This window comes from Pseudobutyrivibrio sp. YE44 (assembly GCF_900104335.1).
Taxonomy (GTDB): domain Bacteria; phylum Bacillota; class Clostridia; order Lachnospirales; family Lachnospiraceae; genus Pseudobutyrivibrio.
In genome coordinates, this window is record NZ_FMXT01000009.1 from 1 (window position 1) to 57671 (window position 57671).

Below are 57671 nucleotides of genomic sequence, written 5' to 3' on the forward strand. Positions count from 1 at the left end.
TCTGGTTCTGTCAAAGTATAGGAATTTGTATTTTCTAAATGCTACACTGCGCTTTCTTTATGGTAGGTGTCTTTTAAATTCATTGCACCTTGGGCGCTACAGTATGTATTGCACAGACACACACTATTTTTAGTAATGCTCCACATCAGAGTATATAACTATCAGTTGCTGGAATTTGTAGTGCGCTTAGTAAAATAAAAAGCAGGTTTTGAATGAATAGGCAGCAGCCGCTAGGACGACGGCTGCAGTGGTCACTTGAGACACGATGTTGAATGTGCCACGGTGACTATACATACAAAACCTGCTTTTTTAATTTTACTTAGCAAGCGGAGTATGGAAGCAACTGATAGTTATATACTCTGAGGGGGGGAGCAGTAGTTATACTTACAAGTGTCTGGGCTATACATACAGTAGCTTCAAAGTGCAACACCAATTAAAAGTCACCTACTAAAAGCTCGTTTGTAGCATTAAGAAAATGCATAATTCCTATCCATATTATGACAGTACCAGAGGGAGGACAGCGCGGCGGTGGGCTGGGACCAAGGGCAGGGGCGCCAGTGGATTTAAATTTTTTCATGGTATCAGAGCGGCAGCAAGAAGGAATCTGTGTAAAAATGTGCATTTTTATTGACAGTGGCTAGTGGACGTGGTATTGTTTCTCTAGTTAAACTTAATAACACGCTAGGGGCGCATTTTTGCTGAGAGGTGATTTCACCGACCCTTATCACTTGAACTGGATAATACCAGCGTAAGGAAGCTTTTTTTGATGATCTCCTAGCACACGTATGAAGGGAGATTTTTTTTATTATGATTAATCATGTTTCTTCAAATGAAAAAGGAAAAGTTAGTTTTACCGCTAAGCAGTTAGCTTTTTGCGCAGTTGCTATGGCTCTTGCATTTGTTCTATCCAACATTAAGGTGTTTAAATTCCCTACTGGCGGTTCCATCACTGCATTTTCAATGCTTGTGGCTTGTCTTCCAGGATTCTTCTTCGGTCCACTTGTAGGCATCGTAACCGGCGTTGCCTACGGACTTTTAAACCTTATTGTTGATCCATACATTTTGTTCCCTGCACAGGTTATCGTTGATTATATCCTGGCCTTCGGTGCTCTTGGCCTTTCAGGATTCTTTTCTAATCAAAAATTCGGACTTGTAAAGGGATATGTCGTTGCTGTCCTCGGTCGATATGTTTTCGCAGTTCTCTCTGGATGGATTTTCTTCGGCGAATATGCATGGGATGGATGGAATCCACTTGCCTACTCCCTGGTATATAACGCAATTTACATCTTCGCAGAAGCAGGTGTAACACTTGTGGTTCTATTCCTTCCACCAGTACGTACCATGATGAAAAAACTCAAGGACATGGCAACAAACTAGAATATTACACCTCATCAGTCACCTACGGTGACAGCTTCTCCTCGAGGAGAAGCCTAAAAAGGCTGTAGCGAACGCTACAGCCTCTATTTTTATCTAATTATCGCTTAATTTTTCCACTGCTAGTTTTTTCGAGTGGCTCAAAAACTAAGTTCTTTTTGTAGATTCTCTTGTATATTGGGAGCTTTGTATTGAGATCCATAATGAATTCAACAACTGTATCTGCCTGCTCCTCGTCAGTATATACTGTGGTAGCAATTCTGTCATTCTCTGCATATACCTTACATTCATATACAAGGTTGCATTTATAAAGCTCATTCTCAAGCTCTTCTGGGCTGACATTTTCGCCACCAGATAGAATAATGAGATTCTTCTTTCGGCCTGTGATGTAAACATATCCTTCCTCATCAACATAGCCTAAATCGCCTGTGTGTAAGAAGCCATCGATAAGGGCCTTTTGGGTCTCCTCTTCGTTCTTGTAATATTCCTTCATTACACTAGGACTCTTTACACAAATTTCATCCTCTATGATTTTTACTTCAACATTGTTGTCTGGTCTGCCGACAGACTTTACATGATTAATACAATCAAAGTTGAAGGTGATATTTCCACAGGATTCAGTCATGCCATAATACTGGCCATACTGAATGCCATTTTCCATAAACATCTCTACAACAGAAACATCAATTGGTGCTCCGGCTGTAACAACAAGCTTAGCATGACCAAGACGGTCAATGTGACCACGGAGAATTGATTTCTTCCAAAGGTTTAATGTGGCTGGTGTAACAGCCGCAGAGTCTATAGTCTCATTTTCCAAATCCATAAGCACATTACCAGGATTCAAGCTAAGATAGGTGGTACACTTCTTTTCAAAGTGTGTAACCCAACTCATAAATCCGCCGATGTGATAGAATGGGAAATTGGTATAAATTCTAAGACCCTCCTCCTTTTCAAAAGGAACATTGTCATCAAACAAAGTCTTAGGATAAGCAAACATATTTCCAGCTGTGAGTACCACACCTTTTGGTCTTCCTGTGGTGCCAGAGGTATAAACTAGGAATGCTGGCTCATCTTTTTCATCATCTGTAAAATCCTTAAGGTCAATTGTTTTTTCTGAGGCTTTAAGAACTTCAGACTTATTAAGAAGAGTCGCCTTCAAATTACATTCTGATAATAAATCATTATCTACAATCAAATACTCAATATCAGAGTTTTCAACCTCGTACTGAATATTATCAATACTCTCATGAATATTTAAAGGAACCACAATGGCTCTGCTAAATACAATTGCAGCAAGCATTAGGGTATATTCATAAGAAGAATCACAATACAAACCTATGCGTTTGCCCTTTAAGTCTCCAACAATCTGCTGTAGATTGTAAGCGCACTGACATACCTTTTCATAATACTCCTGAAAAGAAACATCATAGGTTTCCTCCCCATTTAGAATTCGATAAGCAGGAAAGCTTCCCCACTTTTGAATACCTTCTAAAAATAAAACCATTAATTATGTCACCTCTATGTATTTCTTGGGTTAAATTTATATTTTTGCTGGCCAAATATAGCATCGCCAGAAATATTCTATGCAATAAGTTCTACCATATCAGCCACTGTTTCAACTGATAGCAATTCTTTTTCGCTTAACTTTACAGAAAACTCCTTCTCGATTTTTGACACAATGGACATAATCTCGAGAGATGATAAATCTAAATCATCCATGAAAGAGCTATCTACGTTAATCTCATCAACAGGAATGTCAGCCACATCCTCAATAATTAACTGGATTTTTTCAAGCTTTGCTTCCATACACTATTCCTCCTTTCAATAACATCTTCGCCCTTTTCACCCTCTTGTTTATTAGAAAAATACTTCTTAACCCCGACATAGCCGTAGGCAAGAGTAAAATCTACGATTATTCTTAGGGCAATCATCGCAAGAATTCTTGGTCCTGATGATCCTACCCATTTTTCAAAGAAATCTATCTGTACATATTTACCAATTGCAGTATATTCAATGGAATGAGCACATAAAACATATAAAGAATTTCTTCCCACATTTCTCAGCCCACTAGAAATCTTTCCTGTATATCTATTGAGATGTAAGAACCAATAGATTACAGCTGTAGCTGATGCTGCTGTGACAAATATTGCAATTGGTCCATAAGAATAAGTGCTGTGAGCCAAGTAGAACTCTCCACCTAATCCCTTAAAAATCAAATTGACTATAACTGCCCCCAAAGATAGTCCAACAATCTTTTTAGTTTCAGTTAAAGATACAAAGAATTTTTCCTTCTTTGCCATATAACCTATACAAATATACAAAGTCGAAACAAGACCTTGTGAAATTGTAAAAGGAAGTCCTGGTCCAAGAGATAACGCCCAACCAATGCAAGAAATAACCAAAGATGCAACAAAAAGATTCTTGCCCTTAAAATGCTTTAAGAGTTCATTAAAAATAAGACAAGCAAGTACAAGTGCCATCATAAACCAGCATGGACCACAATCATAAATCATGTGACCGGCAATGCTAGTATCTCTAGTGACACCAACTAATCCACCTAATAACACCTTTACAGCTTCTTTGACGCTGTAAACAAAGCCACCGTACACAAAATAATTCCCTAACACACGTGCCACTGCCGTCAGTACCACAGTGATAAAATACGGAATTAGAAGTGTCTTGTATAACCTTACAAAACATTTCTTAGTAGGGGCCTTTCTAAAGCCATAACCGCTGACAATCATTAAGGCCGGCATGGCCGCCTCACCAAAAAAAGTCAGGACAAACGATATTACCATGGAGATAGGATTTTGGTTCCCACCTCCTACTAAGCCATGAGTGTGACCTATAATCATGCTGAACATAACAGCACCCTTCAACAGGTCAAACATACCTAGCGTATTTTTAATTTTAAAACTACTTGTTTTCATTTATATTGCTCCCTTTATTACATGAAAACACACTAAACCACAGTGGTCTTATGTTACCATTAGCCCCAACTATAATCAATGTGAATATCACATTAATTTGTATATTTTATTACACGTTTATGAAGTAATTATTCACAAAAAGGCAGCCCCCTAAAGGGCTGCCAAATATGCTACAAATCAGCATTTTTATATACTATATACACGCTCTAATATATAAATCCGTACGTTCACGAAGATCAACAAAACTGCCATCATCAATCTTTACCAATGGACTTGATAAAGAATTATTATTAATCATTGCAATTGTACCTCTAGAGCCATCCGAAAGAAGAACTCCTGCACCAATATACGAATGAGCAATATTCTGAAGAAATACCTGCAGAACATTCTGGTCATATTTTGATTTATCCTCTCGCTGGAACTGAGCAATAACCTCAAAAGGACAAATTCCTGCACGATAGCATCTATCTGCTGTCATAGCATCGTAAACATCTGTAATTGCTACAATCTTTGAATAATCGGAAATGAAATCCTTTGTTAAACCATATGGATAACCAGTACCATCATTTCTTTCATGGTGTTGGAGGGCCGCCAGTTTGATTCTTCTGTCGATTTCTGCTTCCATCAAAAGATTGTAACCAAGAAGCGGATGCTCTGCCATTCGTCCAAACTCTTCAGCTGTAAGCTTTCCAGTTTTTGTAAGTATGTAATGAGGAACTAGAGACTTGCCAATGTCGTGATACAATCCGCACATTGTCAAAACATCAAGTTCCTTTTCATCTGTGATTCCAAGCCAGGTACCACATACTCTGGAAATAATTGCCACATTAACACTATGCTTAAAGGTGGAGGTGTCTATTTCCTGCACATTAAGCATCATAGCCATAATACCAAGTCCGGTGGAATGTTTCTCAAAGACTCCCTTGATTTCAGTTATCAACTCATCATCCTTAAGTGGAACCTTTTTATCCACAAAATCTGTAACAATCTGTTCCAATCTGTCGGAACATTTGTCATAGGCTCTTTTGAACTCGGCAAATTCAGCACTATTTGTAATTCTCCAAGACTGGGTTTCACCTATAAATTCGTCAGGAGCCTCAGGCTCAAACTTATCTACAGCCTCTTCCTCGTCTTGAATTGCCAGAGAGGTGATATTGTAATAGCTGATATGCAAAAGCTGCTGGGCCGTAATAGGCGTGCCAGCCTCTGCCAAGACTTGACCTCTAGGGCTAACAATCTTCTCAGCCAATATCATTCCCGGTTTAATTTCGCTAACATCAATCTTTTTCATACTCACCCCACGAATATCTTTCCATATGATATTCTACTTTGATAATAAAAGAAAAGCTTGTAGCTATCAAGCTCTTATATTTCTCAAGTGATGTTTTCTATGCAGAACTGAGAAATCATAAGGCTTGATAGTGTAACAAGCTTAAGTGTTTTATCTAGCACCCTTATCGTATGGAATACCTTCTGCTTTTGGTGCACGAGAATTCTGTGATGTAAAAGCAAGAACGATAAGTGAAACAATGTATGGGAACATGTTGTATACAGTTCCTGAAATAGGAAGTGCATGAAGGAACCCAATACCCATATATACATTTGAAAGTGAGCGGAATAATGCAAAGAGCACTGCTGACCAAGCAATACGCTCTGGCTTCCACTGACCAAAAATCATAACAGCAAGAGCAAGGAAACCTGCACCTGCTACACCGTAATCAAAGTGCCATGTTGAGTTAGCTGCGCAGATGTAGATGATTCCACCAAGTCCGCCAAGGAAACCTGACATTAAAACGCCAATGTATCTCATAGCGTATACGTTGATACCAACTGAATCTGCTGCCTGTGGATGCTCACCACATGAACGAATACGAAGTGCAAGCTTTGTCTTGTAGAAGAAAACAATAGCTACTACAAGAAGAACTGCTGCAACAACGATAAACCAGCTAAGCTGAAGCTTTCCAATGCTGAACATAAATGCATTGTGACCACGAACATAATCAAGCTTTGCTGAGAAATCTGTACCGCCTGAACGAGCTGTGTTGAAGCCCTTGATAATAACTGTTGCTGATGCTGTAGCAAGCATGTTAAGAGCTGTACCGATAAGTGTCTGATCAGCCTTGAAGTTGATACAAGCAACTGCAATTAAAAGTGATGAAAGCATACCAGCTACTGCTGATGCCAAAAGTGTAAGTACAATAATTGTAAATCTTGATGCATCTGCAGGAAGAAGAACCATTACCATAGCTCCTGCCATAGCACCGAATACCATGATACCCTCAAGTCCAAGATTGATGATACCGCTTCGCTCTGAGAACATACCGCCCAAAGCTACAAGGATAAGAACTGCTGAGAAAATAAGTGTGTATTGAATCAATAATAGCATTTCTTACACCTCCTTTTCTTCAGCTTTTTTTGCTGTATTGTCTGGCTCTGCATTGGCGTTAACCTTTACCTTGCCAGGTCTGTTAAGTATTGTTCTGAAGAATAATACAAATCCGCAGAGGTAGATGATGATTGAAATCATAAGATCTGCAACCTGTGGATTGTAGTAGTTTGTGTTGAGGTACTGACCACCAAGAGTGATGTACTCAACGAAAAGTCCTGCAATGATTGCTCCGATTGGATGAAGACCACCAAGGAATGCAACAGCGATTCCGTTGAAGCCCATGCCAGGAACTGAAGATGCAATCTTGAAGTGCTCAATACCTGTAAGGTAGTAGAGGCCTGCTGCGAGTCCAGCAATTGCACCAGAAATAACAAGTGTAAGAATGATGTTACGCTTTGCATTCATACCTGAATACTTAGCAGCATCCTTATTGTGACCTGTTGCCTTAAGCTCGTAACCAAAAGTAGTCTTGTTAAGAACTACAAGGATTACGATTGCAAGAATGATTGTAATTGGAATAGCAATTGTCATATACTCATTGCCACCAAATACATCCTGCATAAATCCAGGTAAAAGACCTGAAGGGTTAACATCTCTGATTTCGTATGTCTCAGACTTACTCTGATTCATACACTTTTCACCACCAAGGATGATGTTACAGATATAAAGGCCAATCCAGTTGAACATGATACCTGCAATAACCTCATTTACATTGAAGAAGGCCTTAAATAAACCTGCTAAAAAGCCCCATAAAGCACCTGCTGCAATTGCTGCAAGAACGCAAAGGAACCAATTCCATCCAAGGGCAAGTGAAGTGTAAAGGCTGGCAATAATACCAACAGTATACTGTCCAGCAACACCGATATTGAAAAGTCCTGCCTTGTAAGCAAAGAGGATAGCCTCTGCACAAAGGATTACAGGAACAGCCTTTACTAAGAAAGAGCCCATATACTTCATAAGTGTAGATGTGCTAGCAATACGATACTTGAAGAAGTTTACAAGGATTGCTGACATACCTTCTGCAGCATGCTCTGCATTCATGAAGCAAAGAATAACATAACCTAAAATAATACCTAAAATAGCGCACAGAATTGAAGCAAGTAATGTCTGCACGGCTGGTCTTTTGAAAAAGCTTGTCTTTTCCATTACTTAGCCTCCTTTCTGTCATCACGCTTAGCGCCTGACATATATAATCCCAATTCCTGAAGAGTGGTTTTCTTTGGATCAACTTCACCAACGATTTCACCCTCATACATAACAAGAATTCTATCAGAAAGGTTCATAACCTCATCTAATTCAAGGGAAACAAGAAGGATAGCCTTACCTGCATCACGCTCTTTTACGATTTCCTTATGGATGTATTCGATAGCACCAACGTCAAGACCACGTGTAGGCTGTACAGCAATGAGAAGCTCGTGGTTTCTATCCATTTCTCGAGCAACAATTGCCTTCTGCTGGTTACCACCTGACATTGAACGAACAATAGTCTTTGCACCCTGACCAGAACGAACATCAAAAGCCTCAGTAAGTCTTTCTGAATACTTTCTCATTTCATTCTTCTTGATAATGCCATGTTTATTGAAGGCTGGCTCAAAATATCTCTGAAGAATCATATTTTCTTCAAGGGTGTAATCAAGAACAAGACCATGCTTATGTCTATCCTCAGGGATATGACTCATGCCGTGTGTATTCTTGTAACGGATAGATTTCTTTGTGATGTCTTCGCCACAAAGAGTAATCTTTCCACTTGCAATATCATCAAGACCTGTAAGAGCGCCAACAAACTCTGTCTGTCCGTTTCCATCGATACCAGCGATACAAACGATTTCGCCTGCACGTACGTTGAAGGATACGTTATGAACAGAATCATTTGAATGAAGCTTGCTCTTTACACATACGTTCTCTACCTTAAGAACCTCGTCCTTAGGCTGAGCTTCTGTCTTATCAACTGCAAACTTAACATTACGGCCTACCATCATTGAAGAAAGCTCTTCCTTTGTGGTGTTTGCAACGTCTACAGTGCCGATATACTTACCTTTTCTAAGGATAGAGCATCTGTCAGCAACTTCCATAATCTCGTTAAGCTTATGTGTAATGAAAAGAATTGACTTACCTTCTGCAGCCAAATCCTTCATGATTTTCATAAGCTCATCGATTTCCTGTGGTGTAAGCACAGCTGTAGGCTCATCAAAAATAAGGATATCATTGTCTCTATAAAGCATCTTTAAGATTTCAACACGCTGCTGCATACCAACAGTAATGTCTTCAATCTTTGCATCTGGATCAACCTTAAGATTGTACTTGTTTGACAAATCAAGTACCTTCTTGCGGGCCTCGGCCTTTGTTAAGAAGCCAAACTTGCTAGGTTCTGAACCAAGAATAATATTATCAAGCACTGAGAAAATGTCTACCAACATAAAGTGCTGATGTACCATACCAATACCAAGGTCGGTAGCGTCGTTAGGATTGTTAATCTTAACTTCCTTGCCGTCCTTTTTGATAACTCCCTTTTCAGGCGTGTAGAGTCCAAATAAAACACTCATAAGTGTGGACTTACCGGCGCCATTCTCTCCAAGAAGCGCATGGATTTCGCCGCGCTTCAATTGCAACGTGATATCGTCATTTGCAATGATGCCTGGAAACTCTTTTGTTATGTGCAGCATCTCAATTACATAATCTTCCATCGCAATACACCTTTCCGTTTATTAATTATTGATATTGCATTACTCCCTTTGTAAGCCTGCAAAACCATAATCATGACCACTTTTTCTAAAAATGGGCATAATTAGAGCCTCGCACACTATTAATTATAATATTTTTAGCTATTATGCACAACATCACAATATTTTAAAAAAAGGGGAAGGATAAATCCTTCCCCCTTATTAGGTACTTACGGGATTAGTGAATATTATCAAATTCCTTTACCTTGATGCTTGTTGAAGGCATAGCCTCTGTATCGCTGCTTACCTTAACAGTACCATCGTTCATTGACTTTACAAGTTCCTTGTAGTTGTCAACTGTGAAGTTCTTCATTGTCCATGTATCCATTGGAAGCTGAACATAGTTAGCTGAAGGATCGTCACCTGATACGATACCAAGGTTCTCAATCTTTCCAGCATACTTAGACCAGTCACCTGCGAAGAGGTCTGTAAGTGTTGTGTTAACTGTTGCAGCAAGACCCTTCATAGCTGATGTTACGCAAAGGCCTTCAACGTTGTACTGGCTCTCAATTGTACCAGACTGATCAACGTCAACACCGATAACCTTACCGTCAACCTTAACAGCTGCCTCGCAAGCTGATGTGTAGATACCACCACCACAAGCGAATACAACTTCTGTGCCGTTTGAATACCATGTATCCATCTGAGCTGTGATAGCGTCATCACCGTAGAACTGACCACCATATACGTAGTTAACTTCTACATCTGACTCGATACCATCTTCAACAGCTGCTGCGTCAGCACCCTGAACGAAACCGAAACCATAACGAATAACAGCTGGAACAGCCATACCACCTAAGAAGCCAAGCTTCTTGTAGCCTTCCTTAACTGCTGCATAACCTGCCATGTAACCAGCAAGCTCTTCCTGATATGTGAAAGAACAAACATTTTCAGGAAGTGTCTCCATACCTGCATCCTTAAAATCGAACTCAGAGCAGTCAAGAGCGATAATTGTAACATCTGGATAATCTGGAGCAACCTTAGCAATCATCTTTGCAAAAAGGTAACCAGGAACAACGATTACATTGTAACCATCAGTAACAGCGTTCTCAAATGAAGCGATACGAGCATCATCTGAATCCTCTGTTGGCTTGTAATACTGGAAATCACCGTTGTTGTTTGCATCAGAGAAAGCCTTAGCAGCCTCATAAGTTGTCTGGTTGAAAGACATATCTGTAATGTCACCAGAGTCAGTAATCATAGCGATTCTGTATCCAGAGCCTTCAGCTTCTCCCCCCTCTGTTGCTGCGCCATCAGAAGATGAACCACATCCAACAAACATAGTAGCTACCATGCTAGCTACAAGAAGTACACTTAATAACTTCTTTTTCATTCTTTCATTCCTCCTATATTTCAGTTCCTTTTTAGAAACTACCTAACTCAGATTATAAAGATTTTACTCACCTGTTGCAACAACCAAGTTTTCAGGTCCAAAGCCAAGTGGCAAAAGCTCTGTCAGTGTCATTGTCTTAGGATGAACCTGGGATTCTACAAGCTTGCTCAAGTCTGTAACATCATCCACCTGGGCAAGTACAACCTTAAAGTTATCCGGATTTACGAATTCTCTAAGCACCTGACGACAAACTCCGCAAGGAGCACAAAGAGGAAGCTCTTTAAGATTATCCATTCCTCCTACAATTGCAATAGCCTCAAAGTCTTTTTTGCCCTCGCTAACTGCCTTGAACACAGCTGTACGCTCAGCGCAGTTTGTTGGAGTGTAACCTGCATTTTCAATATTGCAGCCCTTCACCACTGTGCCATCCTGACACAAAAGTGCAGCTCCAACCTTGTGATGAGAATATGGAGTGTATGCCATTTCTCTGGCTTCAAGAGCCATTTTTATTAATTCAAAATCTGTCAAATTATTCACCTACCTCTGTTGCAGACAGCTCAGTATCATCTGCTGCAAGATAAACCTTTGCCTGGCGTCCCCATTTATTGCTAGGATGCTTCTCTACTACCTTGTTGAAGCATTCCAATGCCGACTCTTTCTCGCCTGTAAGTCGGTAGCAGTCACCAAGAAGGAATAGGGCTGCTCCGTCGTTATAATCCTCGTCTACATCAACTACATTTTTGAAGTTTGTGATAGCACTTTCGTAATTCTCTTCTTTATAGAAGGAGTTGCCGTCGTCATAGTAGCCCTGGATGATTGATGGAGCAAGTTCAGCATAAAGATTGTCATATGCTTTCTTGCCCTGCTCTCCTAACACATCCTTTGTTACCAATTGGATATATTCACAAGCTGATTTTGTATCCCCTGCTGTATTAAAATTGAATGCAGCTATAAGATTGTCGTAAGATGTTGGTACATCCTGCTTGTCGTCATAAGCAGCAAGCTCGCCTTTTAACGTTTCAATCTCTTCTTTAAGATCATCGTTTTCATTTCGTGCATCCTCAAGGGATTCATCTAAGGATAATACTGTCTTTGTATTACCGTCCTTCATGTTATCCTTTACAGTAGGAAGCACTAAGAAGAAGCAAATTAGAAGTCCAACAATTATACCAAGCACAATGTTTATAAGACTGGTACGTGTGTTGTCCAGCATGCTGCGCAAAGAGCCTTCAGTCATAATGATGGTCTCGTTTCCATCATTAAAGCTAACTACGTCATCCTTCTTGCGACGTCTGCTGGTGTTTTGAGTCTTAAGCTGTTCCTTTACCTCATGTAGGTAACGGATTGTTGTTGTATTGTTGGCATCGATTTTTGCTGCTGCAGAAAGTACCTTTCTAGCATCAGCGTACTTGCCCTCTTGTATATATAAAAGACCTAAGAGCTGGTGTGCCTTAACCAAATTAGGATTTTGGCTAATTACCTTTTTCAACTGAATCATAGCTAGGTCACGGCTACCACTCTTACAGTATTCAATTGCCTGATTATATTTTTTAATAGTGGAATTTAGCTTATTTAAAAGACCAGGATCATTCTCAATCTCTGCTAAATATCTATCAGCAAAAGGATTGTCCTCCTCCTGCAAGTTCTTAGAAAGAACCCACTCATTAATAGCCCTAACAGTATCTCCCACCTGATAATAGCAAAGGCCCAAAAGATTTCGAGCTTTTGTATTGTATTTGTAATACTGGAGAGAAGACTTTAGAGCCTCAATAGCACCTGAGATATCCTTAACCCTTGCCTTTTCCAAGCCTTGATTATAGAACACATAAGATGTGTATATTATCTGTTTGTATAACAAAATATCGGCGCCGCAATTGTAACATACTCTGTTGTCACCAACATCGGCACCACACATAAAGCATTGCATGTATTATTCTCCGTGAAGCGATTTTTATTTAGCAACATTATTCTGGACATTCTGGGCAGAAATATTAACCAGCAAATCTGTTAAGTCTGTTAAATCTCTTGCCTTGATGTCATCTTCAGCCTGCTCAACTTCGATTGCTGGCTCGTATTTCTTTAACTCTTCCTCAAAATCAATCATATCATTATCCTTTACATTTTAAGTGGTAATTCTAGTAAGCTTTAGGCCTTCCACGCTCTTTGTAACCTCAACACGTTCATGGGTATCGGTAATAGCCACGTGATGGTCATCCACCGAAAGATTCGTACCGGCATATAATCTTCTGAGAACTCTTATAGAAGCATCCTTTCCCGAAAGGATTATTTCCTTCATCTTAGAAAGACGCTTAGTCTCTTCAAGAACTATAGCCTCATCTCGAATACGAACGCGCAAAAGCTGCATACGACGTGGATCCTCCTTGAAATTGATACCACGCTCAGCACCTATCCTATCAAATTCTTCGATACCTTTTTTGATTTTTAAAACATTTGAATTGATGGCTTCAATTTTCTTTGCCAGCATTTCAAACTCCGCTGTTCTCTCTAAATCAACACCTACTGAGATGTTTGTGATTGTACCGAAGGCATTGCCAATATCGTTTACCTGAATTCCCTGAACTGCAGATACTACTCCACCAATTATTGAAGCATTATTACCATTTAATTCAATTCTACCATCACAGCTAATTTTGCTCTTAAAGAAATAATCAGCTGTAATATTTCCCTCGCAGGTGATTGTGGCGTACTCAACAAACTGTGCCGTAATAGAACCACCACAGCTAATAACAGTTTTTTCGTTGCCCTTTACACCTGAAAGCAGGAATAAATCCTTTCCTGCATGGATGCTGCATTCTTCAATAAGACCGTCAATAATAACATTTCCTGCAGCATCAATAACAGCGCCATCTCTAACGCCACCGTGGATGATAACATCACCATTAAACTTGATGTTACCAGTCTCGATACCTACATCTCCCTTTAACTCATGGACTGGAGAAATATTAATCTTACCTTGGTTAACCTCAATTTTACCACTAAGCTTTGCAGTGTAGGTAAGATTATCGCGAGAACGATCGAAGCCTCGTCCAATAAGCGGAGGCAAGTCACGCACTGGCTTAGGCTCAAGAATCTGACCACGTACAGACATACCACGAGACCCTTGAACAGCAGGATGATAGATAGCTATAACATCCCCCTCCTCAACAGTCTCGATAGTTTTGATACTCATATAATCAGCCGTACCATCCGGGCGGATAGTTGGCTTTCTATTAAATTTTGTCTCAAAGGTGTACTCAAAGTATCCAGGTGTACCCTGAATCTGAGGATTACCCTCAGCCACCTTTACAGGTCGGCCATAGATAGGGCTATCTGCTAGGCGAGCCAACATTTCCTGATCAATTCCGAAAGTTACATTGGCATTATTCAAGAATCCAAGCAACTGGGCTGCAGTAAAGCTTGGAACCTCATTTTTCCCATCAGGAATCTTGAAGGTCATAGTGGCCTCCAAGCCATTTGATGATACCTGAACTTTTGGAGCTAATGCTGGTAATGGTCCTGCCATAAGTCCCCTAAATACACCCTTTCCACATCAGAATATCCAATGTCTATTTATCCAAAGACATAAAACCACATACTTTGAATATTCTAATTATAGGGCACAATTGTTAATTTGTCATAGAATTCACGAAAAATTGCGTATTTTTCATTAATTTTTCACGATTGTGGAATTAGTATTTTCCGTCGTTTGGAAGACCTTTTACAGCCTTTACAACTCGGCTTGTACCAAGACGACTTGCTCCAAGGTCAATGAACTTCTGAGCATCATCAAGAGAAGCAATTCCACCTGCTGCTTTAATAAGCTTTCCGTTTGTCATGTGGTCTGCCATAAGCTTGATATCATCGAAAGTAGCTCCGCCTGTAGAGAAACCTGTTGATGTCTTGATGTAGTCAGCGTCAGACTTTGAAACTACCTCGCACATCTTAATCTTCTCTTCATCTGTAAGAAGACAGCACTCGATGATTACCTTTAAAAGCTTGCCCTTGCAAGCAGCCTTGATTGCATTAATCTCAGCAAGAACATCATCGTAACGTCCTTCCTTAACCCAACCAACATTGATAACCATATCAACTTCCTCAGCGCCATTATCTACAGCATCTGATGCCATAAAGCACTTAGAAGCAGTTGTTGCATAACCATTTGGAAAACCGATTACTGTACAGATTGGGAGATGTCCACCCTGCTCCTTAACGTAATCTGCAGCCTGCTTTACAAAGCTTGCTGGGATGCAAACTGAAGCTGTCTCGTACTTCATACCATCATCCACGATTCCCTTAATATCATTCCATGTTGCGTCCACCCCGAGAAGAGTGTGATCACATTTGCTTAAAATATTCTTAATATCCATTTTATAATCCTCCTTTTGACACCTCATCAGTCACCTTCGGTGACAGCTTCCCCTCAAGGGGAAGCCTATTATTTCATAGACGCAAGTCTAGCCTCAACCTGAGCCATCATCTGCTCATACTTCGCGAGCTTCTCACGCTCCTCAGCAACTTTAGCTTCTGGTGCCTTGCTCATGAACTTTTCATTTGAAAGCATTCCGCGTGAACGAGCAAGCTCTTTTTCAAGTTTTTCTTTTTCCTTTGTGAGACGTTCCTTTTCCTTCTCAAAGTCTACAAGATCCTCAAGAGGAACAAAGAGTGTTGCGTCAGGAATAACAGCTGAAACTGCATCTGATCCAATACCAAGCTTGTCAGCCTGAACAATTACGTCTGTTGCACCTGCAAGTGTTGCAAAGATAGGTGTAATCTCATCGAAGATTGCTCTAACATCTGCTGACTCAGCAACAATATGGATTGCTGCCTTCTTTGATGGCGGAACATCCATATCTGTACGAAGCTGTCTCATACCACGAACAACATCCTTTGCACGTTCAACCTTTGCTTCCTCAGTTGGGAAGTTAAGCGCCTCATCAAACTCAGGCCAAGCTGAGAGCATGATTGTCTCTTCCTCGCTCTGAAGTGTGCAGAAGATTTCTTCTGTGATGAATGGCATAAATGGATGAAGCATCTTAAGGGCGTTTGTAAGTGCAAACTTAGCTGTCCAAAGTGCTGCGTTCTTGCTAGCTGTATACTCCTGAGAGTACATTCTTGGCTTTACGATTTCGATGTACCAGTCGCAGAACTCGTCCCAGATAAAATCATAAACCTTCTGAACAGCAATACCAAGTTCAAACTTGTCCATATTTTCTGTTACATCTTTAGCTAATGTGTTTACCTTAGAGATAATCCACTTATCCTCTGTAGCAAGATCAGCATCAGCAGGCTTTGTAACCTCATTGTCTGCAAGGTTCATCATAATGAAACGTGATGCGTTCCAAACCTTGTTTGCAAAGTTACGGCTGTTCTCAACACGCTCGTTGTAGAAGCGCATATCGTTACCAGGTGCATTACCTGTAATAAGTGTAAGACGAAGTGCATCTGCGCCGTAGTTATCAATAATCTCAAGTGGATCAATACCATTTCCAAGTGACTTAGACATCTTGCGTCCCTGAGAATCACGAACGAGACCATGAATAAGTACTGTGCTAAATGGTGACTTACCTGTGTGGGCATATCCTGAGAATACCATTCTGATTACCCAGAAGAAGATGATATCGTATCCTGTAACAAGCACGTTTGTAGGATAGAAGTAATCAAGCTCTTCTGTCTTCTCTGGCCAGCCAAGAGTTGAGAATGGCCAAAGCGCTGATGAGAACCATGTATCAAGTGTATCCTCATCCTGCTTCATGTGGTTGCAACCGCACTTAGGACAAACTGTTGGAGCCTCTGCTGCTGGGGCAACTACTGTCTCGCCACACTCTGGGCAATAGTATGCTGGGATTCTGTGTCCCCACCAAAGCTGACGTGAAATACACCAGTCACGGATGTTCTCCAGCCAGTGTAAATATGTCTTGTCGTAGTTCTTTGGTACGAAAGTAAGCTCGCCAGTCTTGATTGCCTCGATAGCTGGCTTAGCAAGCTCTTCCATAGCAACGAACCACTGTGGCTTAACCATTGGCTCTACAGTTGTGTTACATCTATCATGTGTACCAACATTGTGAGTATGGTCTTCAATCTTAACAAGGAGACCCATTTCATCCATCTTCTGAACGATAAGCTTACGAGCCTCATATCTGTCCATTCCCTCGAACTCGCCACCGTTTGAATTGATAGTAGCATCGTCATTAAGAACGTTGATAATAGGAAGATCATGTCTCTTTCCTACCTCGAAATCGTTAGGGTCGTGAGCAGGTGTAATCTTAACAACACCAGTACCGAATTCCATATCAACATACTCATCAGCAACAACTGGAATCTCACGATTTACGAATGGAAGCATTACAGTCTTTCCGATGATATCCTGATATCTTTCATCCTTAGGATTTACAGCAACAGCTGTATCACCAAGCATTGTTTCTGGACGAGTAGTTGCAAAAGTAACGAAGCGACCTGGCTCACCAACAATTTCATACTTCATGTGCCAGAAATGTCCTGCCTGCTCCTCATGCTCAACCTCAGCGTCAGAAATAGAAGTCTGGCAAACTGGACACCAGTTAATGATACGGTTTCCCTTGTAGATGTAGCCTTCCTTATAAAGCTTTACGAATACGTCCTCTACAGCCTTTGAGCAGCCTTCATCCATTGTGAATCTCTCGCGCTCCCAGTCAGCAGATGAACCCATCTTCTTAAGCTGGTTGATGATACGTGTGCCGTACTCATCCTTCCACTCCCAGCACTTCTCAAGGAAGCCTTCACGGCCAAGGTCATCCTTTTCGATACCCTGCTTCTTAAGATGCTCGATAACCTTTACCTCAGTAGCAATGGCTGCATGGTCTGTACCTGGCTGCCAAAGAGCTGAGTAGCCCTGCATTCTTTTATATCTAATAAGAATATCCTGCATTGTGTTATCAAGGGCATGTCCCATGTGGAGCTGTCCTGTGATATTTGGAGGTGGCATAACGATAGTAAAAGGCTTTTTGCTTCTATCAACCTCCGCATGAAAATATCCATTTTCTTCCCATTTCTTGTAGAGTCTGTCTTCCAGACCTTTTGGATCATAAGTCTTTGCTAATTCTTTCATCCTCGTATCCTTTCTAAAATGCAAGTTGTGACTCGCTTGTTACGTTCACAATCCTGAGATATTGCAACGCTTCGCATAGAAAGCTCCGCTTATGCAACACTCAGAGATTGTTTAACTACAAGCTATTTATAATCTTTGAAATAACTGAGCCAGTAAGCATCAAGCTCTTAGGTTTCTCAAGCGAAGCATTCTACGCTGAGCGGAGAAACACTAAGGCTTGTAGCTGTAACTGGCGTAGGCTTCCACGAATAAAAAAAGCCCTGTGTACGGCAAATTGCTGTACACAGGGCGCCATATACGATACGGTCGCGTTACCACCTGCATTTATTACTCATCTTATTCCTTACGGGAACGACTCGGGTTGGCTTATCTGCCCTAAGGCACTTTGTTCACCACCTGCTCCGAAGCTACCTTCGTCAGTTCAGCTCCTAGGTCACCTTTCAGCCGGTGAGCGACCCTCTCTACAGGACGACACTGATTACTCCTCTTCATCATCGCATTTGAAACTTAACTAATCATAAAAAAATTTTTGGTTTCTGTCAAGTTTTGTGATTTATTCTTCGTCTAAATCTGCTGTTAAGGCATCATATTTATCATTGCACTCAAGTGTATAGTTTTCTAGAATACCATCCTTCACATAGATTTCGAGAGTTGTATCAGATTGCATTTCTCCCATAGACTTAAGTTCTGAAATGATGCTAGAAATATCTGAGGAATACCCAAGAAGCTTACCTTCTAAATCTTCATCCACAAATGAGTCCCCGAAGAAATCCTGGAAGGTAATTCTGTCTTCACAGTACATCTCATAAGAGTCTGACACCACATAATCACCCTCATCCTCTATGGCAAATTTATAACCATCAATTTCTATGTAATATTCCTGCCAATCATATACCTTAATAGATATTCCACTAGCTATCTGATGAGAGCTTTCTTTTCTAACTACTTCATTCTCTGTATTTTTCTTAGACTCTCTAGTATCTTCAATCTCCAAAGATTCTTCAATTTCTACAATATCATTCTCATCCTCTTCTATATCAATTTCATCCTCTACAGTTTCTTCAGCATCTGTAGTTCCGTCAGATTCTATGGATTCTCCAGAATCTTTTACTTCTTCTGACTCCACAGTTTCAATACTATCCTCTTCAACTTGCTCTTCCTCCACCTCAGCTGCATAAGCAACTGGGGCGAAGATGTTATTAAAAATCAGCATTCCTGCTGTAGCAATAAGCGGCATAAACCTTTTAATTTTCATAAATAAAACTCCTCTTTATTATCAAAGGGAATAATCCCTCAGATGTATTCTTATATTCATACAGTACTCTAGTAATTTTATCTGCATGTTTCTTAATAATTCACTGTAATACTAGGCACAGAGATCCTTGCCTCTGCATCGGACACTCCTCCATATTGAGTAGAGGCAAAGTTTGTGGTTGATGCACTGGCCGTTACTATCACTTTACAATTTTCAAGCCTTGAATCAGAAAGCCTGTAGAGATAGCAAGTCTTATATGATGTGGCAAAATCGTTGGTAGCAATCAATTCACCACTTGCAGAATACACTGCAACGGAAAGTCCTGTAAGATTTTCATAAGCACTGACATTAACTGTAATGCTTTGTGCACCAGGCTTGATAGTTCCAGCCTTAATAAGGAAGGATACAGATGCACTTGAGGAACTAAAGATTCGATTGTTTTTTGCCTGTGACCAGCTGCCATCTCCATAAATTGTTCCAGAAGATACTCCGGTGCTTGAGGTTGAACCTGTTGTGTTTGAACTATTCAAAGCTATTGTTTCTGAACTTGCACCAGTTCCTTTTACAATAGTTTTTGTGTAAGAGTCTGATGATCCATCTTCCTTAAAAACATAAGGGCCACCTGAAACTGTGTAATAAATATAGTTATTATCCTCGGTTCTTGTTGTAGCTATATCCTTAATCTCAATTACATGGCTAACATCCTTTGTACATGAGTACTTGATTGTAGCAGTCTGATTATCCTTGGACCACTCCACTTTTCCTGCCCACTCATGACCATAGATAACACAATCAGAACGACGGCATGAACATACAACATAAGGCTGACTTCTGATAATTGCATCGCAACCACATCCACCTGGAGTAAGGTTGTATCCAGTATGACTTTCGTTGTATTCAAGAGCGTTATATTCAGCGTGAGCACTAGCACTGATATTTACTGTAAGGGTAGCGTTTTCACGTTCCTCTAAATCGAGCTTACTAATGTCAAAACTAGAGCCGCTTCTTGGCACAAGATGTGTAATGTTCTTTCCGTTGCTATAAACAGAATAATTGTAAATACCACCGCGCTCGGAACAAGAAGTTAGCACTGTGATTGCCCTAGCATTAGGAAGAAATGCGGAAGAATCTACAGTAAGTACAGTTGATGTATTTGCATCACAAGAACAAAATCCGCTATCAGAATATGCTCCAGCGTGCTTGCTGGCATTACCACCGCTGGCGGCATATACATTTTTGTTATAATACAAAGCTGCTCCTGTCTTGTCATGCCTTACGTTAAATTTTGAAACCCAGCTTTCATCATCTGAAGAGTAGGCTGCAAATACACTAATGTTTGCTTGTATATAATTTTTAAGCAATCCACCCTTTAAAAACTCTTTGTGTAGAAGATAAGCTGTGTTGTCGGCCACTGTGGATTTTCCTCCATCTTCCATAGGCTTGCAATCCTTGGCAGAAACACATTTATCCTCCGGCTCGTGGCTGTGACAATATCCATTGGCGAACTGGAAGAGAGTCACCAAATTATCTACCTCCTTCAAGCCTTGGATATCCACCCCATCTATATTATTGAGCCACGAACCTGCTCCGTGTCCTGATTCAACAACATAATCAAAAAATTCCTGCCCCTTTCCACGATAGTTATTTGAAGCCTGTTCAGACCTGGCAATCAAATCATAAATTGAGGGAATTCTATTAGCCAAGGAATGTTCTTTATCATCTACATACTGGTCATATAAAAATGATTGATAAGATTTCAGCCATTCCACCTGATGGTCAGATAGATATGTTTCATCACCATCCCCCTCATATAAAGATGACAGAGCTGTCAGTGCGTAAATATCCATTGAATTATTACTGCCATCCACAGTGCAATTCTTATCCTTCAAAAGATTATCCTCTGAAGTTTTATTTGTTCCTATATACATTCCATCCTTGGTAAGTTCAGTAAAGCTTTTGGTAAAATTAGGATACTTTTCTGGATGGGCCAAATACGTATTTACGATATTTGCCATAAGTGCATTACCTGCCTCATCCTCACCTATGGGAGCGTAAGCTTCTACACCTGCAAGCTGACCAAAAAATTCAGGATTGTTTTTGATGGTATTTCCAAAGGCCGCTTCAAAGTCTCCAGAAGATAAGGTTATATGGTTATCATCAATTCCATCCTGTAGATATTTCTCACTTTCATCCAAAAGACTTAAATACTTTGTTCGTCCACCTTCTCTTTTTTTGTCATCGTACTTATCCACCCATGAGCCAAAGTGTTCATCATAAAATTTTGGATGTGACTGGTCCCAATTTGTTTCCTCATAAAAAACCTTAGCCCATAGCTTTTTTACAACCTCAGATCTTTCACTGGAATTTCTTATTAAGTAGCTTGGGATATAACTTCTAAAAGGCACAAATATCTGATAGTCGTTCTCTGCTGTCATAGACCCTTTTGCATATACAGTGGACAATTCTGTAGGAACAACCATGGCGCCAATAAGTGCCAGTGGAAGAATTGCTTTTTTTATCTTTCTCATATATCTCATAACGATTTATACCTCTCAAATAACACTGATCATTTAAAATGGCTTAAAATCACCATTCTGAACATAATAACCATAACAATCATTTTGATATCCAAAGAAAAACTCTGTCTCAGCATCTGTAGTGCGCTCTTTGAGATAATCAATTTCCTTGTGGAGAAGCTCGTCTTCACTGGATGTTGTTGATGACAAGTTGTTAATCAAATTATTAAGATTTGAATCTGCTGACTGGCTATAAGAACGTAAATCCTCAATAAGAAGATTGAAGCTTTTCTTATCAGCAGTCTGATTGTTGTTAGTATTGGTAAGCCAGGTGTTCAATTCCTCAATTAGCTTCGATAGCTCATTGTAGTGCTCAGTATCTGTTGTTGATGTAGCACTAAGCTGATTAACAAGCTCAGTTTTAATGGTTTCCAAACTAGATTTATTTGATTGGTATTTTTCGTTGATTAACTCGTAGATAGTTTTCAAATCATCCTCTGTAAGAGCTGTGCTCTTTTCATCAAGATAACTTGAAATAATAGAATCAAGGGCAAGCTTTTGAGCGTCGGTAAAGCCATCCAACGAGTCAATATACTCGTAGATTTCTTCCCTTGTTTCCTCAACAGTAAGCTCTGATGCTTCACTTTTTGTAAAAAGATTTAATCCTTTGAAATGCATCATAAGCACAACTATTAGTGCAATGGCAAGTGCCGACAAAAACAGCGAAACCTTGTTTAGAGTGTTATCCTCTCTGATATATATTTTTCTAATTTGGGTAGAAAAACCCTGTGTATTTTTCTTTGTGTTTCTCATTTCATAACTCCTTTTCTTCAAGGAATATGAAAGTGGAAATGATTCATTTATTTACCATAATGGGAAATTGGGCCGAACCAACCCGTTATATGATTTACATTTTTTAAAAAGACAAGCGATAATATAACACGATATTGTAAATAATGCAATAGGAAATTTTAAATAATTATATAAGTAGTCAAAAATAGGAGCAGCCATCCAAGCTGCTCCTTCCATTTAAATCAATCCAAAATGCTTTAATGCATTATAAATTCCATCTTTATCAAAATCTGTGGTGACATAATCTGCTGTTGCCTTAGCACGGTCAGTTCCATTGCCCATGGCGATTCCAACATTTGCTGCTGCAAGCATGTCCAAATCATTTTCACTGTCACCAATGGCATATGTGTTTTCAGGATTTATGCCCACAAGCTCACATGCCTTTAACATACCAGTTGCCTTATTGTGACCTGCTGGTACAAGCTCACAAATGTTTTCATCATGGACTATGATAGCATAATCATCAGAAAGTCTATCAAAACATTCCATCCTCTTTTCAGGTTCCACCTCAGTGGCGCAAGACATTTTATTGATAACCCATTCTCCATAGTTGTCTCCAATGGAAATTAGATGCTTGCCTACATCACGTCTTAAGATATTTCCAAAACCATCCTCAAACCCAAACTCATCATTGTCCATGTAAATATTTTTAGGACCTTCAAGAATTGGTCTAAAGCCGTAGCTTCGAATCATCTCAAGAGTCTTTTTAACTAAGTCTTTATCAATAATCTTTTGAAAGATTACTTTTTCATCTATTTCAATGTGGCAGCCACAAGCGCAAACAATTCCGTCAAATCCCATTCCTAATAAATCTGGATCATTAATAAAGGAACGTGCTCTGCCACTACAGATAAATGCAAGGTGTCCGTTCTCTCTAAGCTTTTTAATGGCAAGCTTAGTACTCTCAGGAATATACTTATCATAATTCCAAAGAGTGCCATCTATATCAAAAAATACTGCTGATTTCATACTAATCCTTTTTTGTAAGCTTTCTAAATAATTTTGTTTCGATTCGTTCTGCTCGAGTGACGAAAGAAACCTGTGTATCACGTACCGTAATTACGAAGTGACCACTAATCTCGTCAATCTCCTGCTCCACATAGTTCATTACACTTTCCTTTAAACTCTTGTGGGCGATGATATTGTGTCTAAGTAAAACATTGATTACATGTGTCTCAACACCTGCATCTGCCACTTCTATATAGGCCTCATCAATTTTCTTGTCTGCTATAAATTCTTCTAGCTTATCAAGACCAATCAAGGAATCAAAATGGTCGATATAATCGGTAACACCCTCATTGTTCATAGCCACCGCAACTATCTCATAATCGTTTTCAAAAGAACCCTTAAGGACTCTCTTGATAACCTCCTGGGAATGGTTGCTATCACAAACTACAATAAGCTTTGGACAAAGAGCGGAATGGAAACGACTAAATCTGATAAAACATTTCAAAGCACTTCTTTCAAAAAGAAGGCAGAAGTAACATACTGCAAAAGCTGCTGCATATACACTTCGTGAGAAGTCCTGGGCTGTCTTGATACCATAAAGCACAACTGTGAAGAATGCCCAGCTTATGAATACCTGAACCAGCAAGGTCTCACACTCTTTAAAGAAGCTTCGCTTGATTACACCTGAAAGATTCTTACTTAATATCAGCATCACAAAGTATACTGCTGCAAGAACCACACCATAATCCAAGAAAAGCTCACCATGGTGAACGGCACTAATTTCATATCTAAACTGAACAACAGCCCAATATCCAAAAATCAACGCCAACAAATCTAATATTATGAAATCGGCGTGCTTCTTCATGTAAAGTAAAGTTTTTTTCATAAGATTATTTGTCTCCTTTTAATGTGCGGAGGAATCTCCAGTCTCCCCTTCATGTATGCTAAACCCAAAGTCTAAACCATAAATTATGATGAGCTCTGGTAAAGTTATTTCTCGAATAAAAACTCATTCGCTTCAGCTTTCCTTTTTCACCAATCTTTGTAAGGCGCATTAACACATCCTTCTTATCCTTTGGAAGCCAATCGGCCTTTATCAATTCTCCTGCAAAAATTCTTGCTTCATTAACAAAAGCCTTTTTCTTTTGGAACAAGCTGCCTTCTTTTAAATCGGTAATATTTCGGTCTGCTTTATCTGAATCTGTCTCTGTGACAGCCCCCATTGCATTATGTCCTGTCTGTCTATAATACGCCAGAGGTTCATCAATAGCAACAACTTTACCCATTATAGCTGCAATTTCCAAAACAAGGGCATCATGCATAGGAATATTATTTAAATCCATTTTAGGCAAGAGATCAACGACCAAATCCCTAAGGGCCCTATTGAAGCACATAGTACAGCCTGCCGCAGGATTATCAATTATGATTTGTGTGTAAGAAGTATTTGATGGAAGTCTGCCAATATATCTGATAAAGGAATCAGAAATAGTATTAAGCTTGTCATCAGTTACAACCATATCCGTAAATACGCACACCGGCCAGCTAGAATCAGGATTCTGTTCCTTCAAGTCACCTTCCTGTTCTGTGATAGCCGCTAATGAACGGTCAAGCTTTTCGGGCATCCACACATCATCCTGATCGCAAAACAGATAATAGTCTGCCTCGACTCTACCTAACATCCACAGAAAGTTTTCTTTTGGTCCTCCACAGGAATGACCATAGAACACCTCAACTCGCTCTGGATAAAGGTCTCGATATTCATTTATGATTTCAGCAGTACCATCTATAGAGCCATCATCATGAATAACCAATCTAAAATTTTGATTAGTCTGATCAAATAAACTCTGTAACTGCTGTCTCAAATAATTCTGGCCGTTATAGGTTGCCAGAAGAATAACTACATCTTTCATTGACGATTAAATCCGTAACCGGTCCCCGTTTTTTTCTTAAATTTAAGATTATCTATAAACAATCCCAGATTAGCCAGTGAGCATGTGATTTTTCCAAAGGTACCACTTGCTCTAAATTGATTCTTGTAGCTAATCATCTCGTGCAAAGTAAATATATCTTCCTGTGTGAAGTAATCACAGTCATTTAACATATCTATGAAGTCATACACTGACTCATCTGTTACAGTGGTGTCAGCAGAAAGATTTGCTGCTGTATATTTATGTGTGTATAGGGCTTCATCATGGTAATGAAATACGGCTTTTTTTGCTAATAATAACAGCCACAAAAAGTAATCATCCGCCCCGTTTTTCGACATTATATGACTAGTCCAAAACTCAGGTATAGCATCCTTCTTTATAAGGCATTGTCCTGGCGAAATAATCTGAATTCCAATTCGAAGATAAGTGGTCAAATCTCCAACTAGACTTTTGTGATACGCATTTCGATACCACAACAGCTTTGTTCCATCCGACTGTTCTAAGGATGCGTTCGCCACTTCGATGTCTGCCTGGCTTTTTGTGATAGCCTTCAAAAGCTTTACTAACGCATCTTTTTCAATAATATCATCCTGATCAAGAAACATTATGTATTCACCAGTGGCCTCCTTTAGGCCTGAGACTCTACTGTAGTGAATGCCTTTATTTTCAGGATTAGTTATTACCTTCAGAAATTGTTCTTCTTGCTGTGGAGCCTCAAGCTTTTTCCATGGACTGTCATTCACTAAGATAACCTCAAGCTCATGGCCAACAGCCTTAAGAGACTGCTGATTTTTAAGCATGGAATCTACATAAGCATCCATATATTTATCTCCCTGATAATAGGGAGTAATAACTGATATTTTCATTGTGTCTACACCTCATCCGTAACAGTCGCCTCATGGGGAAGCCAAAAAAATAACCCCCAAAAGGTTACCACAATAGTATAACCTTTTCGGGGGTGTTTTGTCTATTTAGAGCCAGAGCCTTTAACAACAACCGCAACGGTTTTGAAAAGAATCTGTAAATCAAGTCCAAGGGACCAATTTCTAATATATTCAGTATCGAGAGCAACAACCTCTTCGAAATCCTTAATGTCGCTTCGTCCACTAACCTGCCACATACCTGTAAGACCTGGACGGCTTGCAAGACGTGCCTTGTGATGAAGCTCATACTGTACGAACTCATTCTCTGTAGGAGGACGAGTACCTACTAATGACATATCGCCAATAAGTACATTCCAGAACTGTGGTAACTCATCAATAGAATACTTTCTAATGAAGTGTCCAGCTGGGAAAATTCGTGGATCGTTTTCCATCTTGAACATAAGGCCGTTCATTTCGTTCTGATCCATCAATTCTTTCTTGCGCTCTTCTGCATCTGTGTACATGCTTCGGAACTTGTAGAACTTGAACTTACGTCCATTCTTTCCGATACGTGTCTGTGAGAAGAACACAGGACCTGGTGCCTGTATCTTGATAACTGGCGCAAGGAAAATAAATGCAATTGCACAGAATACCAATCCAACCAAGCTACCAAGAATATCAATCAATCGCTTACAAAATGCTTCGCGATTTGTAGCCATATGCATACTTGTTGTCATTGTGATGTAATCACCGTAGTATTCGATTGTACGGTTCTTCATCAAATGCTCTGTATGAATGAGGGAAATATGTACTGTACATCCTAAATCTGTAAGACGTTCAGCAAGTAATTCCTCGCTATATCTATTCTTTCCGTCGATGAATACTTCATCAACAACGTGTGTACGAATGTATTCAAAAACTGAATCACAATCACCAACAACCGGTACACCTTGGATTTTCTTACCAACCCAATTCTTATCAATGATTGCACAGCCTACTACCTTGTACTCAACATATTCTGAGCTAGCTAACTGGCTGAGGCAGTGATTGATTGTACCTGAGTCCGCAATAACGAGCATGCTGGACTTTAAACTGTCATCGTGCTTACGATAACGAATAACTCTCTTAAAAATAACTCTGAAGGCAAACATGAAGAGGACCATTAGTCCAGCCCATGCGAATATTACTGTTCTTGAAACGATGTTTGTGTATTTGAAGGCAACCAAGAAAATAAGAATACCTGCCAAATTTACAAAGGAGTGAACACATACGGCCATCAGCTCCTTCCATTTGTTTCTATGAACAATTCCGGTATATGGGTCTCGCAGAGAGCAGTTGAGAATACTAACGAAAATAATCATTACAAGCACGTGCTCGTAGAAATATTCGTGAGGTATCTTATCTGCTCCAACCACCTTATCAAATCTAAAGAATAAGGCAACTGCTAATGCGAGAAGCGCTGCTAAAGTGTCTAATGTAATAAAGTCCCAATGTTTCGCCCAAAACTTTTTTTTCTTTTTATACATTAGGCTTTTCCTTTACAATACAACACCGTTTTTCTCAAGTAACTCTCTTGCACTATCAACTGAATCAACACCATGAAGATTCTTGATAGGTGCAAATTCATGATTTCTATCAACCTCGAATGCAAGGTTGTTATCCATCATGTGAATCATATCAAGTACTAAAAGCTCGAACTTGTAACCATTTGGCTCTGTAGGAGAAATCTTCTCACCGTTTTCGTTAACGTATGGAATCTTCTTCTCTACTACGTGTACAACAAGATTGTTGTCTACGATTTCGTCAAGCTTTTCTACTGAGAATAAGTAGTTAAGGATAACACCGAATTTATAAAGAAGGCTTCCGTCAGCTGCCTGTGCCTCTGACATTTCCTTTGACATCTCATAGTACTCTACGATGCTTGGCTTTCCATCCTCAAGGCAAAGAAGACCCATCTTCTCAGCTGGCTCAACCTTACGAACAACCTTTGAACCAGAAACATAGTTTCCGAGGATTGTAGCACCGATGAATAAAGGATCTGCAATTCTCTGAAGAACATTATCTACAGCGAATACGTTGATCCACTTAAGACCGCGGGCCTGAATATCACTCTTGAGACCAGCCTTAAGCATTGAAGCATACCAACCACCATTACCATTTGGAGAAGTAGCAAGACGTCCTTCCTCCTCAAGTAAAAGCTTTCCATCATAATCAACTGCACAAGCCATATCCTGAATGAAGAACTTAACATACTCTGGGTTGTAACCGAAGTAGTTGTGCTCCTTGAAGAAGCTCTGTGTAGCTGCATCATTCTTCTCACTTGTCATGATGTAAAGAGGAACAAATGCACCTGCTTTGTTAACAACTTCCATAAGGTTGTTGATAAGACACTCAAAAATGAATAACTCGTGTGTCTGACCTACATTGTAGCATCCCTTTGGTAAATCAAAGCCAAGACGTGTTCCCATACCACCGGCAAGGAGAACTGCTCCAACTTCACCCTTCTTGATTGCATCAAGACCAGCTGCTTCGAACTCAGCCTTTCTTGCTTCGATTTCTGGAAGCTCGATTGCTGGAGGAACTGTAAACTCTCCTCTAGCTTCGTTTGAGTCGTTTCCGATAAGCTTGAAATCAGACCAGTTGATGTTCTCAATCTGCGCAAGGAACTCAACCTTTTTCTCGTCTGAAAGGTTATCAAAACCTCTCATGACATGGCCCTGTCCGGCCTTTTCCAAAATTTCGATTGCTTGTTCTTTAGTCATAAAATTCTCTCCCAACTTACTTTTCTACTGTTTCATATATCGTTCACAGTTTTTTCACAAGTGTATATATAATACTACCTTTTAGTCAAAAAATGTGCATAAAAATAAATCAAAATTATATTGCATAATGGTTATTTGACACACTTTACCCGTTTTGGTGAGTATTAAGCCACACTCGTCCCCTTATAAGACTGCGTAACCTTCTTCAAATCTATAGTGAATTAATAAATCCTCTCCAGAGTCAGAAATAACCTTTACAGTGTTATTTATTTCCTCTGTATACTCCAAATGGTGCTCTAAATCTGTGAAAAACATAACATATCCAAGGATTTGACGCATACCGCTGTTTTCTTCCACGTCATCTCCCACATGTCTAAACAACTGGACATTATATTTCTGAGGCTGAGATTGTAAAACATCAACGCCCTGAATGTCTGCAATTTTGCCTGGATTAAGCCATAAGGCATAAGAAAATACCTGCCCCGGCTGTGGTGTAAAGGTAGGCTTTGTATCCTCATTAAGAGCATTATCAAGCATTACGTCACACAAATATTTCTCACCTGGAACTTTACCACCTGGAAGTCTATAATTCATCTCTAAAGCAACAAACTTGCTTCCATCAAATATTGTCTGAAGACCAATAATACCATCTTTAATCTCCAGGTATTCCACAAGCTTGTCAATTTGATTTCTCAACTCTTTGTCGAATAAATCCATGTGCTTTGTTGGTGTAGCACCAAAAACACGACGCTCAGAATTATCCTTGCAGGCACAGTCGTCACCTGAAATAAATAGATGTGGCTCACCCTTAATTACTGCATAGATAAATCCAACCTGTTCTCCTGCAATAAAGTCCTCAACAACTACTTTTTTCTCTGGTGACTTTTCATAGGCATCAAGGTAACCTGCCTTAAGTTCTTCTTCATTGTTACAAATATGAAGACCAATGCTTGAACAGCCATCAGCTGGCTTTACAACAACTGGATATTTAATCTTTGCAATATCCTCAGCTTTTAAGGTCTTATCAAGGTGATATTCAGCAGGTACATTAAGACCACAAGCCTCGCAAGCCTCTTTAAATGCAAGCTTGTCATTTGTAATATCCCATGCTCTCTGATTTGCATAGAAAGGTAAACCTAATCTCTCGCACAAATCTTTATTTGCCTTAATGCAAACTTCGCTTGCGCCACAAAGAATAGCGTTAATCCCTTCTTCCTTACACTTCTTTTCAAGGACATCGTAATCTAAAACACTTACGTCCCATGCTTCATCTGCCATGGCCTTAAATGGAGACTGCTCTACAGGAAGATTATCTGTAACAATAGTATATACTCCACGTTCCTTAGCAAACTTAATCAGTTCATCCACATGAGTATTATTACCTAAAAACAAAATTTTCTTCATAAATAAACCTCGTTAAGATTATTTATACAGCATAGCCCTTCTCAAATCTGTAACGGCAAACTAAATCCTGACCATTCTCATCAAGAACCTGAAGAGTATTGTTAATTAAATCAATATACTCTCCGTGATGTGCAAGATCTGTAAAGAACATAATATATCCAAACACCTGACGCATTCCTGAGTTTTCCTCAACAACATCGCCAACCTGTCTGAAAGGCTGTACATTGAATTCCTGTGGTCTAGCCTGGAACACATCAAGTCCCTTAACTTCAGCAATCTTTCCTGGCTTAAGCCAAATTGCATAGCTGAAGAGCTGACCATTCATAGGTGCTGGTTGTGGATTAGTATCCTCTGCGAGAGCATTATCAAGCATAACATCACAGATAAGCTTCTCTCCTGGGAACTTTCCACCTGGAAGTCTATAGTTCATTTCAAGGATAGCAATATTTTCACCGTCAGTGATTGCCTGAATGCCGGCTGTACCAGCCTTGATTTCAAGAAGTTCAAAAAGCTTATCTACGCCAGCCTTTAACTTCTCATCATAAAGCTTCATATGCTTTGTTGGAGATGCACCGAATACACGACGCTCTGCATCATCCTTACAAGCACAATCATCACCTGCTGCGTTAAGGTGTGGCTTTCCGTTTACTACAGCATAAATAAATCCAACCTGCTCACCTGCAACAAATGCCTCAACTACAACCTGCTTAGACTCTGATTTCTCGTAAGCATCCTTGTAGCCTTCAATAAGCTCAGCCTCATTTTGGCAAATATGAAGTCCAATGCTAGAACAACTATCTGTAGGCTTAACTACAACTGGATAAGTAATCTTTGCAAGATCCTCGGCCTTTAAATCAATATCAAGTACAAATTCCTGTGGAACTGGAAGCCCACATTCAATACAAGCCTTCTTAAAAGCAAGCTTGTCATTTGTAATATCCCATGCCTTCTGATTTGCATAGAATGGAAGATTTAATCTTTCACAAAGTTCCTTGTTTGCCTTGATACAAACCTCGCTTGCGCCACAAAGAATAGCGTTAACTCCCTCTTCCTTACACTTCTTCTCAAGGACATCGTAATCTACAACACTAATATCCCATGCTTCATCAGCCATAGCCTTAAATGGCGACTGCTCGACAGGAAGATTGTCGGTTACGATAGTGTAAACGCCTCTATTCTTTGCCTCCTTAATTAACTCATCCACGTGACAGTTGTTTCCTAACAATAATAACTTCTTCATTACTCAATAACCTTTCTAAAAACCATAAAACTACCTGGTTCCCCCGTATTAACTATTTACTTTTTTCCCTAATTATTTCTTTCCAACAAGTTTTTTAACTGTTCTTTTTAACTGTCTCTTATTATGGATGCTTTTAACCTGTTGTTTATCATAAGAGTCTTCAAGAATCTTCTCGAAAATCTCATTATAATCCTTCTTTTCAAAATTATTTCGATTATCCTCAAGCTTGTTAAGCTCAAATAATCTTCGCTCATCAAAGTTAAGATTTAACTCAAGAGCCTCTGCAATTTTTTCCATGTCCTTCATACCCTGAAGATAATTAAGAACATTCTCCTTGCTATAAAAATCATTCTGTGATGACCAAGAACCGCTGTTTTCATCTAAAACGTATCTATAGGCCGACACGAACTCACCAAGGTTGTACATTTTACCAACAGCCATCATACAAAGCACCTGACTTCTATCGATAAGCTTTCTTGGATCAATGCCTGATGCCATTATCTTCTGTTGAAGTTGTCCATATGCCACCTTTCTATACATAGATGTGGCTGTCTGACCTGGAAGAACATAATCCTGGAACATCTTTAAGGTGTATTCTCCACCCTCCTTCATGAAACCGCTCCACTGCTCCAAATTTTCCTGGCGAACTTCGTTCTTGTCCACGATTTGGCAAAGACCAAAGCATGCCACATAATCTGGATGAGAATCAAGGAAGTCTACCTGTTTCTGAAGCTTGTTTTCATCAATCCAGAAATCATCTCCCTCGATAAAGGCTACATATTCACCTGTGGTACGCATTGTAAGATCAGCAACATTACCACCCATTCCAAGATTCTTTTCACGAAGGATTGGAACAATAATATCTGGATATTTTTCAGCATACTCTTTGATTACAGCTGCATTGCCGTCTGTTGAACAATCATCGCCGACAATTACCTCGTACTCAAAATTAACCTTTTGAGATACGATGCTTTCTAAAGTATGACCAATATACTTTTCTTGATTATAGGTAGCAACTACTACACTAACCTTCTTATTTCCCATGGCTCATTACTCCTCTACATCCTCAGGACACTCGTAGCCATCTACAAGTGTAAACCTGTTTAACATATCTGCAATCTGCTCTTTTGAACAGAACATCATTACATCAAGAATTGACAGATATGGAACAAAATCATTTCCAAACTGCTCATAAACGATATCATCATCTGTCTGAACAAACTTAAGTCCAAGACCGTTTTCTCTAAAGAAATTCTGATAATAAAGCTTTGTTCCACCGATAGCATTGTAATATTCAGTAGCATTTCTTGCTTTGCAAATTGCTACTACGTAATGCTCTCTCTTATACTCACCATCAAGAGGTACATCCTTTGACTTACGGATAATAGGTGTATCAATTCCAAGCTCCTTTGCAGTAAGCTTAATTGCGTTTTCAAGGAACGCAGAAAGATTCTTTCCCTCTTCTGTAAGTCCAAACTCAAGAACCTGTCTTACGTGAGCAGCAACAGACTCATAATTTGGAGCCTTTGCATAAGCGCTCTTAAGAGTGTTCATCATCTTTTCGATTTCAGCCTCATCAAAAGATGTCTCGTGCTCGCATATTAATTTGTTCTGAGATGGCTTGTGAACAGGAATTCTAAAATACTGTCCTTCGCCATTAATAAGAATCTTGTTTCTGTTGATATAACCGTTTTTAATGTAGTTAACATCATCCGCAATAACATACTCATCTACAGCATTCATAAGCTGCCAGTATCCAATATATGGATAAAAGTATGGTTGCATAATTCCTAATTTCATTTTTCTACCTCTTTAAAGTAAAATTATATTTTATCTTCAGCAACGCCTAATCAAAAAACTATCTATCTCCCTTGATTATGTCGCATATTCTCTTAACATTTTCCATCTCTAAATCTGTGTAAAGTGGAAGTGTAAGAACCTGTCTAGAAAGCTTTTCTGCAACAGGAACATTTGCCTTGTAGCCTGCATCCTTGTAACAGTTAAACTCACTAGTGATAGGATAAAAGTATTTACGAGAGTGAATATGATTTTCTGCTAATAAATCAGATAACTCATCTCTGTTCATTCCATATTTATCTGGATCAATAAATATTGGGCAATATGTGTAATTAAGCTTAAGAGCCTTCTCATCATATTGAAGAAGCTTAACGCCAGGAATGTCCTTAAGATGTTCTCTATAGTAGTTGTAAAGTACTTTACGCTTTTCTCTGTTTTCCTCGAAATGCTTAAGGTTGCAAAGTCCCATTGCTGCTGAAAACTCATTCATCTTTGCATTTGCACCAACGAACTCTACATTCTCCTCATCCATGATTCCAAAGTTGTGAAGCTGATAAACCTTTGTAAGTGTAGCTGTATCATGAACGATAGCAAGTCCGCCCTCGATAGTATTGAAAGCCTTTGTAGCGTGGAAGCTTAACATAGAAGCATCGCCAAACTTAACAAGGTTCTTGCCGTTTAAAGTCTCGCCAAAGGCGCGAGCCGCATCGTAAATAACCTTGAGATTATGCTTCTTTGCAATAGCCTCAATCTTTTCAACATCACAAGGCATACCGTAAACATGAACAGGAACAATTGCTGTTGTCTTGTCTGTAATCAGTTCCTCGATTTTGTCTGGATCGATTGTACAATCGCTTTCGCGGATATCACAAAACACTGGAGTAAGACCATTTCTTACAATGGCATGTGTAGTTGACGCAAAAGTGAAAGGTGTTGTGATAACCTCTCCTGAAAGCTCCATAGCCTGAAGTGTCATCTCAAGAGCCATATGGCCATTACACATTGGCAGACAGTGGTTGGTGTTTAAAAAATTCATAAGCTCAACCATAAGCTGTCTTGTGTATTTGCCCACATTTGTAAGATGATGTGTCTCCCAAATATCTTTTAAAATTTCCATGTATTCTTCCATTGGTGGAAGAACAGGTTTTGTAACATAAATTTCCTGGTTCATATATTTCTCCCCTAGAATTCATTCATAAGCTGCTGAATCTCAGCATCATTAATAACTGTAACCTTTGTATCACTAATTCTGTATACACGGTCACAAGCAGAAAGCACACTTGGACGATGTGTTGTAAGAATGCAAGTACGCTTTGTGTCTTTCTTCATAAGGTTGCTTAATACCTTACGCTCTGTAGCAACATCAAGAGCTGAAGTAGCCTCATCCATAAGAAGGATAGGTGTCTTTCTAAGGATAGCTCTTGCAATAGCAAGTCTCTGGTTCTGTCCCTCAGAGAAGCCGATACCACTTTCACCGATGTTGTGGTTGATTCCATCAGGAAGCTTCTGTACGAAATCGTAAGCGCAAGCCTGCTTTAAAGCATCAATAATTTCTTCGTCTGTTGCCTCTGGAGCAATGAGAAGCATGTTCTCACGGATAGTTCCAGAAAGCATTGTGTTACCCTGTGGCACATAAGCAATAAGAGAACGAGTCTCTGTTGAGAAAGAGAACTTTTCTCCATTTTCCTCAGGAAGCTGCGCATATACATCGCCGCTACCCGCCTTAAGGATTCCAAGGAGAAGACGAAGCATTGTTGTCTTACCTTCACCAGAAGGACCAACAAGTGCGATAATCTCTCCAGGGTTCGCCTCAAGATTTACCTGATTGAAAATCTGACGACCAGTCTTGTAAGCAAAGCTCATGTTGTCAACACGAACAGAAACACCATTCTTATCTGTCTCAGCTGCAAACTTTTCGTAAGCTGCTGTTTCGATAAGCTTTTCATCGTGAATATCAATAACCTCACGCACACGCTCAATCGCAACTGTAAGCTGAAGTGAGATTGGAATCTGCTGTAATAATGCCTTACCTGCAACAGCAATTCTGTAGGCCATCATAATAACAACTGTAAGAGCACCGAAAGTCATAACACCAGAATTTACTCTGAAGAAAGCCCATCCGATACAAATGATACCTGACAAAATACCTGCAAGATAAGTAACAATCCATGACATAAGTGAGAAGAAGTTTGACTTCATATCAGCCTTGTATCTCTCTTCCTCAAGATCCTTAATTCTGCCATAGAACTCGTCTGCTAAACCAAAGGCCTTAACTGCCTGAATGTTGTGGAAGGATTCCTTATTGTACGCAGTCTCCCTACTTTCAATCTTTCTGATTTCAGCCTGAGAAGCATAAATCTTGTTCATAAAGATTCTTGATGAGCAAGCAATGATTGGTCCAACTATAAGAACCACAACAATCATGCTGGCATCGTTGTAAAGAATAACTGCCAAGGATGCAATTATCATCATTGTCTGAGTGATGATAGTTGTAAGGAATATTGTAACGTTCTGAGAAATTGTCTTAGAATCGTTTGACATTCTTGTAATCAAATCACCAGAATGGAATGCTGTAAGCTCTTCCCAATCAGCCTTAACAACCTTGTTGAAAAGCTTCTTTACCATGTCAGCCTGCATAGTGTTGTAATTCCATGCTGCAAGACGATTTGAAGAAATACTTAAAACCGCATTTGCAACAAACAGAAGAATGTAGAAGATTCCCATAGCTACAACCTTCTGAGAATTCTTTTCAATGGCAAAGTCTACGATATTTCCAACTTTGTATGTAATAAAGAAGTCAACAGCCAAGCGGAGTACTTCAACCAGTGCATATAGTAAAATACGTCCCATATACATCTTATAAAAGCCAAATACCCACTTTAGATTATGATAAAGTCTACCAATAATACCATCTTTATAGTTTAAAACCTTTGATTTGTACTTATTCAAAACAATCTCCTTATATCTAAATAACTGTTGTTATATTTTTAAAAAGCTCATCCACAAGCTCTGGCTGATTTTCATAGCAAATCTTCCTTGCGAATAGCTTGCTTGATGTCTTTAAATACTCTAAATCAGAATAAACAAATTCATAAGGGGCTCCTCGTTCCCAATCAATCTCTCTAATAACTTCAGTAGCGATGCTATCTTTAAACTGAGAGTTGTAAGCAATTGTCTGAACAAAGAATTCATCTGGTCCATCTGTGAAACGGAACATCTTAAGAATCTGTCTTTTTTTAGATAGAATATATCTGGCCAAATCATCTGTAATGGAAAACCATTGATCCCCCTTTACAAACTCTATGTCAGGATACTTTTTTGTTCTATCTGTTCCTTTGGCTCTTTGACTATCTTGATATTCCATATTGATAGTCCTAAGCCTTCGCAGTGCTTTTTTCTTAAGACTCTGTCCTTCAAAATCAACCCTGCCTATGAATCTCATAAAAGGATAATAATATCTTACCTTTTGAAGATATTCACCTTTGCCGTCGCCTTCCTTGTAGTAGGTGACATATTCTTTATTGTTATCCCTAAAAAACTCATGAATGTAATCCTGAGATTTTAAAGGAAAATCAACACCTGATAACAGGTGATAATATTGATATTTTTGATTTGCTGTGGCCATCTTCAAAAGCGTGAGTTCGCATTTAACAATACTGGTATGACCCCAAAAAATCTTTTGTCTAGGAGCAAGGTAAAAGCCCGACTTCTTAACCTGAGCCTTAATGGCTTCCGGGTCAAAATCCTTGGCCTTTTTATCTACATGCAAATATATGTCATTTCTCTCATCATCTATGGCCTTTAACAATCGGATAAGCATATTCCAATTACTGTGAGCCATTATCAGGTATGCATGCCTTTCCACAGTAAACTCCTTACGGCATCTGCCATTTTTCAATAGCTGGACGCTTTCTCAATGTACGATAAATATTGTAAAACTTAAGGTAAAGCTTACCCCAAGTGTCATCAACTAAACAACTGTATATGTATAATCCAAAGTGATAAAAAAGTTTTACTTTTTCTGGTGGATAAAAGGTTTTGAACTCTGACTTATGTTGCATGGCTTCTGCCATCCACTTTTTATAAAAATCGCCACCTTTTTCCTTTGCAACCTTCAGAGCGTCTTCTGCAGTATAGCCCTGACTGCATCCTATCATAAGCTTGTAAAATATCTTATAGAAATGGTAAGATGCGCTCTGTCCCATCACTTCTTCAAGAACTGGATAAAAACCTTTGACAAGCTTAAGCCTTTCTTCAAAGTTTTTTTCAAGTGTATCGTTCTGCTTCATAGCTGAACTTATTCTTTGTCTATAAAAATACAACCTGCTATCAACACAATTTATAACTGTTGCAAATAAAATATAACACAGGTTAAACTCTAAATCTTCACCAATATGGCAGTCTTCCAGGAAACGAATGTGGTGTTTTTGAATAATTGAGGCTTTGTACAACTTATTCCATACCTCATAACCTATTTTATAATCTAATAAAGGATTAGTGATTAAGTCTATTTTCTTGGGATTACTTGAAATATCTATTCTCCCTTGAACAAAATCAAAATTGTCTATAAGCTCTCCAGCTTCATTGATTCGCTGATGCTGAAAGCTTACCCAATCAACATCAGTATTTTCCATTGCATCAACCGCTTTCTGTAAAGTCTCAGGCACAATATAATCATCACTATCCAAAAACTGAATGTATGCACCATTCGCCTGTTCTAATGCAAAGTTTCTAGTAGCTGAAACACCAGAGTTCTCTCTGAGGAAAGCACGAAAACGAGAATCCTTTGACACGAAACTTTCAATGTGCTGCCAAGTGGAATCCGTAGAACCATCATCTATCACCAAGGCTTCCCAATTTGGATATGTCTGTGACATTATGGATTCCAAACATTCATCTATGTAGTTTTCAACATTGTATGCCGGAATAATTATCGACACTAGCTTTTGAGCTTCCATAATTGTCGCTTTCACATCCTATCTAACTCTATACCTTGGTTATTAAGCACTGACTATATATTTGCAAATGCCTTACAGAAAACCTTTGGCATTTTATCAAATAATCCATATTTCATTTGTTGCTTGCTGGTAAGAAGATGCTTGTGTTTCTTATAAAGCTTATCAAACATTTCCATTGATGCCTTCTGCATGTCTACATCCCCTGCCTTGTAATGCTGTGCAAGCTTAAGCAAAGCCCACTTCAAGGTAGTGTTTGCAAATTCCATCTCTCCATGCTCTACAGCCTTGGTAATTCTATCATCATAAGCATCTATAACATGAAGATGTTTGATATCACCCTGATTTTCTTTACCAGTAATACTTTCGCTATTTATCCTGTAGATGTAATTCTTTTCAGGAATAAATACAGCTTTATTCATATCAAAAATAATATTGTTAATCATAAATTCATCTTCATGAATAAGACCAGGTTCAAATCTGTAATTAGCAAAGATTTCTCGCTTATACATTTTGTTCCAAGCCACAACCATGATTACATACTCACGGGCAATTGGATTAGAAAGCCAATCACGGCAATCAGAAGCATTCATAATCCTTTTCTCCTCAATCGGAGCTTCTGAATCAGCCAATCTAGAAGATGCAATATTGCACATTACAAAATCGGCATCATTTTCATCCATAGCCTTCACAAAATCGTTAACAAAACTATCTGTAACAAAATCATCTGAATCTATAAAGCAAAGATACTTTCCTTTCGCTACGTCTATACCACTGTTTCGAGCAGCTGAAAGACCACCGTTAGCCTGATGAATTACGCTGATTCGAGAATCCTTCTTAGCCCATTCATCACAAATCATTCCGCTGGAATCTGTAGAGCCATCATCTACAAGAATCATCTCAAAATTCTCATAGGTCTGACTAAGTATAGAAGTAATACAATGCTCAAGAAAACTTTCTACATTGTATACTGGCACGATTATCGATATTAATTCCGAGTTATTAGTTGTGTTCAAAACTCTCTCCTACTTTCCCTTAATGTTGTCTTTAAGTTCCATAAGTTTTTCAAAAACTTCATGGCCCTTCTTCTCTCCAAGGAGTCTGTTAAGCCCTCTCATAAGAGCAATATATTTTTTACCACTTTTTCCATGCCAACTTCCTTCGAAGTGATGAATTGAAAAGGTGTTTTTTGTAACCTTGATTCGCCCGGTAGACCAGCTTTTCGGACAAAAAAAATCCATGGGATAAATCTCTACCCCATCCACATTTTGACGGCTTCCGTCAGTCTTAAGTCCATGTGCTAGAAGTATTTTTGTTCTAAGCTTCGGACTTTCTATATATTCAAAAGAATCATCATAAACCTGAAGCATCTCTTTAAAAACGGGATGACCTGGCATGCAACCAAAGCCTTGACCATCATTAACAAGATCTGGTCTCTCAAAGCCCATAAAAGCTTGATTCGAAAGTAAGTCATCAAAGCTTTTCAAGACCTCAACATCCGTATCAAGATATATTCCACCATGCTGAACCAAAACATCAAGTCTGGCATAGTCTGATACAAACGCCCATTTTTTATCTAAATAAGCCTGCTCCATAAAAGGGTGCTTATGAATATCGTAGTTTTCTTCATTCCATTCGATTATTTCGTAGTCAGGACAATTCTTTTCCCAGGAATCGATCATTTTCAAAACCTTTGCAGGCTTTGGCGCGTTTCCAAACCAGAAATAATGAATCTTCTTTGGTATTAAAGCTGTGCTCATTTCTTTCCTCGTGTTGCTTTAAATGTAAATGAAATCTATAATCAACTTATGAATAAGACAATAACAACAATAATTCCTTTTTTTAATAGTGGCAACGACCTATCAAGAATGATAGATAGTATCTTGAAAGGAACAGTGTTGCCTTCTGAGCTTTTACTCATAGACGATGGTTCCAGCGATGAATCTGTGACTCTAGCCAAGGATTATGCCAATCGTCATTCCTTTATCAAATATGTAAAACAAAATCATGCAGGTGTGTCTGCAGCAAGAAATCTGGGTATTGAGCTTGCCACCGGTGAGTGGATAAGTTTTCTTGACGCTGACGACTATGTTGAGCCAAACACCTATGAACTGATGCTAAACGCAATAGCCGATGAAAGTTTTGACGGCTGTGTTTGTGGTTACTTTACTGAAGTAGATCAGCTTTCCACTGCATATATTGGTGAGTATCCAGATAGTCTCACCTCAGAAATGCTTCTGAAAGCCATGTTCACTGATGACAATGTTAGAGGCTTTTTATTTACGAAGCTTTTTAAAGCTAGTATTGTAAAAAATGCAGCTTTTGATGGAACAATCAGCATGTGTGAAGATTTACTTTTCCAAACCACCTTGCTGAAAAACAATCCAAATCTTAAATTTGCCTATGTAAGTCAGCCCCTTTATCATTATGTGCAAAACTCAAGCTCTGCTACAAACAAGCTAAATCTATTTAATGGAAGCGAGTTTAAATATAAACCTGCTTTTGATCAGATACGCAAAATGCTACCTGAACAGTATGTGGAAGACAGCTATAATTCTATTTTGGAGTATAGCATGTACCGATTGCTGAAAGCATATCAATCCGGCGACTCTGCTTTGATTCCACAGATTCGTTTGCTTCAAAAGGAATTGAAAGCTGTTAAACCTTCAAATTCTGGCAAACGTCGACTTGCATATATGTATGCGCCAATAATATACAGCAAGCTAATGAAGTGATTAACCCTTCATTAGCTGATAAATACCACGGAAGAAATAGAAAAATCTAAAGGTTCCTGTTCTTAAGCACACATATCTAAGTGTGCTTATTTTTTTTGCTGCGTATACTTCCTTGAGAGTTGTTTGAAACTCTGTGGATTTAAGATTCTTTGAAAGCTTTTGCTTAATGCTACAATTTTTGCTTCCATGTTTGTACTCTTCGTACATACTAGTTAATCTACTTACCCAGTCAGTAATGTAGATAGCCTTAACTACCATTATATTTTCTTCAGTAGCACCAGGTTGTGCCACTTCCCAATTAACAAATCTTCTGTAAAGATACTTTGTATCCTCTAAATCATTACAATGATATGAAATAGAAAGACTATCTCCACATCTCTTAACATAGTGATATAAGCACTTATTAACTATACCTATGTTTCCAGGACTCTTTTCCAAATAATCTAGGTTGAATTTTAAGTCCTCTCCAATGTTTATTTCATTATCAAAATAAATACCATTTTCCTTTATCAAATTAAGGTCGTAGCATTTATTAGTTACGAAATTGAAAATCTTAAGCCACGCAAGAGTAGCCGCAGAAGCTCGAGACATAATGTAATTTTCACCCTCGACGAATCCGTAAGCAGACTCTAAAAGATGTTTTTTGTTCTTTATGTTCTTGTTGTAAACATTGTCATAAAACATGCCACAACATATAAAGCTTATGTCGGTGTTCTGCCATTCTTCTATTGCTCTTATGAAGCTCTCTGCCAAATCTGACTCCGGATAATCATCTGCATCGAAGAAGATAATGTAGTCTCCTGTTGCAGCATCTATACCATCGTTTCGTGTTCGTGAAACTCCACTATTAGCATGAGTTATAACCTTAATTCTAGAATCCTTTTTCGCAAATGATTTACAAATCGATAAAGTATTATCACTAGAGCCGTCATCAACAACTATTATCTCTAAATTAGAATATGTTTGAGCAATCGTTGCTTCTAGGCAATTCAATATGCAATTTGCTGCATTATATGCCGGTATTACTACCGATAGTTTCTTTCCCATGTTTAGTATTTAATAAACTCCCAAAGTTGTAATGCAATTTTCTTTTTTAAACCAGCACTATCAGGAATTCCAAATTCTTTTATTAAACCTCTATACTCTCTAGCCAGTTCTTTTTTTGTCTCAACATCAGAGTTTCTATATACATATTTAATGTACTCCGCAAGAGACCATACACAGTGCTGAACTAACTCTTTCTCTTTTTTATCTGTAAAGAAGTTAATTCTTTCTCTTACTGCCCAAATATAATCCTTATACCTTCCAGAAAGACCAGCATTCATTATACTGTTTTCTCTCTGATAATATTTGTAAAGACAATCTGGAATGTATGATACAATCTTAGCCTTATACAATAGCTTATAGGTTGTAGCCTCATCCTCGTGATACTTTCCTTCCGGATATCTGACTCCTTCCCACAACTGTGCTTTATAAAGCTTGTTCCAGGCAACAGTACAAATATTGTTGGTTCGCATCATCTGTACAAGGCTTTCTCGACCTGACCAGACACCATAAACATCACTCGTAAATGGAATTTCTGGCTTATCTCCGTCAAACACATATGCAAATCCACAAGCTGCAATCTGAGCGTTATGCTTTTCAGCCTGATTCATTAGTATCTCGATAGTACGAACATCAACATAATCATCGCTATCAACAAAGAATATGTATCCACCGCTTGACATATCTATACCAGTATTTCTTGCGCCAGAAAGTCCCTTATTTTTTTGATGTGCAACTTTTATTCTTGAATCATTTTTTGCAAGTTCATCACACATCTTGCCACTAGAATCTGTAGAACCATCATCAACTAGTATAATTTCCAAATTCTTGTATGTCTGGTTTACAATTGAATCAACACATCTTTCTAGCTGCTTTTCCACATTATATACAGGGACAACAACCGAAACAATTTCATCTGTGTTTTCAGAATTCAAAATCCCAACGAATCTATCATAATAGGTATGAATGTCAAATTCCACATTCTTTCGTGCCAATTTGTAGCCTTTTTTGCCAAGGGCGAGGCGAAACTCTTTTTCGAAACCCAGTTTTCTAAGGGCAACATATAAATTATCACTCAAATTATTATTCTTGTCTACAATTAATGCTCCATCTCCTACAACTTCTGGAAGCGCGCCAGAATTTGTTGTGATAAGAGGAATACCCTTAGCAATAGTTTCCAATGCCACAAGTCCAAACGGTTCTTCATTAATTGTTGGCATTACAACAACGTCAAACTCGTTGTACTTTTCTGCCATATCTTTTGTAGATATCCTCCCATGGCACTTTACAGCCTGTGGATTCCTATCAGCCTCTAGAAGAACTTGCTTTTCATATTTTGTAGGATTATCAGAAAAGCCTATTATATCTAGACTAATATGCGAACGTTCTATACCACTCAATGACTCAAATAGCATATTGTACGCTCTTACAAGTTCTAAAACACCCTTTTCAGGAATAACTCTTCCCGCATAAAGGAATTTTGTATTCTCATCATTATCCTTTGTCGTAATAGAATATGAATCAAAATCTACACCATTGTAAAGTATATCAACAGATGCATTACTAGCATATTTTAATATTTGGTTCTCAATATACTTGCTAATTGCAATAAAACGAACACCAGCATCTGCTAACAATCTTATTTGTTCTGGTGATCTATATATATCCACATCATTATGCATGTGAAAAAAGATAGGATAATTTCTTTCCCCACCTATTCTCTTTAACAATTCTACAGCCGTAGACATTTGATTTTCTATAATAACAGCAGAATAAGATTCTTCCAACAAAGAATCTTCTAATAAAAATCTATTTATAATGTTCTTATCAAGTAAGCGAGTAGCACTCTTGGTTCCTATAGTTCGATAGTACTTATCAGTCAGCTTCTCTATCTTTGATGAAATTAAATTGGGCGAAATTGAAATTATTTTAGTATGAGAATAGTTTAAATTTTCATAAGAAGTGTCAGCAATAGTGTATAAATCTATTGCATAATTTTGCGATATTTCATTTTGATTTAAAAGACACGTAATAAGCTCCTCCACAGCCCCACCTTTAGTGGCAGGTACCGGGAGGATGCAAGGTGCTATAATTGCAATCTTTTTCATATATTTTTTATAGTGCTTTTATGCCACCCTTATATAACTTAATTGTACGAGCTACAACATCATCCCAATTATATTTATTGAGAACGAATTCAGCGGCCTGCGACTTGTATGTGTTAACTTCCTGCTTGTCATCCAAAAGTTGAATTAATTTGTTTTTCAAATCTTCTACGTCACCCTTTTGGAAGGTGATTCCCTTATCCTGAACAACACCTGCAGTTTCATTAATATCACTAACAAGGCAACAGTTACCATAGCTCATTGCCTCAAGAAGAGAAATTGGCATGCCCTCTACATCACTTGGTAATACGTAGAGATAAGCATTTGAATATAACTCTTCAAGAATCTGTCCCTGCTGGAAGCCAAGCAACATGATTCGCTCGTCTTCTCTAGCTGCTTTCTTAATCTTTGAAACATAATCATTACTGTGACTTGTTCCACCAACAATAACAAGCTTCTTATCAGTGTGAATCTGCTTATAAGCTTTGATTAGGTAGTGAAGTCCTTTTTCAGGCACTATACGAGCTAAGAAAAGAATGTATTCATCCTTCTTTAATCCGAACTGCTCTGTAATAGCATCAGCCTCAAGAATCTCTGGCTTACCAATTCCGTTAGGAATTAATGTGGCTTCTCTATTATACTTGTCCTTAAAGAACTTCTTATTACCCTCAGAAAGAACTATTAATTCATCAGCATACTTTGCTGCACATTTCTCGCCAAACTCAAGATATCTTGTGGCAAAGCCACCCCACTTAGCTCTTTGACTATCAATACCATGGATTGTTGCAACAGTATGAATTCCTAATAAATGTGGAAGCCATAACATTGCGCATGGGCCTGATGCATGAAAATGTATAACATCATAGTGATGGAAAACTGCATGCAATGTTGCAAGAACAGAATAGATTGTAGCATTCAAACTCTTCTTTTCTGAAGTTGGAACAGTAATGATATGTATACCCTTGTACATCTTACCGACTGCTATATCGTTTTCAGCACCGGAAACATGATGACCTTTTCTGTTATAAACATAAACATCATGGCCTTCTTCAACCATCTTAGATGCCAACTCTTCAACAACGATTTCGATTCCTCCCTCTCTGGAAGGAATTCTTTTGTGACCTATCATTGCTATCTTCATCACTAAATTCTCCCTAAATCAACTAAATCTATCTCTTCTTAATGTAAAGTACTAATAATGCTCCAACAAATACAACGCCAACAAGTGAAACAATTTTTCCAACAATAGCAAGAATATTCATTACTGCATTATCTTCAGCTTCAGCCTCTGTCTCCTTGCTAACACTAACACCAAATGTTCCTAAATCTGTGTGAACCTCTTCGCCAGAAACATCTGTATAAACTAAAGCTACGCTAACATCCTGCTCACCAGACTCTTTGAATGTTAAGTAGAAATCTTCATTGTAGCTCTTTCCGGAATAAATAGTGTCAAGCTTAATTGACTTACTACTGCTTGAAACATTACCATCAACAACAAGCTTAGCATCACTAATATTTGAACCGCTCTGGTTTACATATCCAATACTAAGTAATGACTTACCATTTACGATAGCATGTGAGCTAACGCTAAGGGACTTAACACCAATTGTACTTCCGCCAGACTTTGGAATAATGAGTGACGCTTCGTTGTTCATGCTCTGTCCGCCAGCTAAGTAGTTGAATTTACATGTTAAATCAATTGCATCACCAACAAATTGTGAGCTAATGCTAAGTGGTACTTCTACCTCTTTATTCTGTCCTGCACCGATTGTGCCAACATAAATCTGGTTATCATTTCCATATGTTGGATAAGCCATACCTGACGCACTTGAGAATGTTAACATAAGGCTGGTAGCCGCTGTGCTTGAACCAGTGTTGTGAAGATTAAGCTTAACTGTAATCTCCTTTCCACTATCAAGCATACCGCCTTCGATTGTATATCCCTCAATTTCAACAATTGCCGATGATGAAGCCTCTGCTACTGGAGAAGGAGCCTCTGTAGCTTCTGTAGATTCGGTAGCTGTAGCTACTTCCTCTGTAGGTTCTGTCTCCTCTGTGGCATTTGCAATTAAACTAACATTTGTAAAAGCGCAAACTGCTGTTAAGAGGCAAACTGCACTTTTCTTGATAATAAATAATCTGTTCTTCATTATTGCCTCCTAGTCATTCTTCCTATTCTTTTTTGCGTAACGCTCGTTCTGGAAGTAGTCATAATCCTTATGGAATGATGAATACTGATCCATATCAACCTTGTTTACAATTGTTCCGATGAGATTTGCCTTAACTTCCTTAAGGGCATTTGCAGCCTCAATAAGTCCAACCTTAGTTGTCTCTCCAATTGAAGATACAAGGATTGTTGCATCAACATTTACTGCGATAACCTTTGCATCCATTGCAGCGTTAACAGCTGGCATATCATAAATGATGAAATCATATGACTCTGATAACTCATTTCTAGCTATTGTCATCTTGTTAGAACATAATAATCTAACAGGATTATCAATAAGCTCACCACATGGAATATATGAAAGATTCTCTGTAGTTGTTTCGCAGATTACATTCTCAAGAGTAACTCTATCCATAAGATAATCTGAAAGACCTTCAGAAACATTCTCATTTAATCTCTTATAACGATTCTTCTTTCTCATATCACCGTCGATAAGAACTGTCTTCCATCCTGAGCTTGCAAGTGCTGCTGCAAGGTTAATTGCCACAGTTGTTGTACCATCACCTGTCTCACATCCACAAATAACAAAGCTCTTATAACCATTCTGCTTCTTAAGAATATGAAGGTTCATTACTGACTGGTCAAAAGCGTCGTTAAGTATATAATTATCATTCTTGTAAATATCTAGCTTTTTCACTTCATTACCTCCTATTCCTTAAAGTCTGGAATGAGTCCGATTACAGGAATCTCATCTCTAACAGAAGCTTCTCTGACTGTACGTACTTTTCTATCAAAGATTTCACAAACAACAACAAGACCACATGCTAAGATAAATCCAATTCCCATGTAGATAAATCTCTTCTTCCATGCACTATTTGAAGCATCAAGTGTCTTTGTATATGTGTATGCATTATCCAGTGTTTTAACGGAATCATTCTTAAGAATCTCTTCCATCTCAATCGCATATGACTGCGCCATAGCATCTGCCATCTCCATTGAAAGTGCAGGATCAACTGTTGTTGCACTAAATGAAATGATAGTTGCAGAACTGTTCATAAAGTTTGAAATAGCTGAAGAAGATGATGTTTTGTTTGCAGAAGAGCTAACATTTACAGCGCTCTGTACATCTGATGCAGAAACATCACTACGTCCAATAATAAGAGCAGCTCTCTGGCTAACCTTATATGAATTAGCAACGTTCAAATACGCATTCATGGCTGTAACCGCATTAGTTGCATCTGCATAAGAACCATCTGCCGAAGCATAAACAGTCGCATTTGCAGTATATAAATCATCACCTACATTTACTGTAAGACCAAATCCGATTATAAAAAATAAAACAGTGATTATTAAGATAAACTTTTTCTTTTTTAGCAGTGCTAATAAACAACGCCCTACATCAATTTCTAACTCATTCTTATACATTTCAAAATATCCTTCCTATTTAATCATAGTCTTCGCAATGTGTTAAATTATATCATCCATGTCAACAATTGTATATTGATATTTTTTTAATTTTAACAAGCCATATATTTATTTTTTTGTTTATTTTCACAAATAATACACATTTCATACTTATGAAACATTTCATAATAATTATTGTTTAGTAATTATGCATATTTGTGAGCTCCTTTTCTTATGTATAGTGCTATTATATAGTGCTATTGATTTTCAATTATTATTATTGTATAGTTACCACCGTGAACAGATAGGAGTTATATATGTTTGTATTTTTAGGATTATTTACATTAGCACTATTGATTGCTAATGGTATTTGCTTTTTCAAAAGGAAATACCTTTATTTATTTATACCGTGTATGTTGTTCCTACCGAGCTATTATGGGATACACATATCCGATTCTCTACCAGTAATTACAATGGCAAGAATTATGTTCATCCTATTTTATATATATGCTTATATTAATAGGAAACGCTCCATTAACATTAAAGAAATATCAATAAAAAATCTACCAAAAGAATACTTTTTCTTATATGGATATTTCATACTGAGAATTGTTACCAACCTCTATTACGCAACCACATACGGGCAGCCAATCAAAACCATATTCCTCATCATATTTGAACAACTACTATTCTTATTGGCTATTTATTTGCTTGCTCTTACAAAAGAAGAGCTTACTACTCTTTTAAAAGTAGTTGTATATGTAGCAACAGCATTATTCGTAATAGGTATATTTGAAAGTATCACCTCAATCAGACCTTTCGATGCCCTATACACCGCCCAGCGATATATGTTAAATGACCACTATGTTAGATTGGGCTTATTACGTGCCACAACCACATTAGGTCTTCCAGGTTTCTACGGAAATATGTGCATCCTTATGCTACCAGCGATTTTCTACTTGTATGAAATCACAAGACATAAGCGTTTTTTGGTTATAGCTGGTCTTGATATATTAGCTATGATACATTCCGGTTCTAGATCTGATGTATTCTTTACAACAGCTGTTATTATCGCCTATTTTTTATATGTTGTAAAAGGAAAAGAACGAAAACTCCTATTTTGCAAAAATGCATTAGCTGTTATTTGTTCATTATTATTAGTAGTGATTGCTTGCAGTTTAATAAACGATAATCTTCGTTACTTTTATTCAGGTTCCTGCAAAGCAGTATTAAATGAAGTAGGTTTTGATTTTGACTTGGACAAAGATGCCCCTGATGATGTTAATGGATTCGGCGTTAATCCAACAGGCTCAATATCAAGGACCCGCCAACTATCAGGCCTCACCTACACTGCAAGAATCAATCCTATCTTTGGATTAGGCTCAGGTGCTCAAGTCAGAGGTGATGTTCAATATTACTGGAAAGACGAATGGCATGTAGTATACTCATACGATTTAGGATTTGTTGAAACATTCTGTGATGAAGGCTTCATTGGAATATTAGCAATGATTTCCTTATTTATTTTCATGATAGCCACATCAAAAAATAGTAGATTTTTACAGCTTTCAGTTTTCAGCTACTTGTTATCTACATTAAGTACAGCGAATATGTACACGTTTTTATTTGCTTTCATTTTAATAGAAATATCACTTAGAAAACAAAACGGCTAAAAGCCACTACAAATAAGTCTCATCTTTAAGAAGATGAGGCTTTTTCTATTCTCAAAAAATCTTTTTTTGCCCCTAAAACATCATTAAATATATGGTGCATATTATGCACCATAATATTTCACTAAAATTCCGATTTTATGGTTAAGATTTTGTGCAATCCAATAAAAAATAAAATATAGAATAATACCCGTTGCTTTTTGCGTAACATTTCTGTAATATATTTAGGACGTAGTGCCTTAATACACAGGTGTGTATTAAAGTAGCGATACGCCTAGATTTACCAGCTCTATGTAAATCATAAACTAGCTTTTAAGACATTATATTTTATAACTATATAGGGAGGTATTATTTTTGAACGTAAAAAAATTATTTTCTAAAGGAGTAATTATTACATTATTCTTTGTTGTATCCATGGCTTTACTTTTCTCAGCCTATCATTTTTTATCACCATATTTTTCAAATGAACAGGTTGCTTCAGATGAACAGGTTGCTTCGAGTGAGACACGTGTTATTTATAATGAAATCTGTAAAACTGAGCCCGAAGCTGAAAAATCTGAAGTTTCAGAATCAGAGGAAAATACAGATGCTAAAGAGACTTCTGATTCCGCTGAAGATGATACTCAGAAGGCACAGACAGCCACACCTGATTCCTCAGAGAATTCCTCTAAAGATTCGACTAAGGAAGATACTAATTCAAGCAACAGCGATACAAAAGAATCTTCAACTAATTCAAAAAATGATAATGCCACTGATAAGCAGGCTGATTCTGATACTCAGAAAAATAATGAGACCAACAAAGATGATCAATCTTCTACTGAAGATTCAAATACCACTGATGAAAATGAAGATGAACAAGACCAGTCCGATACAGATACTAATGATGAGGATAACGAAAAGGATGAAGAACTATATTCCTTATACAGCTCTGATAATGCAAACGACAGAAAACTAGCTAACAAAGAGCGTTTACTATCACAATCACTTTTAGCTGTACCTAAGACTAAGGCTAAGGCAAATACAAAATCTGCTTCAAATACATCTTCCGCTAAGACTTTCAATAGCTTACAAGATTTAATTAATGCAGATCTTGAAGCAGGAGCTACAGCTTCAACAAAAGGCTTCAGAGCTGATGGTGATGGTGGTGCCGCAAAATATAAAATAACCTCTACTGAAAGTTCAAAAGTTGATGGAGTTTTTTGCTTGAAGCTAGCTAATGGCAATTATGCAAATTTGGTTTATGACTACAACACTCCAATCAATGTAAGTTTATATAACATTACACCTAACAATGCTGTATCCGATAAGATTAACCAATTTATTAATATTGTCAAAGGGAAAGTCATAGGTATCAAATTCAATTCAGGTACATATTATATAGACAAGCCTGTAATGTTAGCTTCATTGAATTATTATGGAAATAATACTAAGTTTGAAGTTGCAAGCAACTATTCAACCAAAGGTTTTGGTATCTTTTCAACCCAAAATACTACAGACGATTTTTCAATAGAGATACATGATATTAATTTCCATTGGTCTATAACAGGTGCGCAGCAATTCCTTGGTAATTCCGGTAGTGATACTGTGTTTATGATTGTTTATAATACAAAGCATTTTGTCATAAATAACTGTAACTTTACTATTGATAATTCCTCTGGCGTTAATAAGAAAGCAACTGTACTTTGGTTCAAACAACCAAAATACATAAAGAATGTAACTCTTAAAAATTCATCATTTATAAATAATTCAGGAAACAGCCTCCCTGCTTCACAGCACTTAATTGGAGGATGTGTATGGTTCTCTGGTACTAGTAAAGCATTAATTCCAGTTGATAATGTCAATATTACCAACTGCAATATAACTTCTACACTATCAGATGAAGCATTAAGCTTTTGGTTCGTTAAAGCCAGCAATGTTACTGTTTCAGGCGGTACAATAACAAACACTTACTGTTCAAGTGATAATGTAGTTGGCTTTATGGATGGTATTTTTACCAAAGTCAATTTTAATAATGTAACTTATAATGTTAATGGTCCTGCACTCCATGTTAGTAAAATGGGTAACCTTTGGGGTGCATCACATATGAAATTTACTGGATGTACAGTCAATATAAACTGCGATAATCTGAAACCTTACAGTAACGCTGTTGCAATTTTCTACATTTACCATGATAAGAGCGGTACATCCATAAAAGATAAGTCTTCAATTTACTTAGATAGTTGTAAATTCAACCAAAACACCAAAGTAGGACAATACCGTTCAATTGTTACTACTCATGGAACTAGCAATAAAGAAGTATATATAAAGAATCCAACAATCAGCAAGAACGTAAAGCTAAAAGAATCTGTAGCTAACTTTGAAAAGACTACAAACTGTTATTTATACTATGCAAAAAGCATTAAGGCTAATTCATTTGTTCCATATAAGTTAATTAATTCAAGTAATATTAAGTTACACAATATTTACTAGTATTAAGATTACAAAAGCTATCTGAAAGGACCACTATAATGTGGTCCTTTTTATTATGTTAAAAAAGGTAACGTTTATCTCAAATGTCCTTTTTACCACGTCAGCTACAAAAGGGGGTATATTTTCAAGATAACTTATTTTATATAACTTTTTCAGCGACTTTTTTCAAATACTACACAGTTTATACATACTCATTACCTACACTTTTTTTAAGGTGACAAATTTACCATGAAAGGAGCTGTTGTATTATATGAAAAAAGTTCTCTCCCTTCTTTTAGCCGCCATATTACTTGCATATCCTGTAAGTGCATATGCAGCTGAAGAATCACAATCTACAACTCCCGCCAGCGACACTTCCTCGGCAGAAGATTCTGGTGATACTAGCACCGAATCATCCGCCCCTGAAGCTCCTGCTCAAGAAGCGCCAGCAGCAGAGGCTCCGACAGAAGTAAGCGGAGCAGGTGAGGGACAAAGTGCGGACAATCCTTCACCTGATAATCAATTGAATATTGATGAGAATAATGGCATACAAAATCCGGAAAATGACGATGACAAAAATGCATCTCAAGATGAACACATAGATGATCCTTCTGAAGAGAAGGAACTAACCGATGAAGAAAAAGAGTTACTAGAAAAAGAAAAACTAGAAGAGTTAGAAAAAGAACAGGACGAAGAAGAAATACCAGAACATGAACATGTATTTGTATATACCAGTAATGGGGACGGTACTCATACTGTAACCTGCTCTGCTACTGTTATAACAAAGAATGATGACGATGAAATCGTTGAAGAAGAATGTACATACAATGTAATCGAAGAATGTTCCTTTGATGAAAATGGTAAGTGTATTCTTTGTGGATACGAAAGACCTGAGGAACAGGAGGAATCCTTTAAACCTTCAGTAGGGATTTCAATCAGTAATCGTAACTGTGTAATAGGTGAATCAAATCCTGTTATTTGCTTAAATATCTCCTCTGAGGAATTTGATATAGCATACGCGCAGATTTGTTTTGCCAATTACAGTGAAAGCAAATTTATTAATGTAGGTTTAGCACAAGGTAAATATTTTGATCATTTAACAAAAAATTTTGTTTACACCTCTGACAACAGCTGGTATGCTAGTCCTGATGTGTCTAAAGACCTAGTATCAGGAAATTACTCTGTACGCTCTTTATATATTAGAAGTACAACAGGTGAATCTATTCATTATTCTATTGAATCAGATAATCTACCTGCAGAATATCAGGATAGCTCTATTCAACTCCGAGGTGAAGGCGAAGTATTTGAAGAAGCACCTCCTGTAGAGGAATTAATCGGTGATTCTTCCGATTTAGAGGTTCCTCTAGGTGGTGAAACTGTGGTATCAGATCCTGCGAAGGAGTCACCTGTAGATACAAAACCTGTGGCAGATAAAGCAGTTGATGAATCACCGATAATTAGAGAGTCAAAGGCACCTTCACAGGAGCCTTCTAATTTGACAAACCCAGAACCTACTACAACAGAGGAAGAAGCACCTGCAGAAACTACAACTACTGTTTCAGAAGATGAATCTCCTGTTGTAGAGGAAGTTCCAGTGGAAACACCTAATCTAGGTACAACACCAAATACTACTATAGAAGAGCCAGCAACACCTGCCCCAGCAGAGTCATCTAGCGCTCCTTCTAAAGAAGAAAATAAGGTAGCGGAAGAAAAAGCTACTACCACACCAACAAAAGAAGAAGACACAAAGTCCAATAAAGATTCAACCAAGAATCAAAATAATGATAAATCTAATACTAAGACAGAAGAACAGCAACAGCCTACTGTCTTCAACCAGATGATGAGTTTCTTCAAGAAGCTATTCAAATTCTAATGTATAAGATTTAACCATATTCTTAATCTAAAAAATTGCACGAGGAGGAAAGATGCATGGACATAAAATTATTCTTAACAAAACGAAAAAGGCTTTTATCTGTTCTTGCATTATGCTGCTTTGCATGTTTTTGCATATTAATTGCAAAGCGTAGCAGCATAATAATAGACGATCCCAACACTCCTCTTTCTGCGTCATATATCGAGGCTATGTTTTATGTAGAAAACACTGATTCAGGAAGTTTAACCTGTGTAGGGGATGGGCTACTTAAATCATCCGCTGAAATCTCAAATGATGCAAAAGCAACTAAGGCAGCAATTGTAACTGCTCCAGATTATACTGCTGTTACAGGTGATACACTAAAAGTCAAATGGAGTACAGTAAAAACTTCTGGTGATGAAATTCAAGTCTATGGCGCTATTGTTTCAGCCGAGGCAGAAGACACCACCAATACTGTACATTTTACAACTTTAGAGCAAATGACCTTCTCTAATGTAGAAGCAGGAACCATTGCTACCACAGACGGCCTATATAAGGCTAATGACGGCGGTGCAGCTAAATATACCATTTCTGATACACCTACAGGCAAAGCAGACGGTGTATTCGAAATTAAGCTCTTAAATGGTAAATATGCTAATTTAATGTATGATTCTAGCCAACCATTAAATGTAGCATTATTTAATGTTTTCCCAGGAAGAGCTTCTACTGATAGCATTAATACTGCTATCAACATGGTTAAAGGCAAAGCAAGCGGATTACAATTCAATCCTGGTACATACTATATTGATAAACAAATTAAGCTTGATTCCATGGCTTATTACGGTAATAATACCACTCTTGAAGTATCAGATAACTTCATCTCTAAGGGTGTTAGCGTTATTACTACCAAGAATACAACAGACGACTTTTCAATCGAATTACACGGTTTAAATCTTCACTGGGAGATTAAACCAAGTCAAACCTTACAGGGCAATGGCAAATACGATACTATGCTTATGGCTCTATTCAATACCCAACATGTAGTTATCGACTCTTGTAAGTTTGAGGCTATTAACAATGCAGGTATCGATAGAAAAGTAAGTCTACTCTGGTTCAAGCAACCTAAGTATATTAAGAACGTTACTATTACAAATTCTTCATTTGAAAATAGAACCGGTATAACCCTTTCTACTACAGATCATTGGATGGGTGGATGTTTATGGTTCTCTGGCACAAAGGATTCATTATGTACAGTCGATAATATTAATATTTCAAACTGTAACGTACATACTACTTTGGCAGATGAGGCAATATGTTTCTGGTTTGTAAATGCTACAAACGTTCATTTGAGTGATTGTACAATTTCAAACGAACACTGCAACAACGACAATGTTCTAGCCTTTGTTGACGGAGCATTTAACAACGTTTCCGTACAACGTACAACATTTAATGTTATTAGTCCTTCAATGTATCTAACAAAAATGGGTAATCTTTGGGGAACATCCCATATTAAATACGATGCTTGTACCTTTAATGTTAGCGGACAAAACTTAACACCATATAAGAATGCCGTAGCGTTATTCTTCTTATATCATGACAAATCAGGAATAACATTAAATGAAACTTCATCACTACTCATTAACAACTGTAAGTTTAATTCACTTAACTCTACAGGACAGTATCGTTCTATTATTATTGCTTATGGTGTAAATGATAGAGATATTCATTTCAACGAACCAGTTATCGATAGTAAATTGACCCTGAAAGAAGCAGTTGCTAATTTTGAAAAGGCTAATAATTGTAACCTTCTTTCTAATAAGAGCTTAGAGGGTATCAGTAGCTCTAAGACTTACAGAATTGTAAATTCAAATAATATTCAATTATTAGACGGACGTTAATAATTAATTATCAAAAGGCCACCTCATATTGATGAGGTGGCCTTACTTTTATCATATTATGCTTTTTTCGCTGCTTTTCTTCCAACCATCCAAGGAAACCATCTGTTAATAATGAATGATGGGATTATAAGGATTAATGACAATAGTATTGTTATCAATACAGAAATGATAATTGAATAATATATATTATGTAAACAGGTACAATACATTGTTCCAGCCTTACATTTTAGGACGCGTTGTACAACCGCATATAATTTGCCATGCAGTGCAAAATATATTAGGGTGTTAGCTCCCACATATTCAATATAATTGTTAGTTTTTAATACTTTACTAAGCATTATCAACAGTAATACGCCAAGTAAACTAATAATATACGAGGCTGCAATCCAGCCTACTTTACCTAATAGCTCTTCTGAAAGGAATGCTATAAGCACTAAATATACGAATAATAAGATGAATCTATTAAGTCGTGTGTTCTTTGAATCAACAAACTCCTCAACCTCACCCTTGAAATAATATCCTAAAAGCATCCACAACATTGCCTGGAATATATACTCTAAATGCCATGGCAATGCAGCTTTTCCCCATGGGAAGAAATTCTTTGGGAAGAATTCAACATATAATTTACTTATAAAAGACAATATAAATATAAATATAACAGCAATATTTCTATTCTCAATCTTTACCACATAATAAAATGGTATAAAGGCAACAAATAGAGCCGCTACAAACCATAACCCATCTCCATATCCCCTTATCTGGAGCAGGTTTTTCAATACTTCAGTTTTTAAACATCTATTAGCTTTAAAGGAAATTACTTGTGAAGCAAGAATATTTAAATTAGAAAAAATGAACCAAGGTAATAATAACCCCTTAGACTTCTTCTTCAAAAGAACGACAAATGATTCTGGCTGCCGATACACATATCCCGAAACAAAAAAGAAACCAGTCAAGCAAAACGGAGTATAGAAAGATTTCATTATTTCAGTATTAGTCTCTAAATGGGACAGCATTACAAACATAATACAAATATACTTTATAATATCCACCCACTCTACTCTTTTAGTATTAATCATTAATTATTCTCCTCATATATTCACGCACCTAAATATTATAACAAACACAAAATTCGCCTTCTATATAATAAGCGACAAAATCTTTAGCTAATACCATTACAATATTTGTATATCTTTTTGCTCATTCTTATTTTGTTGGTCAATTTTCCACAAAAAAAACCTTTTGAAGACAGTTTTATAAAACCAACCATCTTCAAAAGGCTTTTTATTTATTATAACAATGATTATTAAAGACTTATATAACCAAGCTTAATCATTCTTTCAAATACAAGATAGGCAACAACAGTGTACCCCGCTTCATTAAAATGTACATTTCCATCAGTGTTATTCACTGTAAATTCAGCAGGTGTAATTCCCTTATCCAGCTTCTTTTGTATAACAGCTAACTGCGCATCACTATACCCCGAAAAATAACCACGTGCAGTGGAAATCTTTAGCGCTCTACTGTACCAGTCGCTACTAAGATCAATAAAACTATCTCCAAATTCCTTGTGCATCCTTTTTAAATAGTTTTTCTTCCTTTCTGCTGAAGTTTTTCCTTTCACAAAGTTTTTTCTGTCGTATATCTTAAGATGTGGACCAACAATAATACATTTATTACCATTTACTGCAGCTCCATTTTTTAGCATTGCTACATAATCATCTATATTTATATCTTCACTGTCATTTGAACCTGCAAAAATGATATTTAAATCATTATTACTTGTTCCTGTAAGTTTAATAACCGAACCTGCTTTTACTTTTTCGCTAGCATCCCTTGCATCTTTATACAAAAATGTATTCCATTTATTTCCAGGTACAGCTTCTGTTACAGCTTTATACTGTCTATTATTAATCAAGATAGGATTAACATCAGTATTTGTATATTTAAAGGAAATAGTTTTCTTTGTTTTATCATCAAATACTGCTGTTATCTTGTTATCAA

At 37.8% G+C, this 57671-nt stretch carries 47 protein-coding genes and 1 riboswitch (1 of these 48 running past the window's edge); of the genes, 6 read left to right on the forward strand and 41 right to left on the reverse strand.

Annotation, left to right across the window (positions count from 1 at the left end; all coding sequences use genetic code 11):
• The first annotated feature begins 673 nt into the window (after positions 1-673).
• Positions 674-772, forward strand: a riboswitch (TPP riboswitch).
• 35 nt (positions 773-807) lie between these two features.
• Positions 808-1377: an energy-coupled thiamine transporter ThiT gene (gene thiT / locus BLR54_RS11425; protein ID WP_090421191.1), complete on the forward strand. Its 570-nt coding sequence runs from the start codon at positions 808-810 to the stop codon at positions 1375-1377.
• 97 nt (positions 1378-1474) lie between these two features.
• Here thiT and BLR54_RS11430 read toward each other — a convergent pair whose 3' ends face one another.
• The 33 genes from BLR54_RS11430 to BLR54_RS11585 form a co-directional block, all read right to left on the reverse strand.
• Entirely contained in the window at positions 1475-2878 is a 1404-nt protein-coding gene (locus BLR54_RS11430) for a class I adenylate-forming enzyme family protein (RefSeq protein WP_090421193.1), read from the reverse strand.
• A 77-nt stretch (positions 2879-2955) separates the two neighbouring features.
• Complete coding sequence (locus BLR54_RS11435) at positions 2956-3180, reverse strand: acyl carrier protein (protein ID WP_090421195.1); 225 nt, start codon at positions 3178-3180, stop codon at positions 2956-2958.
• Positions 3150-4304 carry an acyltransferase family protein gene (locus BLR54_RS11440; RefSeq protein ID WP_090421197.1) on the reverse strand — a complete coding sequence of 385 codons (1155 nt, stop codon included), beginning with the start codon at positions 4302-4304 and terminating at the stop codon, positions 3150-3152. The genes BLR54_RS11435 and BLR54_RS11440 overlap by 31 nt, the downstream gene beginning before the upstream one ends.
• 193 nt (positions 4305-4497) lie before the next feature.
• Entirely contained in the window at positions 4498-5595 is a 1098-nt protein-coding gene (locus tag BLR54_RS11445; protein WP_090421199.1) for a response regulator, read from the reverse strand.
• A 150-nt stretch (positions 5596-5745) separates the two neighbouring features.
• On the reverse strand, positions 5746-6690 hold the full coding sequence (locus tag BLR54_RS11450; protein ID WP_090421201.1) for an ABC transporter permease: 945 nt from the start codon (positions 6688-6690) through the stop codon (positions 5746-5748).
• Positions 6691-6693: 3 nt separating this feature from the next.
• Complete coding sequence (locus BLR54_RS11455) at positions 6694-7839, reverse strand: ABC transporter permease (RefSeq protein ID WP_090421205.1); 1146 nt, start codon at positions 7837-7839, stop codon at positions 6694-6696.
• Complete coding sequence (locus BLR54_RS11460) at positions 7839-9377, reverse strand: ABC transporter ATP-binding protein (RefSeq protein WP_090421207.1); 1539 nt, start codon at positions 9375-9377, stop codon at positions 7839-7841. The genes BLR54_RS11455 and BLR54_RS11460 overlap by 1 nt, the downstream gene beginning before the upstream one ends.
• Positions 9378-9591: 214 nt before the next feature.
• Positions 9592-10746, reverse strand: coding sequence for a BMP family lipoprotein (locus BLR54_RS11465; RefSeq protein WP_090421209.1), 1155 nt, complete (start codon positions 10744-10746; stop codon positions 9592-9594).
• A 63-nt stretch (positions 10747-10809) separates the two neighbouring features.
• The gene (locus BLR54_RS11470) at positions 10810-11274 is read right to left on the reverse strand and encodes a cytidine deaminase (RefSeq protein WP_090421211.1); all 465 of its coding nucleotides are present in this window, start codon (positions 11272-11274) and stop codon (positions 10810-10812) included.
• Between the two features lies 1 nt (position 11275).
• Positions 11276-12673, reverse strand: a complete 1398-nt coding sequence (locus BLR54_RS11475) for a tetratricopeptide repeat protein (RefSeq protein ID WP_090421213.1) — start codon at positions 12671-12673, stop codon at positions 11276-11278.
• A 24-nt stretch (positions 12674-12697) separates the two neighbouring features.
• Positions 12698-12850: a hypothetical protein gene (locus BLR54_RS15000; protein WP_176761936.1), complete on the reverse strand. Its 153-nt coding sequence runs from the start codon at positions 12848-12850 to the stop codon at positions 12698-12700.
• A gap of 18 nt (positions 12851-12868) precedes the next feature.
• Complete coding sequence (locus tag BLR54_RS11480; protein WP_090421215.1) at positions 12869-14269, reverse strand: DUF342 domain-containing protein; 1401 nt, start codon at positions 14267-14269, stop codon at positions 12869-12871.
• Positions 14270-14435: 166 nt separating this feature from the next.
• Entirely contained in the window at positions 14436-15113 is a 678-nt protein-coding gene (gene deoC, locus BLR54_RS11485; RefSeq protein WP_090421217.1) for a deoxyribose-phosphate aldolase, read from the reverse strand.
• 68 nt (positions 15114-15181) lie between these two features.
• The gene (locus tag BLR54_RS11490; protein WP_090421219.1) at positions 15182-17830 is read right to left on the reverse strand and encodes a valine--tRNA ligase; all 2649 of its coding nucleotides are present in this window, start codon (positions 17828-17830) and stop codon (positions 15182-15184) included.
• Positions 17831-18383: 553 nt separating this feature from the next.
• Complete coding sequence (locus BLR54_RS11495) at positions 18384-19085, reverse strand: hypothetical protein (protein ID WP_090421221.1); 702 nt, start codon at positions 19083-19085, stop codon at positions 18384-18386.
• A gap of 92 nt (positions 19086-19177) precedes the next feature.
• On the reverse strand, positions 19178-21613 hold the full coding sequence (locus BLR54_RS11500) for a hypothetical protein (protein WP_143008438.1): 2436 nt from the start codon (positions 21611-21613) through the stop codon (positions 19178-19180).
• 42 nt (positions 21614-21655) lie between these two features.
• Positions 21656-22414, reverse strand: coding sequence for a hypothetical protein (locus tag BLR54_RS11505; protein ID WP_090421225.1), 759 nt, complete (start codon positions 22412-22414; stop codon positions 21656-21658).
• A gap of 216 nt (positions 22415-22630) precedes the next feature.
• Positions 22631-23422 carry a Cof-type HAD-IIB family hydrolase gene (locus BLR54_RS11510; protein ID WP_090421227.1) on the reverse strand — a complete coding sequence of 264 codons (792 nt, stop codon included), beginning with the start codon at positions 23420-23422 and terminating at the stop codon, positions 22631-22633.
• Between the two features lies 1 nt (position 23423).
• Positions 23424-24287 carry a Rossmann-fold NAD(P)-binding domain-containing protein gene (locus BLR54_RS11515; protein WP_090421229.1) on the reverse strand — a complete coding sequence of 288 codons (864 nt, stop codon included), beginning with the start codon at positions 24285-24287 and terminating at the stop codon, positions 23424-23426.
• Positions 24288-24345: 58 nt separating this feature from the next.
• Positions 24346-25311 carry a glycosyltransferase family 2 protein gene (locus BLR54_RS11520; protein WP_090421231.1) on the reverse strand — a complete coding sequence of 322 codons (966 nt, stop codon included), beginning with the start codon at positions 25309-25311 and terminating at the stop codon, positions 24346-24348.
• On the reverse strand, positions 25308-26195 hold the full coding sequence (locus BLR54_RS11525; protein ID WP_090421233.1) for a glycosyltransferase family 2 protein: 888 nt from the start codon (positions 26193-26195) through the stop codon (positions 25308-25310). Before BLR54_RS11525 ends, BLR54_RS11520 begins: the two co-directional genes overlap by 4 nt.
• Before the next feature lie 101 nt (positions 26196-26296).
• Positions 26297-27718, reverse strand: coding sequence for a sugar transferase (locus BLR54_RS11530; RefSeq protein ID WP_090421235.1), 1422 nt, complete (start codon positions 27716-27718; stop codon positions 26297-26299).
• A 12-nt stretch (positions 27719-27730) separates the two neighbouring features.
• The gene (locus BLR54_RS11535; protein ID WP_090421237.1) at positions 27731-28954 is read right to left on the reverse strand and encodes a UTP--glucose-1-phosphate uridylyltransferase; all 1224 of its coding nucleotides are present in this window, start codon (positions 28952-28954) and stop codon (positions 27731-27733) included.
• A gap of 183 nt (positions 28955-29137) precedes the next feature.
• Positions 29138-30358 carry an ATP-grasp domain-containing protein gene (locus BLR54_RS11540; protein WP_090421239.1) on the reverse strand — a complete coding sequence of 407 codons (1221 nt, stop codon included), beginning with the start codon at positions 30356-30358 and terminating at the stop codon, positions 29138-29140.
• A gap of 22 nt (positions 30359-30380) precedes the next feature.
• The gene (locus tag BLR54_RS11545; RefSeq protein ID WP_090421241.1) at positions 30381-31598 is read right to left on the reverse strand and encodes an ATP-grasp domain-containing protein; all 1218 of its coding nucleotides are present in this window, start codon (positions 31596-31598) and stop codon (positions 30381-30383) included.
• A 72-nt stretch (positions 31599-31670) separates the two neighbouring features.
• Positions 31671-32642: a glycosyltransferase family 2 protein gene (locus tag BLR54_RS11550; protein ID WP_090421243.1), complete on the reverse strand. Its 972-nt coding sequence runs from the start codon at positions 32640-32642 to the stop codon at positions 31671-31673.
• 6 nt (positions 32643-32648) lie between these two features.
• Positions 32649-33398 carry a WbqC family protein gene (locus BLR54_RS11555; RefSeq protein ID WP_090421245.1) on the reverse strand — a complete coding sequence of 250 codons (750 nt, stop codon included), beginning with the start codon at positions 33396-33398 and terminating at the stop codon, positions 32649-32651.
• A 58-nt stretch (positions 33399-33456) separates the two neighbouring features.
• Positions 33457-34566, reverse strand: a complete 1110-nt coding sequence (locus BLR54_RS11560; RefSeq protein ID WP_090421247.1) for a DegT/DnrJ/EryC1/StrS family aminotransferase — start codon at positions 34564-34566, stop codon at positions 33457-33459.
• Between the two features lie 11 nt (positions 34567-34577).
• On the reverse strand, positions 34578-36344 hold the full coding sequence (locus BLR54_RS11565) for an ABC transporter ATP-binding protein (RefSeq protein WP_090421249.1): 1767 nt from the start codon (positions 36342-36344) through the stop codon (positions 34578-34580).
• Positions 36345-36360: 16 nt separating this feature from the next.
• Positions 36361-37260: a beta-1,6-N-acetylglucosaminyltransferase gene (locus BLR54_RS11570; protein WP_143008439.1), complete on the reverse strand. Its 900-nt coding sequence runs from the start codon at positions 37258-37260 to the stop codon at positions 36361-36363.
• 10 nt (positions 37261-37270) lie between these two features.
• Positions 37271-38368 (reverse strand): glycosyltransferase family 2 protein, encoded by a 1098-nt coding sequence (locus tag BLR54_RS11575; protein WP_176761937.1) that lies wholly within the window; start codon positions 38366-38368, stop codon positions 37271-37273.
• Positions 38369-38406: 38 nt separating this feature from the next.
• Positions 38407-39366 (reverse strand): glycosyltransferase, encoded by a 960-nt coding sequence (locus BLR54_RS11580; protein ID WP_090421253.1) that lies wholly within the window; start codon positions 39364-39366, stop codon positions 38407-38409.
• A gap of 9 nt (positions 39367-39375) precedes the next feature.
• Positions 39376-40110: a glycosyltransferase family 32 protein gene (locus BLR54_RS11585; RefSeq protein ID WP_090421255.1), complete on the reverse strand. Its 735-nt coding sequence runs from the start codon at positions 40108-40110 to the stop codon at positions 39376-39378.
• 48 nt (positions 40111-40158) lie between these two features.
• Between BLR54_RS11585 and BLR54_RS11590 the strand changes: the two genes are divergently transcribed.
• A complete protein-coding gene (locus BLR54_RS11590; RefSeq protein ID WP_090421257.1) occupies positions 40159-41085 on the forward strand; it encodes a glycosyltransferase family 2 protein in 927 nt (308 codons plus the stop codon).
• Here BLR54_RS11590 and BLR54_RS11595 read toward each other — a convergent pair whose 3' ends face one another.
• From BLR54_RS11595 to BLR54_RS11620, 6 genes are read right to left on the reverse strand one after another with little or no spacing between them, the layout of a single operon-like run.
• Positions 41086-42132, reverse strand: coding sequence for a glycosyltransferase family 2 protein (locus tag BLR54_RS11595; protein WP_090421259.1), 1047 nt, complete (start codon positions 42130-42132; stop codon positions 41086-41088). It lies immediately after the preceding gene.
• 2 nt (positions 42133-42134) lie between these two features.
• Positions 42135-44237, reverse strand: a complete 2103-nt coding sequence (locus BLR54_RS11600) for a glycosyltransferase (protein ID WP_090421261.1) — start codon at positions 44235-44237, stop codon at positions 42135-42137.
• 7 nt (positions 44238-44244) lie between these two features.
• Complete coding sequence (locus tag BLR54_RS11605; RefSeq protein WP_090421263.1) at positions 44245-45375, reverse strand: glycosyltransferase family 4 protein; 1131 nt, start codon at positions 45373-45375, stop codon at positions 44245-44247.
• A gap of 28 nt (positions 45376-45403) precedes the next feature.
• Positions 45404-46384, reverse strand: a complete 981-nt coding sequence (locus tag BLR54_RS11610; protein ID WP_090421265.1) for a COG1361 family protein — start codon at positions 46382-46384, stop codon at positions 45404-45406.
• Between the two features lie 9 nt (positions 46385-46393).
• Positions 46394-47098 carry a CpsD/CapB family tyrosine-protein kinase gene (locus tag BLR54_RS11615; protein WP_090421267.1) on the reverse strand — a complete coding sequence of 235 codons (705 nt, stop codon included), beginning with the start codon at positions 47096-47098 and terminating at the stop codon, positions 46394-46396.
• Positions 47099-47109: 11 nt separating this feature from the next.
• Positions 47110-47826: a Wzz/FepE/Etk N-terminal domain-containing protein gene (locus BLR54_RS11620; RefSeq protein WP_090421269.1), complete on the reverse strand. Its 717-nt coding sequence runs from the start codon at positions 47824-47826 to the stop codon at positions 47110-47112.
• 674 nt (positions 47827-48500) lie between these two features.
• Here BLR54_RS11620 and BLR54_RS11625 point away from each other — a divergent pair.
• The 4 genes from BLR54_RS11625 to BLR54_RS11640 all read left to right on the forward strand — a co-directional run bounded on the left by BLR54_RS11625 (position 48501) and on the right by BLR54_RS11640 (position 55670).
• Positions 48501-49475 (forward strand): hypothetical protein, encoded by a 975-nt coding sequence (locus tag BLR54_RS11625; protein WP_143008440.1) that lies wholly within the window; start codon positions 48501-48503, stop codon positions 49473-49475.
• Between the two features lie 351 nt (positions 49476-49826).
• Positions 49827-51941, forward strand: a complete 2115-nt coding sequence (locus BLR54_RS11630; RefSeq protein WP_090421273.1) for a hypothetical protein — start codon at positions 49827-49829, stop codon at positions 51939-51941.
• 250 nt (positions 51942-52191) lie between these two features.
• On the forward strand, positions 52192-53793 hold the full coding sequence (locus BLR54_RS11635) for a hypothetical protein (RefSeq protein WP_090421275.1): 1602 nt from the start codon (positions 52192-52194) through the stop codon (positions 53791-53793).
• 56 nt (positions 53794-53849) lie between these two features.
• Positions 53850-55670 (forward strand): hypothetical protein, encoded by a 1821-nt coding sequence (locus BLR54_RS11640; RefSeq protein WP_090421277.1) that lies wholly within the window; start codon positions 53850-53852, stop codon positions 55668-55670.
• Between the two features lie 56 nt (positions 55671-55726).
• Here the strand turns inward: BLR54_RS11640 and BLR54_RS11645 are convergent, their stop codons facing one another.
• Both BLR54_RS11645 and BLR54_RS11650 read right to left on the reverse strand, forming a co-directional pair.
• The gene (locus BLR54_RS11645) at positions 55727-56746 is read right to left on the reverse strand and encodes an acyltransferase family protein (RefSeq protein WP_090421279.1); all 1020 of its coding nucleotides are present in this window, start codon (positions 56744-56746) and stop codon (positions 55727-55729) included.
• A gap of 227 nt (positions 56747-56973) precedes the next feature.
• Positions 56974-57671 carry the 3' portion of an SGNH/GDSL hydrolase family protein gene (locus BLR54_RS11650; protein ID WP_090421280.1) on the reverse strand. The gene runs 373 nt beyond the window's last position, so the window shows 698 of its 1071 coding nt (coding positions 374-1071); the start codon falls outside the window, past its right edge — the gene reads right to left on this strand; it ends in the stop codon at positions 56974-56976.

Excerpts from the sequence above, each read along its gene's own strand:
- thiT (WP_090421191.1), top strand. The coding sequence starts at position 808 with ATGATTAATCATGTTTCTTCAAATGAAAAAGGAAAAGTTAGTTTTACC.
- BLR54_RS11430 (WP_090421193.1), bottom strand. The coding sequence starts at position 2,878 with ATGGTTTTATTTTTAGAAGGTATTCAAAAGTGGGGAAGCTTTCCTGCT.
- BLR54_RS11435 (WP_090421195.1), bottom strand. The coding sequence starts at position 3,180 with ATGGAAGCAAAGCTTGAAAAAATCCAGTTAATTATTGAGGATGTGGCT.
- BLR54_RS11440 (WP_090421197.1), bottom strand. The coding sequence starts at position 4,304 with ATGAAAACAAGTAGTTTTAAAATTAAAAATACGCTAGGTATGTTTGAC.
- BLR54_RS11445 (WP_090421199.1), bottom strand. The coding sequence starts at position 5,595 with ATGAAAAAGATTGATGTTAGCGAAATTAAACCGGGAATGATATTGGCT.
- BLR54_RS11450 (WP_090421201.1), bottom strand. The coding sequence starts at position 6,690 with ATGCTATTATTGATTCAATACACACTTATTTTCTCAGCAGTTCTTATC.
- BLR54_RS11455 (WP_090421205.1), bottom strand. The coding sequence starts at position 7,839 with ATGGAAAAGACAAGCTTTTTCAAAAGACCAGCCGTGCAGACATTACTT.
- BLR54_RS11460 (WP_090421207.1), bottom strand. The coding sequence starts at position 9,377 with ATGGAAGATTATGTAATTGAGATGCTGCACATAACAAAAGAGTTTCCA.
- BLR54_RS11465 (WP_090421209.1), bottom strand. The coding sequence starts at position 10,746 with ATGAAAAAGAAGTTATTAAGTGTACTTCTTGTAGCTAGCATGGTAGCT.
- BLR54_RS11475 (WP_090421213.1), bottom strand. The coding sequence starts at position 12,673 with ATGCAATGCTTTATGTGTGGTGCCGATGTTGGTGACAACAGAGTATGT.
- BLR54_RS15000 (WP_176761936.1), bottom strand. The coding sequence starts at position 12,850 with ATGATTGATTTTGAGGAAGAGTTAAAGAAATACGAGCCAGCAATCGAA.
- BLR54_RS11480 (WP_090421215.1), bottom strand. The coding sequence starts at position 14,269 with ATGGCAGGACCATTACCAGCATTAGCTCCAAAAGTTCAGGTATCATCA.
- deoC (WP_090421217.1), bottom strand. The coding sequence starts at position 15,113 with ATGGATATTAAGAATATTTTAAGCAAATGTGATCACACTCTTCTCGGG.
- BLR54_RS11490 (WP_090421219.1), bottom strand. The coding sequence starts at position 17,830 with ATGAAAGAATTAGCAAAGACTTATGATCCAAAAGGTCTGGAAGACAGA.
- BLR54_RS11495 (WP_090421221.1), bottom strand. The coding sequence starts at position 19,085 with ATGAAAATTAAAAGGTTTATGCCGCTTATTGCTACAGCAGGAATGCTG.
- BLR54_RS11500 (WP_143008438.1), bottom strand. The coding sequence starts at position 21,613 with ATGAGAAAGATAAAAAAAGCAATTCTTCCACTGGCACTTATTGGCGCC.
- BLR54_RS11505 (WP_090421225.1), bottom strand. The coding sequence starts at position 22,414 with ATGAGAAACACAAAGAAAAATACACAGGGTTTTTCTACCCAAATTAGA.
- BLR54_RS11510 (WP_090421227.1), bottom strand. The coding sequence starts at position 23,422 with ATGAAATCAGCAGTATTTTTTGATATAGATGGCACTCTTTGGAATTAT.
- BLR54_RS11515 (WP_090421229.1), bottom strand. The coding sequence starts at position 24,287 with ATGAAAAAAACTTTACTTTACATGAAGAAGCACGCCGATTTCATAATA.
- BLR54_RS11520 (WP_090421231.1), bottom strand. The coding sequence starts at position 25,311 with ATGAAAGATGTAGTTATTCTTCTGGCAACCTATAACGGCCAGAATTAT.
- BLR54_RS11525 (WP_090421233.1), bottom strand. The coding sequence starts at position 26,195 with ATGAAAATATCAGTTATTACTCCCTATTATCAGGGAGATAAATATATG.
- BLR54_RS11530 (WP_090421235.1), bottom strand. The coding sequence starts at position 27,718 with ATGTATAAAAAGAAAAAAAAGTTTTGGGCGAAACATTGGGACTTTATT.
- BLR54_RS11535 (WP_090421237.1), bottom strand. The coding sequence starts at position 28,954 with ATGACTAAAGAACAAGCAATCGAAATTTTGGAAAAGGCCGGACAGGGC.
- BLR54_RS11540 (WP_090421239.1), bottom strand. The coding sequence starts at position 30,358 with ATGAAGAAAATTTTGTTTTTAGGTAATAATACTCATGTGGATGAACTG.
- BLR54_RS11545 (WP_090421241.1), bottom strand. The coding sequence starts at position 31,598 with ATGAAGAAGTTATTATTGTTAGGAAACAACTGTCACGTGGATGAGTTA.
- BLR54_RS11550 (WP_090421243.1), bottom strand. The coding sequence starts at position 32,642 with ATGGGAAATAAGAAGGTTAGTGTAGTAGTTGCTACCTATAATCAAGAA.
- BLR54_RS11555 (WP_090421245.1), bottom strand. The coding sequence starts at position 33,398 with ATGAAATTAGGAATTATGCAACCATACTTTTATCCATATATTGGATAC.
- BLR54_RS11560 (WP_090421247.1), bottom strand. The coding sequence starts at position 34,566 with ATGAACCAGGAAATTTATGTTACAAAACCTGTTCTTCCACCAATGGAA.
- BLR54_RS11585 (WP_090421255.1), bottom strand. The coding sequence starts at position 40,110 with ATGAGCACAGCTTTAATACCAAAGAAGATTCATTATTTCTGGTTTGGA.
- BLR54_RS11590 (WP_090421257.1), top strand. The coding sequence starts at position 40,159 with ATGAATAAGACAATAACAACAATAATTCCTTTTTTTAATAGTGGCAAC.
- BLR54_RS11595 (WP_090421259.1), bottom strand. The coding sequence starts at position 42,132 with ATGGGAAAGAAACTATCGGTAGTAATACCGGCATATAATGCAGCAAAT.
- BLR54_RS11600 (WP_090421261.1), bottom strand. The coding sequence starts at position 44,237 with ATGAAAAAGATTGCAATTATAGCACCTTGCATCCTCCCGGTACCTGCC.
- BLR54_RS11605 (WP_090421263.1), bottom strand. The coding sequence starts at position 45,375 with ATGAAGATAGCAATGATAGGTCACAAAAGAATTCCTTCCAGAGAGGGA.
- BLR54_RS11610 (WP_090421265.1), bottom strand. The coding sequence starts at position 46,384 with ATGAAGAACAGATTATTTATTATCAAGAAAAGTGCAGTTTGCCTCTTA.
- BLR54_RS11620 (WP_090421269.1), bottom strand. The coding sequence starts at position 47,826 with ATGTATAAGAATGAGTTAGAAATTGATGTAGGGCGTTGTTTATTAGCA.
- BLR54_RS11635 (WP_090421275.1), top strand. The coding sequence starts at position 52,192 with ATGAAAAAAGTTCTCTCCCTTCTTTTAGCCGCCATATTACTTGCATAT.
- BLR54_RS11640 (WP_090421277.1), top strand. The coding sequence starts at position 53,850 with ATGGACATAAAATTATTCTTAACAAAACGAAAAAGGCTTTTATCTGTT.
- BLR54_RS11645 (WP_090421279.1), bottom strand. The coding sequence starts at position 56,746 with ATGATTAATACTAAAAGAGTAGAGTGGGTGGATATTATAAAGTATATT.